Annotated in this window: 48 protein-coding genes and 4 pseudogenes (1 of these 52 running past the window's edge); 19 read left to right on the forward strand and 33 right to left on the reverse strand. The window is 58.1% G+C overall.

Annotated elements, in window-relative coordinates; all coding sequences use genetic code 11:
- On the forward strand, positions 1-205 hold a 205-nt coding region (locus AC25MA_RS14905; RefSeq protein ID WP_486972206.1), incomplete at its 5' end, for a hypothetical protein.
- An 85-nt stretch (positions 206-290) separates the two neighbouring features.
- Here the strand turns inward: AC25MA_RS14905 and AC25MA_RS14910 are convergent.
- A complete protein-coding gene (locus AC25MA_RS14910; RefSeq protein ID WP_486972153.1) occupies positions 291-1,052 on the reverse strand; it encodes an SDR family oxidoreductase in 762 nt (253 codons plus the stop codon).
- A 176-nt stretch (positions 1,053-1,228) separates the two neighbouring features.
- On the opposite strand from AC25MA_RS14910, the gene AC25MA_RS14915 reads away from it, so the two are divergent.
- Positions 1,229-2,230, forward strand: a complete 1,002-nt coding sequence (locus AC25MA_RS14915; protein ID WP_486972154.1) for an NADP-dependent oxidoreductase — start codon at positions 1,229-1,231, stop codon at positions 2,228-2,230.
- A gap of 89 nt (positions 2,231-2,319) precedes the next feature.
- Here the strand turns inward: AC25MA_RS14915 and pyrF are convergent, their stop codons facing one another.
- Entirely contained in the window at positions 2,320-3,021 is a 702-nt protein-coding gene (gene pyrF, locus AC25MA_RS14920; protein ID WP_486972155.1) for an orotidine-5'-phosphate decarboxylase, read from the reverse strand.
- Between the two features lie 182 nt (positions 3,022-3,203).
- Here pyrF and AC25MA_RS14925 point away from each other — a divergent pair, with 182 nt between their 5' ends.
- Complete coding sequence (locus AC25MA_RS14925) at positions 3,204-3,371, forward strand: DUF2897 family protein (RefSeq protein ID WP_065414470.1); 168 nt, start codon at positions 3,204-3,206, stop codon at positions 3,369-3,371.
- A gap of 52 nt (positions 3,372-3,423) precedes the next feature.
- Here AC25MA_RS14925 and AC25MA_RS14930 read toward each other — a convergent pair whose 3' ends face one another.
- Positions 3,424-3,759, reverse strand: coding sequence for a ComEA family DNA-binding protein (locus tag AC25MA_RS14930; RefSeq protein WP_486972203.1), 336 nt, complete (start codon positions 3,757-3,759; stop codon positions 3,424-3,426).
- A gap of 406 nt (positions 3,760-4,165) precedes the next feature.
- Positions 4,166-4,939 (reverse strand): hypothetical protein, encoded by a 774-nt coding sequence (locus tag AC25MA_RS14935; RefSeq protein ID WP_486972156.1) that lies wholly within the window; start codon positions 4,937-4,939, stop codon positions 4,166-4,168.
- Between the two features lie 341 nt (positions 4,940-5,280).
- On the opposite strand from AC25MA_RS14935, the pseudogene tnpB reads away from it, so the two are divergent.
- A pseudogene (gene tnpB, locus AC25MA_RS14940) lies at positions 5,281-5,457 on the forward strand (IS66 family insertion sequence element accessory protein TnpB); the annotation flags it as partial.
- A 41-nt stretch (positions 5,458-5,498) separates the two neighbouring features.
- Positions 5,499-6,796 (forward strand): annotated as a pseudogene (gene tnpC / locus AC25MA_RS14945) (IS66 family transposase); the annotation flags it as partial.
- Positions 6,797-6,863: 67 nt separating this feature from the next.
- On the opposite strand, the pseudogene AC25MA_RS14950 reads toward tnpC, so the two are convergent.
- From AC25MA_RS14950 to rfbB, 5 genes and pseudogenes are all read right to left on the reverse strand, one after another.
- A pseudogene (locus tag AC25MA_RS14950) lies at positions 6,864-7,025 on the reverse strand (transposase domain-containing protein); the annotation flags it as partial.
- Positions 7,001-7,573 (reverse strand): IS110 family RNA-guided transposase, encoded by a 573-nt coding sequence (locus AC25MA_RS14955; protein WP_486972157.1) that lies wholly within the window; start codon positions 7,571-7,573, stop codon positions 7,001-7,003. The gene AC25MA_RS14955 and the pseudogene AC25MA_RS14950, both read right to left, overlap by 25 nt.
- Before the next feature lie 670 nt (positions 7,574-8,243).
- Positions 8,244-9,125 carry a glucose-1-phosphate thymidylyltransferase RfbA gene (rfbA, locus tag AC25MA_RS14960; protein WP_486972158.1) on the reverse strand — a complete coding sequence of 294 codons (882 nt, stop codon included), beginning with the start codon at positions 9,123-9,125 and terminating at the stop codon, positions 8,244-8,246.
- A 6-nt stretch (positions 9,126-9,131) separates the two neighbouring features.
- A complete protein-coding gene (rfbD, locus tag AC25MA_RS14965) occupies positions 9,132-10,028 on the reverse strand; it encodes a dTDP-4-dehydrorhamnose reductase (RefSeq protein WP_486972159.1) in 897 nt (298 codons plus the stop codon).
- Entirely contained in the window at positions 10,025-11,098 is a 1,074-nt protein-coding gene (gene rfbB, locus AC25MA_RS14970) for a dTDP-glucose 4,6-dehydratase (protein ID WP_486972160.1), read from the reverse strand. Before rfbB ends, rfbD begins: the two co-directional genes overlap by 4 nt.
- 806 nt (positions 11,099-11,904) lie before the next feature.
- Here rfbB and AC25MA_RS14975 point away from each other — a divergent pair.
- The 10 genes from AC25MA_RS14975 to AC25MA_RS15020 all read left to right on the forward strand — a co-directional run bounded on the left by AC25MA_RS14975 (position 11,905) and on the right by AC25MA_RS15020 (position 24,221).
- Positions 11,905-12,726, forward strand: a complete 822-nt coding sequence (locus AC25MA_RS14975) for an ABC transporter permease (protein ID WP_486972161.1) — start codon at positions 11,905-11,907, stop codon at positions 12,724-12,726.
- Positions 12,716-13,981: an ABC transporter ATP-binding protein gene (locus AC25MA_RS14980; RefSeq protein WP_486972162.1), complete on the forward strand. Its 1,266-nt coding sequence runs from the start codon at positions 12,716-12,718 to the stop codon at positions 13,979-13,981. The genes AC25MA_RS14975 and AC25MA_RS14980 overlap by 11 nt, the downstream gene beginning before the upstream one ends.
- Positions 13,982-13,997: 16 nt before the next feature.
- Complete coding sequence (locus AC25MA_RS14985) at positions 13,998-17,036, forward strand: glycosyltransferase (protein ID WP_486972163.1); 3,039 nt, start codon at positions 13,998-14,000, stop codon at positions 17,034-17,036.
- Between the two features lie 3 nt (positions 17,037-17,039).
- Positions 17,040-18,479 carry a glycosyltransferase family protein gene (locus tag AC25MA_RS14990; protein WP_486972164.1) on the forward strand — a complete coding sequence of 480 codons (1,440 nt, stop codon included), beginning with the start codon at positions 17,040-17,042 and terminating at the stop codon, positions 18,477-18,479.
- The gene (locus AC25MA_RS14995) at positions 18,480-19,559 is read left to right on the forward strand and encodes an acyltransferase family protein (protein WP_486972165.1); all 1,080 of its coding nucleotides are present in this window, start codon (positions 18,480-18,482) and stop codon (positions 19,557-19,559) included.
- A 169-nt stretch (positions 19,560-19,728) separates the two neighbouring features.
- Positions 19,729-20,664 (forward strand): glycosyltransferase family 2 protein, encoded by a 936-nt coding sequence (locus tag AC25MA_RS15000; RefSeq protein ID WP_486972166.1) that lies wholly within the window; start codon positions 19,729-19,731, stop codon positions 20,662-20,664.
- Entirely contained in the window at positions 20,654-21,601 is a 948-nt protein-coding gene (locus tag AC25MA_RS15005; protein ID WP_486972167.1) for a WxcM-like domain-containing protein, read from the forward strand. Before AC25MA_RS15000 ends, AC25MA_RS15005 begins: the two co-directional genes overlap by 11 nt.
- 6 nt (positions 21,602-21,607) lie before the next feature.
- Complete coding sequence (locus AC25MA_RS15010; RefSeq protein ID WP_486972168.1) at positions 21,608-21,985, forward strand: GtrA family protein; 378 nt, start codon at positions 21,608-21,610, stop codon at positions 21,983-21,985.
- A gap of 23 nt (positions 21,986-22,008) precedes the next feature.
- A complete protein-coding gene (gene wecB, locus AC25MA_RS15015) occupies positions 22,009-23,103 on the forward strand; it encodes a non-hydrolyzing UDP-N-acetylglucosamine 2-epimerase (protein ID WP_486972169.1) in 1,095 nt (364 codons plus the stop codon).
- A complete protein-coding gene (locus AC25MA_RS15020) occupies positions 23,103-24,221 on the forward strand; it encodes a glycosyltransferase family protein (RefSeq protein WP_486972170.1) in 1,119 nt (372 codons plus the stop codon). Before wecB ends, AC25MA_RS15020 begins: the two co-directional genes overlap by 1 nt.
- Positions 24,222-24,509: 288 nt before the next feature.
- On the opposite strand, the gene AC25MA_RS15025 is transcribed toward AC25MA_RS15020, so the two are convergent.
- The 22 genes and pseudogenes from AC25MA_RS15025 to mtnA all read right to left on the reverse strand — a co-directional run bounded on the left by AC25MA_RS15025 (position 24,510) and on the right by mtnA (position 51,106).
- On the reverse strand, positions 24,510-25,622 hold the full coding sequence (locus AC25MA_RS15025) for a DegT/DnrJ/EryC1/StrS family aminotransferase (protein ID WP_486972171.1): 1,113 nt from the start codon (positions 25,620-25,622) through the stop codon (positions 24,510-24,512).
- 571 nt (positions 25,623-26,193) lie between these two features.
- Positions 26,194-28,191, reverse strand: a complete 1,998-nt coding sequence (locus AC25MA_RS15030) for a polysaccharide biosynthesis protein (RefSeq protein ID WP_486972172.1) — start codon at positions 28,189-28,191, stop codon at positions 26,194-26,196.
- A 47-nt stretch (positions 28,192-28,238) separates the two neighbouring features.
- Positions 28,239-29,261, reverse strand: a complete 1,023-nt coding sequence (locus AC25MA_RS15035; RefSeq protein ID WP_486972173.1) for an MraY family glycosyltransferase — start codon at positions 29,259-29,261, stop codon at positions 28,239-28,241.
- Positions 29,258-30,226, reverse strand: coding sequence for a UDP-glucose 4-epimerase family protein (locus AC25MA_RS15040; protein ID WP_486972174.1), 969 nt, complete (start codon positions 30,224-30,226; stop codon positions 29,258-29,260). The genes AC25MA_RS15035 and AC25MA_RS15040 overlap by 4 nt, the downstream gene beginning before the upstream one ends.
- Positions 30,223-31,134, reverse strand: a complete 912-nt coding sequence (locus AC25MA_RS15045; RefSeq protein WP_486972175.1) for a glycosyltransferase — start codon at positions 31,132-31,134, stop codon at positions 30,223-30,225. Before AC25MA_RS15045 ends, AC25MA_RS15040 begins: the two co-directional genes overlap by 4 nt.
- A 127-nt stretch (positions 31,135-31,261) precedes the next feature.
- Positions 31,262-32,212, reverse strand: coding sequence for a glycosyltransferase family 2 protein (locus tag AC25MA_RS15050; RefSeq protein ID WP_486972176.1), 951 nt, complete (start codon positions 32,210-32,212; stop codon positions 31,262-31,264).
- A 1-nt stretch (position 32,213) separates the two neighbouring features.
- On the reverse strand, positions 32,214-33,272 hold the full coding sequence (locus AC25MA_RS15055; RefSeq protein ID WP_486972177.1) for a glycosyltransferase family 4 protein: 1,059 nt from the start codon (positions 33,270-33,272) through the stop codon (positions 32,214-32,216).
- 15 nt (positions 33,273-33,287) lie between these two features.
- Complete coding sequence (locus AC25MA_RS15060) at positions 33,288-34,568, reverse strand: O-antigen translocase (RefSeq protein ID WP_486972178.1); 1,281 nt, start codon at positions 34,566-34,568, stop codon at positions 33,288-33,290.
- Positions 34,568-35,683: a DegT/DnrJ/EryC1/StrS family aminotransferase gene (locus AC25MA_RS15065; protein WP_486972179.1), complete on the reverse strand. Its 1,116-nt coding sequence runs from the start codon at positions 35,681-35,683 to the stop codon at positions 34,568-34,570. Before AC25MA_RS15065 ends, AC25MA_RS15060 begins: the two co-directional genes overlap by 1 nt.
- Entirely contained in the window at positions 35,680-36,144 is a 465-nt protein-coding gene (locus AC25MA_RS15070) for an acyltransferase (protein WP_486972180.1), read from the reverse strand. Before AC25MA_RS15070 ends, AC25MA_RS15065 begins: the two co-directional genes overlap by 4 nt.
- Positions 36,137-36,568 carry a sugar 3,4-ketoisomerase gene (locus tag AC25MA_RS15075; RefSeq protein ID WP_486972204.1) on the reverse strand — a complete coding sequence of 144 codons (432 nt, stop codon included), beginning with the start codon at positions 36,566-36,568 and terminating at the stop codon, positions 36,137-36,139. Before AC25MA_RS15075 ends, AC25MA_RS15070 begins: the two co-directional genes overlap by 8 nt.
- Before the next feature lie 3 nt (positions 36,569-36,571).
- Positions 36,572-37,117: pseudogene (rfbC, locus tag AC25MA_RS15080) on the reverse strand (dTDP-4-dehydrorhamnose 3,5-epimerase); the annotation flags it as partial.
- A gap of 276 nt (positions 37,118-37,393) precedes the next feature.
- Positions 37,394-38,818, reverse strand: a complete 1,425-nt coding sequence (locus AC25MA_RS15085; RefSeq protein WP_486972181.1) for an MBL fold metallo-hydrolase RNA specificity domain-containing protein — start codon at positions 38,816-38,818, stop codon at positions 37,394-37,396.
- Positions 38,819-38,918: 100 nt separating this feature from the next.
- Entirely contained in the window at positions 38,919-39,182 is a 264-nt protein-coding gene (locus AC25MA_RS15090; protein ID WP_486972182.1) for a lipopolysaccharide assembly protein LapA domain-containing protein, read from the reverse strand.
- A gap of 16 nt (positions 39,183-39,198) precedes the next feature.
- Positions 39,199-39,495 (reverse strand): integration host factor subunit beta, encoded by a 297-nt coding sequence (ihfB, locus tag AC25MA_RS15095; protein WP_486972183.1) that lies wholly within the window; start codon positions 39,493-39,495, stop codon positions 39,199-39,201.
- A 308-nt stretch (positions 39,496-39,803) separates the two neighbouring features.
- On the reverse strand, positions 39,804-41,480 hold the full coding sequence (gene rpsA, locus AC25MA_RS15100) for a 30S ribosomal protein S1 (RefSeq protein ID WP_028690822.1): 1,677 nt from the start codon (positions 41,478-41,480) through the stop codon (positions 39,804-39,806).
- A 123-nt stretch (positions 41,481-41,603) separates the two neighbouring features.
- On the reverse strand, positions 41,604-42,290 hold the full coding sequence (cmk, locus tag AC25MA_RS15105) for a (d)CMP kinase (protein WP_028690823.1): 687 nt from the start codon (positions 42,288-42,290) through the stop codon (positions 41,604-41,606).
- The gene (locus AC25MA_RS15110) at positions 42,287-44,494 is read right to left on the reverse strand and encodes a bifunctional prephenate dehydrogenase/3-phosphoshikimate 1-carboxyvinyltransferase (protein ID WP_486972205.1); all 2,208 of its coding nucleotides are present in this window, start codon (positions 44,492-44,494) and stop codon (positions 42,287-42,289) included. Before AC25MA_RS15110 ends, cmk begins: the two co-directional genes overlap by 4 nt.
- Before the next feature lie 211 nt (positions 44,495-44,705).
- Complete coding sequence (gene pheA, locus AC25MA_RS15115) at positions 44,706-45,800, reverse strand: prephenate dehydratase (RefSeq protein WP_028690825.1); 1,095 nt, start codon at positions 45,798-45,800, stop codon at positions 44,706-44,708.
- Positions 45,800-46,885, reverse strand: coding sequence for a 3-phosphoserine/phosphohydroxythreonine transaminase (gene serC, locus AC25MA_RS15120; protein ID WP_028690826.1), 1,086 nt, complete (start codon positions 46,883-46,885; stop codon positions 45,800-45,802). Before serC ends, pheA begins: the two co-directional genes overlap by 1 nt.
- Before the next feature lie 133 nt (positions 46,886-47,018).
- Positions 47,019-49,781 carry a DNA gyrase subunit A gene (gene gyrA / locus AC25MA_RS15125; RefSeq protein ID WP_062361520.1) on the reverse strand — a complete coding sequence of 921 codons (2,763 nt, stop codon included), beginning with the start codon at positions 49,779-49,781 and terminating at the stop codon, positions 47,019-47,021.
- 248 nt (positions 49,782-50,029) lie between these two features.
- Positions 50,030-51,106 (reverse strand): S-methyl-5-thioribose-1-phosphate isomerase, encoded by a 1,077-nt coding sequence (gene mtnA / locus AC25MA_RS15130; RefSeq protein WP_028690828.1) that lies wholly within the window; start codon positions 51,104-51,106, stop codon positions 50,030-50,032.
- Positions 51,107-51,217: 111 nt separating this feature from the next.
- Here mtnA and AC25MA_RS15135 point away from each other — a divergent pair, with 111 nt between their 5' ends.
- The 4 genes from AC25MA_RS15135 to AC25MA_RS15150 all read left to right on the forward strand — a co-directional run bounded on the left by AC25MA_RS15135 (position 51,218) and on the right by AC25MA_RS15150 (position 54,767).
- A complete protein-coding gene (locus tag AC25MA_RS15135; RefSeq protein ID WP_486972184.1) occupies positions 51,218-52,543 on the forward strand; it encodes a TRZ/ATZ family hydrolase in 1,326 nt (441 codons plus the stop codon).
- A gap of 63 nt (positions 52,544-52,606) precedes the next feature.
- Positions 52,607-53,305 carry a bifunctional 2-polyprenyl-6-hydroxyphenol methylase/3-demethylubiquinol 3-O-methyltransferase UbiG gene (gene ubiG, locus AC25MA_RS15140; protein WP_028690830.1) on the forward strand — a complete coding sequence of 233 codons (699 nt, stop codon included), beginning with the start codon at positions 52,607-52,609 and terminating at the stop codon, positions 53,303-53,305.
- A 2-nt stretch (positions 53,306-53,307) separates the two neighbouring features.
- Positions 53,308-53,979: an N-acetylmuramic acid 6-phosphate phosphatase MupP gene (mupP, locus tag AC25MA_RS15145; RefSeq protein ID WP_028690831.1), complete on the forward strand. Its 672-nt coding sequence runs from the start codon at positions 53,308-53,310 to the stop codon at positions 53,977-53,979.
- Between the two features lie 47 nt (positions 53,980-54,026).
- Positions 54,027-54,767, forward strand: a complete 741-nt coding sequence (locus tag AC25MA_RS15150) for a YciK family oxidoreductase (RefSeq protein WP_028690832.1) — start codon at positions 54,027-54,029, stop codon at positions 54,765-54,767.
- A 68-nt stretch (positions 54,768-54,835) separates the two neighbouring features.
- On the opposite strand, the gene AC25MA_RS15155 is transcribed toward AC25MA_RS15150, so the two are convergent.
- Together AC25MA_RS15155 and AC25MA_RS15160 are read right to left on the reverse strand one after the other, a co-directional pair.
- A complete protein-coding gene (locus AC25MA_RS15155) occupies positions 54,836-55,621 on the reverse strand; it encodes an iron-containing redox enzyme family protein (protein WP_028690833.1) in 786 nt (261 codons plus the stop codon).
- 38 nt (positions 55,622-55,659) lie between these two features.
- Positions 55,660-57,671, reverse strand: the 3' portion of a protein-coding gene (locus AC25MA_RS15160; protein ID WP_028690834.1) for an EAL domain-containing protein. 445 nt of this gene lie beyond the right edge of the window; 2,012 of the gene's 2,457 nt are visible here — the last part of the coding sequence; the start codon falls outside the window, past its right edge; it ends in the stop codon at positions 55,660-55,662.

Here is a 57,671-nt window from a genome sequence, read left to right on the forward strand (position 1 = left end):
TCGGGGCGCATCATCGTCGGCAGGCTCCAGAAAGAAATCGGGAGCACAGCATCGGGGATCAGGTAAGCGCTTTGAATGTGGGGTTCATGGAGCGCTTACCGACCTGCTCTATCTCGGCCAAGAAACGCTCATGGCGGGTTTGCTTGCGCTTACCGGCGTACTCGAAACCGGAAAAGCTCATCTGACTCATGGGCAAGGCTTGTAGGGGGCTGAACGGAGGGCTATTTCAGCACAGGTCGAGCGGCCTGTTCTGACTTGATCGGAGAATCCCTAGACGATCATCGCATGACCTAAATTGCCAGTGCGCCACCATCGACGGCCAGGCTGTGCCCCGTCGTGAACGCCGCGCCATCGCTGCACAGGTACAGCACCGCGCTGGCGATCTCTTCAACCTTGCCAATGCGCCCGACCGGGTGCATCGCCGCGGCGAACTCGGCCTTGCGCGGATCGGCCTCGTAGGCGCGGCGGAACATGTCGGTGTCGATCACCGCCGGGCACACTGCGTTGACCCGGATGCCCTTCTTCGCATACTCGATGGCCGCCGACTTGGTCAGGCCGATCACCGCATGCTTGGACGCCGCATAGATGCTCATCTTCGGCGCCGCCGACAACCCTGCCACCGAGGCGGTGTTGACGATGGCGCCGCCGCCCTGGGCCAACAGCAGGGGCAGCTGGTACTTCATGCACAGCCACACACCCTTGACGTTGACCCCCATGATCGCGTCGAACTCCGCCTCGCTGCCCTCGGCCAAGCGCCCCTTCTCGATCTCGATACCGGCGTTGTTGAAGGCATAGTCGAGCCGGCCATAGGCCGTGATGACCTGCTCATGCAACTGCCGCACGTCGTCGTCGCGGGTGAGGTCGCAGGCGACGAACAGCGCCTCGCCGCCAGCCTGGCGAATCAGCGCCACGGTGGCTTCACCGCCGGTCGCGTCACGGTCGGCCACCACCACCTTGAGCCCTTCGGCGGCGAATGCCTGGGCCGTCGCCCGGCCGATACCCGCCGCGCCACCGGTGACCAGGGCAACCTGGCCGGAGAAAGTCATGCTCATCACTGGCTCCTGCAAAAGGATGGGAAGTCGTGGCTGAGTCTAGTCAGGGCACCGCTGGGCTGGGCAGCATCATCAAGGGCACGGTTGGACTACTATCGTTCGCGGTGATCTTGCGTGACGCGGCCCATTCAACCCGCCGATCATCAGCCCCTCACACTCGTTCAGGAGAACCCGCCATGCCCCACACCAACCGCCGTTTCCTGCTGACCAAGCGCCCGGTCGGCGCCGTGCGTCGTGACGACTTCACCTACGAGCAGGTGCCCGCCAGCGAGCCGGGCGAAGGCCAGGTACTGGTGAAGAACCTCTACCTGTCGCTGGATCCGGCCATGCGCGGCTGGATGAACGAAGGCAAGTCGTATATCCCGCCCGTGGGCCTGGGCCAGGTCATGCGTGCCCTCGGCGTCGGCGAGGTGGTCAGCTCCAAGCACCCGGACTACAAGCCCGGCGACCATGTCAGCGGCGCCCTTGGCGTACAGGACTACTTCACCGGCGAACCCCAGGGCCTGCACCGGATCGACCCGCGCGTGGCGCCCTTGCCCCGCTACCTGTCCGCCCTGGGCATGACCGGCATGACCGCCTACTTCGCCCTGCTCGATGTCGGCCAGCCCAAGGCCGGCGAAACCGTGGTGATCTCCGGCGCCGCCGGCGCGGTCGGCAGCATTGCCGGGCAGATCGCCAAGCTCAAGGGCTGCCGCGTGGTGGGCATCGCCGGTGGCGCGCAGAAGTGCCAGTACCTGCTGGATGAGCTGGGCTTCGACGGAGTCATCGACTACAAGGCCGAGGATGTGCTGGCCGGTCTCAAGCGCGAATGCGCCAATGGCGTGGATGTGTACTTCGACAACGTCGGCGGCGATATCCTCGATGCCGTGCTGTCACGCCTGAACTTCAAGGCCCGTGTGGTGATCTGCGGCGCCATCAGCCAGTACAACAACAAGGAAGCGGTCAAGGGCCCGGCCAACTACCTGTCGCTGCTGGTCAACCGTGCGCGCATGGAAGGCTTCGTGGTGATGGACTACGTCAAGGAGTACGGCAAGGCCGCGCAGGAAATGGCCGGCTGGTTGGCCAGCGGCAAGGTGAAGAGCAAGGAAGATGTTGTGGAGGGACTGGAGACCTTTCCCGAGACGCTGCTCAAGCTGTTCAGCGGGGAGAATTTCGGCAAGTTGGTGCTGAAGGTCTGAGATCAGCGTTGTGGGAGCGGGCTTGCCCCGCGATGGCGATTGCCTGAGCTGACGCCATCGCGGGGCAAGCCCGCTCCCACGATCCCTGATCAACCGCGGATTTCAGCCACCACGGCAGCCAGCGCCTGGGCCGGATCTGCCGCCTGGCTGATCGGACGCCCGATCACCAGGTAATCGGAGCCGGCGTCCAGTGCCTGGCGCGGGGTCAAAATCCGGCGCTGGTCATCCTGGGCGCTGCCCGCCGGGCGAATACCCGGAGTCACCAGCTGCAGCGACGGGTGCGCCGCCTTCAGTGCCGGCGCTTCCAAAGCCGAACACACCAGACCGTCCATGCCGGCCTTCTGTGCCAGCGCCGCCAGGCGCAGTACCTGCTCCTGCGGGTCGACATCCAGGCCGATGCCGGCCAGATCCTCACGCTCCATGCTGGTCAGCACGGTCACGCCGATCAGCAGCGGCTGCGGTCCGCTGCGCTTGGCCAGCTCTTCACGGCAGGCCGACATCATGCGCAGGCCACCGGAGCAGTGCACGTTGACCATCCACACGCCCATCTCGGCCGCGGCCTTGACCGCCATGGCGGTGGTGTTGGGGATGTCGTGGAACTTGAGGTCGAGGAACACTTCGAAGCCCTGGCTGCACAGGGTTTCGACTATCCCTGAGGCGCTGCTGGTGAACAGTTCCTTGCCCACCTTGACCCGGCACAGGGCGGGATCGAGCTGGTCGGCCAGCTTCAGGGCGGCGTCACGGGTGGGGAAATCCAGGGCGACGATCAGGGGCGTCTGGCAGGCGGACATGGGCAGGGTCTCTTGGCAAGTCGTAAACGGCGCGCATTGTAAACGAAGTGGCGCGGGGTTTGGGGGCCGTGGGTCATGAGAATTGGCCCGGCCGCGGGCGACTCCTATAATTGAACCAACGGCTGCGGCAATGGCTCGAATGCCATGTAAGCGGTGCCCTGTACGCTTTCAGGAGAATCTCGATGCCTTGGTATGCCTGGTTGATACTGCTTGTTGCTCTCGGGTCGATTGTCGGCGGGTTGATGATGCTGCGGGATACGGCGAAGAAGTTGCCGTTGACCGAGGAGCAGTTGAAGAAAGTGCATGAACGCAATGCCGAGGCGGATGCCAAGGATGCGCAGGATCGCTGATATCCCCTTGAGGTCGGCCGATGCAAGATCGGCCGGCTTGAACTGATTGAAGCTATTCGACCGTCAATCTTTCACGATTGCGCTCCAGCAAGGCGTTGCCAATACCCGGAATCTCCAGTAATTCATCCACGCTGGCAAACGGTCCGTGCGTCTCGCGGTACTGCACGATGGCCTCGGCCTTGGTCTTGCCGATGCCGTTGAGCGCCTTTTGCAGGGTAGCGGCGTCTGCGTTGTTGAGGTTCAGTTTTGTAGGTTCGGTGGCGGTGGCCAGACCAGTCGCCACCACCGGCGCGGGATCGACAGGCGTTGCCGCAGGCGCGGCAGTGGCGGAAAAAGCCAGGCTTGCAAATAGCGGAAGCAGCAGGTGGGAAAGGACAATATTGCGCATCATGTTCACTCCTTTGGCTCAATGGGTAGGCAGCGTTTCCGTGGCTGCCCGCTCAAGCTAGCAAGGGGTGAATCCGGAGGCGACGGCGCAAGTGTTGCAAAAATCAACGTGATTGAAGATGCAGTTCACCGGGCAAAACCCGCCTGGCAGGGCATGCGGACGAGGAGCTGTCAGGCAGATTTGCCGCCTCCTACACCGCAGGACTCACTGTCATCGCCCTTCAAGGGAAACAACTGACGACAGCACGCATGGTTTCTACGCACCGTCTCCACGAAAACCGAGATGGGTACTGGCTATGGCAACTGGAGTAGCAGACGAGGCGCCGCGCGAGCGACGCTCCATCTCAACAACACGCAAGGCTATCGCTCGGCATCTTGGCAATCGTGTGAAGACCACTCACACAGACTCACGCACCGGCCAGCGCCGAACCATGAACGTCTGCGGTGTCGGCCGCTGCATTGGCTCGAGCGATGTCGAGCCCCACCAGCAGCGCAGCCAACGCGATAAACATTTCGTAGATAAAGCCCACGTTGAACAGCACCACATCGACAAAGATGAAGAACACCGAGTGGAGCAGGAAAAATGCGAGGAAACCCACGCTGGCAACGGGCATATCGCGTAGCAAGTTCAGCGATTTGAACGCACCTGACATCTTCACCAGCGGCAGTCCCAACCAAAGGCCGGACAGGAAGAGGTAGAACAAAGGATTGAGCAGGTGCGAAACATTTTCCAGGTAGTAGTAGTAGGTCGCCTCACGGCTGAGACCGAGGATTTCCGCCACATTGATATTGTGTAGATTGGTTTCGCCCTGGGCATTGTGCGTGGTCAGCAAGGGTACTGCGTCAGCGTAATTGAACCAGTGGTAGCCCCAGCTGGTTTCCTCACCGAACGCGAACAAGCTCACCGCAGCGTAAAGGGCCAGCCAGCAGCGTTCCACGGTGGAGCGGGAGCGCATGAACAGGCTGCAGAACACACCAAACGCAACGGCCCATAGCACCGCCGACAGCACCTCGAGGAAGGAGTCCTCATTCGTGCTCAGAATCTGTTCGGTGACGAGCCATTTCAAGGTCGAGGATTCGAACCAGGCGCAGTTATCAACAGCGCACAGCACGTACAACGCCACTACAAATACAACGGAAGCCACCAGATAGGGGGACTTCGACAGCCACTTCGACATCATTGAATCACTCGTCCATTTCTCGCGCTACTTGCTCACGCGGTATCCATTGAATCTAACTCTGTATCGGCAGCCTTGTGACAATCTTGAGACTTCAAGACACACCGATACAAATGAGATTTATTTTTATTTGAAATATGATGCCAAAATGCCATGAATCATCAAGGCGTCGCATCATACACGTAATGCACAAGTTTGAGCGATCAATGGTAAGGGATCCATCATCCCCACATTCCAAGCGCCCACCTGATTCCCGATGCTGCTCTCCCGATTTCATTCTGGAGCCCGCCCGCCATGATGCTACCTGACAGCAAAGTCGAAAAAGTCTACCTCTACCCAAGCCCGTGGACTTTCGAAAGTCCATCGATGGCCTCACCGCTCTGGTCGAACTGGATATCAAGGTCGGCGTGGTCGACCCCGTGCTTTTTGTTTTCCTTAACAAGGCCCGCAACCGCATCAAGGTGTTGTATTGGGAGCGCAACGACTTCTGTCTTTGGCTCAAACGCCTCGAAGCCGAACACTTCAAAACATCCCCCGATGCCACCGATGAACCCATTGTGCTGACCGTCCAGGAACTGTCGTTGCGCCGACCAAGCGACGCGGCAAACGTAAACCCCTATCGGCTGACCTGCCACGCATTGAAATCATTCACGACTTGCCCGAGCACGAGCAGACCTGTGCCTGCGGTTGCCGCAAGCATGTGATTGGCGAGGAAATCAGCGAGCAGCTCGATATCGTGCCTATGCAGATCCGTGTGCTCAAACACGTACGTAAGGTCTACGGCTGCCGGGGTTGTGAAAGCGCGCCGGTCACTGCCGACAAGCCAGCCCAGTTGATCGAAAAGAACATAGCCAGCCCCAGCGTGCTGGCCATGCTGCTGACCACCAAGTATGTCGATGGCCTGCCGCTGCACCGCTTTGAAAGCGTACTGTCCCGGCACGGCATCGAAATTCCACAGCAAACCCTGGCCCGCTGGGTGATCCAGTGCAGCGAGCATTTCCAGCCGCTGCTGAATTTGATGCGCGAGCGCCTGCTTGAAAGTCCGGTGATTCATTGCGATGAAACGCGGGTGCAGGTGCTCAAAGAACTGGATCGCGATCTACCCGTCAGTCGTGGATGTGGGTGCAGGCCAGTGGGTCGCCCGATCGACAAGTTGTACTATTCGACTACACCACCAGCCGTGCGCAGGAGGTACCACTGCGCCTGCTGGAGGGCTACCGCTGTTATGTCATGACCGATGATTACGCCGGTTACAACGCGTTGGCGTTACAGCCCGGCATTGAACGGCTGGCGTGCATGGCGCATGCCCGGAGCAAATTCGTCGAGGCGCAGAAGGTGCAACCCAAGGGCAAGACCTAGCGAGCCGATGTGGCGCTGACCATGATCAACAAGCTGTATGGCATCGAACGCGAACTCAAGGATGCCAGCGATGAACAGCGGTTCATCGGTCGACAGGAAAGAAGCCTGCCGATTCTCGGAAAGCTGAAAAGCTGGCTGGATAAAACGCAGCCCCAGGTCACACCGCAAAGTGTTTTGGGCAAGGCGGTGCATTACCTGGCGAACAACTGGAGCCGGTTGAAGCGCTATGTCTAGGTTGGCCATTTGCCGATCGACAACAACCTGGCGGAGCGTTCGATAAAGCCGTTTGTCATCGAGCGTAAAGCCTGGTTGTTCAGTGACACGCCCAAGGGAGCTACGGCCAGTGCGCAGATCTACAGCTTGGTCGAGACCACCAAGGTCAACGGCCAAGAGCCCTATACGTGGCTGCGCCACTTACTGGAGCGGATGCCGCATGCCTCGTCGGTAGAGGATTACGAAGCGCTGCTGCCGTGGAACTGCTTACCGGAGATGCCACGGTAAACCGAGCCCCCATCTGGCGGTAGGTGGGGTTCATGGATCGCATACTTTTAAATCTCGGAGTGGTGTGTCAGCGATACACATTGGGCCCGCAGTTCCACGGCAGAAAGGCTTCGTAATCCTCAACCGAGGACGCCTGCGGCAAGCATTCCAGTGCGTGGCGCACGCCAAGCATAAAGTTCTTGGTCGTTGGCTTGGCAGTTTCGATCAAGCTATAAAGATGTGCGCTGGCATCAGTAACGCCTGCAGTGCTCGCTGTATTGAATCAGGCCGATCGGCCGTTAGTTTCATCTGTTGTACAGCTATCACAAAACCTGATGGTGAAACACGGTGCAGCACTACAGGGAACCCATGCATCTGGTTCACCGTCTTGGTTCGGTCGCGGATCAATGATTCACGCATCCGATGAGAAACAGAGAGCGTTTGCTGCTCAGGCGATTTTGGCGTCACAAAGCGCATGGAAGGCCGGGAAGCAGCTTCGTAGATGGCTTGCGCATCAACGAAGTCGTTTTTGTTGCTCTTGACGAAAGGCTTAACAAACTGAGGCGAGATCAGCTTGGCTTCATGCCCCATCGCCGTGAGTTCTCGAGCCAGATAGTGCGAACCGGCACAGGCCTCCATCACCACCGTGCAGGGAGGATGATTGGCCAGAAACCGCATCATCTGCAACCTTGAGCACTTCTTGCGCGATACCTCTTTGCCGAACTTGTCCTGGGCATGCAGGTGGAAGGTATGTTTGTCGATGTCGATGTCGATGTCGATCAGTGTCACGGTGCTCATGATGACGGTCTCCGAAGAAAAAACACCCTGCAAAAGCGTACGCCTCGCAGGGTGCCGGGGTGACCATCTCATTAAGTAATCACTGGTTGCATGTGATACCGGTCGCAGTTGAACACCAAGCGGTCGTCAGCTCTTGGGAGTCCAGCACCACCACAAAGCAACTGAGTGGTAGCCTCGATCGGAGACGAACATGCGACATCACCTATGCAACCGGCCTCAGGTAGGGAGGTAGACGCCTTTCACTCCCAGCCCATTCAAAGAGTTGAGATCGTGGCGCGGACAGCCTAACTTAACGTGCCGAGCGCACCTTGAAGGCCGCTATCTGGTCAAAGACGCATGCTGGACACCATTGGCAAGCCTACATGGCGACCATCGGCGTCGCCCTTGTAGTTTATGCAGCGGAAAAAGAAGAAGGATGGAGCAATGCGCCGCCCACATACCGCCGAAGCATACGAACTCCCTGAGACGCTCGAAGCTTACCGCCTGTACCTCGTGGTCGCAGGTAATTGGGACAGCGAAATATTCCCTGCCCCAAAAATGCGTTCAGTACCCACTCACCGAGCGATACAGTGGAGGTCGCAAAACTGCCTAAAATGAGCTCAGGAGTCCGCCCCCCACTGTAGGCCCACCCGAACAAACGTAACACCCGCGGGTGGGTTGCAACATACAGTTAACGAATTTTCTCTTGAAGTAATCGCTTAAGATACTGGCCATAGCCATTTTTACCCAACGGCTCAGCGAGCCTCTCAAGCTGGGTATCTGTGATCCAATGTTGGCGATAGGCTACTTCTTCAGGGCAAGCCACTTTAAGCCCTTGACGGTGCTCTAAGGTGGCAATGAACTGACTGGCCTCCATCAAAGAATCATGGGTTCCTGTATCCAACCAAGCATAACCTCTGCCCATGATCTCAACCGATAATTTCTGACAATCCAGGTAGATCCGGTTCAGATCGGTAATTTCAAGTTCACCGCGCGCCGAAGGCTTGATTGCCTTGGCTATATCAACTACATCCCGATCGTAGAAGTACAATCCTGTTACGGCATAGTTGGACTTGGGCTGTGCGGGCTTTTCCTCAAGGCTGATCGCCATGCCTTGCGCATCGAACTCGACCACGCCATACCGCTCAGGATCATGCACGTGGTAGGCGAACACGCTTGCCCCCACCTCACGCGTCATGGCACTGCACAGAAGGTGATGGAAATCATGGCCATGGAAAATATTGTCACCCAGCACAAGAGCTGAAAGATCATTTCCAATAAATTTTTCACCAATCAGAAATGCCTGAGCCAATCCATCCGGAGAGGCCTGGACAGCGTAACTGAGATTTAGCCCCCAACGCTCGCCATCTCCCAAGAGCTGCTCAAAACGCGGAGTATCCTGCGGGGTAGAGATGATCAGAATGTCCTGGATACCCGCCAACATCAGAGTCGTCAACGGATAATAGATCATCGGCTTGTCATAAACCGGTAGCAGTTGCTTGGAAATTGCAAGCGTTGCGGGGTGCAGGCGTGTGCCCGACCCTCCTGCCAAAATAATGCCTTTACGCTTCATGTGCCTCTATTTCCCGTTAATTTCTATAAGCATCCTTGCCACCCCGAAACGCCAGTCAGGTAACTTGAGGTGCAAAGCAGCCTGCAGTTTACACGTATCCAGACGTGAATTCGCGGGCCGCTTGGCGGAAGTTGGGTAAGCATTCGTGGATACGGCTTTCAGCGAATCAGCTGTCACTTTGAGAATTAAGCCATCAGCCACCGCTTGCCGCAATACGAATGCGGCATACTGATACCAATTCGTCTCACCGGACGCAGAGAGATGGTACGTACCGCTCAGGGACGGGTTACGAAGCACCTCACGGATAGCGTGTGCAGTCACATCTGCAATCAGGTCAGCACCAGTAGGTGCTCCATACTGGTCATCAATAACTGATAGCGACTCTCGCTCCGCCGCGAGCCTGAGCATGGTTCGAGGGAAGTTCCCCCCCCGCGCAGCATAAACCCAACTTGTCCGGAAGATCAGGTAACGGCACCCCGCCTCCTCGATAGCCTGTTCTCCAGCCAGCTTGCTCTGCCCGTAAACATTTATCGGTCCTACAGGATCATCCTCTCGCCAAGGGGTATCACCCATCCCAGTAAAGACATAGTCCGTGGAGTAATGTACTAACAGCGCACCACAGAGACACGCCGATCGCGCAAGAGCCTCGACCGACTTGTGATTGACAAGGAAAGCAAGTTCCTGCTCACTCTCTGCCTTGTCCACAGCAGTGTAGGCCGCAGCATTAACGATCACATCCGGTTGCCATGTCTGTACAGTAGCAGCAACACCTTCGGGGTCGCTTAGATCGCCGCAATAGCCCTGGCTGTTCCTGCCCAGGGCCAGCACTTCCCCCAAAGGCGCCAGGCTTCGCTGCAACTCCCATCCTACCTGCCCGTCCTTCCCGAGCAAGAGAATCTTCACTTCGCGCGCCCATCATAGTTTTTCGCAACCCAGTCCCGATAACTTCCTGATTGCACGCCCTCTACCCAGGCCTGATTTTGTAGATACCATTCCACCGTTTTGCGAATGCCGGTTTCAAAGGTCTCTGCGGGCGTCCACTCCAGCTCACGCTCAAGTTTCCGCGCATCAATGGCGTAACGACGATCGTGACCTGGCCGATCGGCAACAAAAGTAATCTGCTCAGCATAACTACCACCGTCGCTACGAGGCTGCAGCTCATCAAGCAAATCACAGACTCGCTTAACAATCTCCAGGTTAGGCTTCTCGTTCCAGCCCCCCACGTTATAGACCTCCCCCACAATGCCAGCTTCCAACACACGCCGGATTGCACTACAGTGATCCTTGACATACAACCAATCGCGAATCTGCTGGCCGTCCCCGTAAACGGGTAGTGCCTTGCCCGCCAACGCATTGACGATCATCAACGGGATCAGCTTTTCCGGAAAATGGAAAGGACCATAATTGTTCGAGCAATTAGTAGTCAGCACGGGCAGCCCGTAAGTGTGATGATACGCACGGACAAGGTGGTCGCTAGCGGCCTTACTAGCCGAGTATGGACTGTTCGGCTCATATCGATGAGTCTCGGTAAACGCCGGATCGCCAGCCTTCAACGAACCATAGACCTCATCGGTCGATACATGCAGGAAACGGAAATTTGCTCGTTCCCCATCATCTTCAAGCCCACTCCAGTATGCACGAACCTCCTCTAACAGGTGGAACGTACCGAAAATATTGGTCTGAATGAAATCTTCGGGACCATGGATTGAGCGATCAACGTGTGACTCTGCTGCGAAATTAAGGACGGCACGCGGCTTGTGTTCGTCCAACAGCTTGCGCACCAGCGCCCTGTCGGCAATATCACCATGCGCGAAGATATACCCTGTATTACCACTCAAGCTGTCCAGCGTCTGCAAGTTCCCAGCGTAAGTAAGCTTATCAAGATTGATAATAGGCTCGTTTGATAACGCGAGCCAATCCAGAACAAAGTTTGCACCAATAAATCCGGCGCCACCGGTTACTAAGATAGCCATATTTTCCAGATCATTCCTATGATGTCGACAGTGCGTTTTTTCTTGAGGGTTTTGAAATCCGATTCGGCTGCAGCGCCTGGGAGTCTGACGCACAGCCAGCCTCACAAAGCCTTGTATTGTACAGGTATGTCCCTGCTCGGCAAGATACGCGTCGTAAACCCCGCGCACCAGCAGTCAGGCATCGCCAGATCAGATCGACCACAGCCACCCGCCTACCGACTGCCCCCCACGCACGTGGTAACATGGCGATTTTCACCATGACCGGGTATTCACGAATGGATTTGCAAAATGACCGCATCCGCTTGGCAGTCATAGGCAAAAGGATGATGAGCAACGCCACCCAGATACTCGTCGCACATTCCTGGCACATTACCATCGCGCGACAGGAAGGAAATCGCATTTCACTCGTCAGAAGAGTGATCTCGCAGCCAAAACCTACACAAAAGCACTCGCCCAGGCATGTTTTTTGCAGAAAATTCTTGACAGTCGATAGCAGCGCCTCCCGCATCGCAGCCCCTCACCCTGCGACCAGTGAAACGATCCACACCCCGGCGCCAGAGGCGGCAACCGCTGACGACATTGGTTTGGCGAAACATCTAGTAGGTAGTAGGCGCCCCATCCTACTGAACGCTGTGAGGCAAGCTAGCGTTGCGCACATTAGGTTAGTAGGATGGTACTAGAGCGTCAGCCCTTCACTAGGCGACATTTGTATACCCTAGCCTCCGGCATCGTGACACAGCCCAGACAGCCAGAGCACCCGACAGTTTACGCCACACTCAGAAAAACAGGATCGAGCGTTCCCTTTAATGCAGAATTACTCAGCCTCCCCACTGGAAATGGCCAAGAGCTTTTGGCGTAATAAATCTTTGATCGTGCAGTTGAGCCGACGAGAAGTCCTTGATCGCTACCGAGGTTCGATCCTAGGCCTGTCCTGGTCCTTCTTCAACCCGGTCTTGATGCTACTTATATACACTTTTGTATTCTCAGTTGTTTTCAAGGCGCGCTGGGGGACATCATCCGAAGAAAGCAAGTCGGATTTTGCAATCATTCTTTACATTGGACTTCTCTTACACGGACTTTTTGCCGAGTGCGTGAACCGCTCACCTAACCTGATCACATCCAATGTCAGCTATGTGAAAAAGGTAGTATTCCCACTCGAAATCCTACCGTACGCAGCCTTTTTATCAGCTTTATTTCATGCAGCCATCAACTTTGTCGTCCTCTTGCTGGCCATGCTGCTACTTAACCACTCCATTCCAGCTACCGCCTTGCTTTTCCCAATCGTACTTGCCCCCCTGGCCCTCGCAACCCTCGGCGCCAGCTGGCTGATTGCATCCCTTGGTGTCTACCTTCGAGACGTCAGCCAAATCACAGCAATGCTAACTACTATTTTGCTGTTTATGTCTGGCGTATTCTTTCCCATTTCAGCTCTCCCACCCGCATATCATGAATGGTTACGAATCAACCCACTGGCAGCGCTCATTGAGCAAAGCCGAAACGTTCTCACATTCGGCATAATGCCGGACTATTCCGCTCTTGCATGGCTTTATTTACTGGGCACACTGATGGCTATTTGCGGCTTTGCCTGGTTCCAAAAAACCCGCAAAGGATTTGCCGATGTACTCTGAAGCCGTTATCAAGGTCAACGACCTCTGTAAACGTTACGAAGTTTACGAGAAACCCCACCAGCGCCTGCTGCAGATGCTAAGCCGGGGTCGCCGCAACTATGCCCAAGAATTCTGGGCGGTGAGAAATGTAACATTTGACATTAAGGCAGGAGAAACTGTCGGTATTATCGGAAGCAACGGCTCAGGAAAATCGACATTACTGCAAATGTTATGCGGCACACTTAATCCTTCATCAGGAAAAATTGCCATTGAAGGGCGTATCGCCGCCCTTCTAGAGCTGGGTGCGGGATTCAACCCAGAATTCACGGGACGGGAAAACGTTTACCTCAACGCCGCCATTCTCGGATTGAGCCGAGAGGAGATTGATCTACAGTTCTCCGCTATCGAAACCTTCGCGGAAATTGGTGAGTTCATCGACCAACCGGTGAAAACCTACTCTTCAGGCATGTACGTCAGGCTTGCATTTTCAGTAGCAATCCATACGAAACCCAGCATACTGGTGGTTGACGAAGCTCTTTCTGTTGGAGATGCACGCTTTCAGGCGAAATGCCTGGATCGCATCAAACAGATGAAAGCATCGGGTGTCAGCATCCTATTCGTCTCGCACGACGTTGCTGCAGTGCGCACACTGTGTGATCGTGCGATTTGGCTCGACAAAGGCACAGTAAGGGGTATCGGCGACGTATTCATGATTACTGCCCTCTACACTGAGCACCTGTTCAGCGATAACGAACCAGGCACAATTGCAACGGGCGCGGTTACTGCTGATCCCTCCCCTTCGGTCGTGTCGCGGCACCAACCGATCAATCACTGGGGCTCCCATGTCGGCGTAGTGCTAAGCGCAGGACTGTTCGATTGCGATGGCGCGCAAAAGAACGTTTTCAGCGATTATGAACCCATGCAGGTAAAGATCCGTTTCCGCCCTGATATGCTACCCACCTGCGAGGGACTCTCAGTATCGTTCTCACTTAAAAACCTGGCCGGCACCGACCTCATCGTTGGCAGCACCTGGAACCATGACCAGCATTTCGGCCAGGTCAACCTACCACAAGAAGTCACCTTCGAGTTTGAAAACTCCTTGATATCCGGGGAATACCTGCTTGTTGCTGCAGTGGAGAACCGATCGTCTGCTAGCATTCATTACTACGAATATGTCGAAGGCGCACAATATTTCTCGTCCGCATTCCCCAGCAATCCATTTGGCCAGTTCATGCCAAAAATGGCTCTTGCAATAACGTCGAACCCAGTCGACTAATAGGATAACGCACGCCATGAAACCTACCAGTGAAACCGGTTCTTCTACCGACGAAGTTAACTCTTTAAACTATTGGGACTATAGGTTCTCTAATGACTGGGAAGAGAATCAAGGGCGAGAACAAAGCCAGTTCTTCAGCACCATAGCAGCTGAACTCATGCCGTCTTGGTTCTTGGATTACAACGAAAATAGCCACATGAGCATCTGTGATTGGGGTTGCGCTCAAGGCGATGGCACGGACAGTCTAGCCAAGATACTAGGGATCAAAAACATCACTGGCGTTGATTTCTCCCATGAAGCAATAAGCAAAGCGCGCCAAACCTACCCCCAACATGACTTTCTATGCGCCGATTTCCTGAAAGAGGAAACAGATGATTCGTGGGACATTGTATTTTCCTCTAATACTCTGGAGCACTTCGAATCACCCTGGACGGTCCTGAGAAAGGTAGCGAACCGCGCCAGACAATTTGTAGTCCTGCTTCTGCCCTTTCGGGAGCACGAGCGAATAAAAGAACACTTTTACACATTTGACTACAACAACATTCCCTTTTTCATCGGACCATGGACACTTGTCCATTGCCGCACCACAAGCACCGCAGATAGGATACCCAGCTACTGGCCAGGCGAGCAAACCCTGTTGATTTACACCACCAACAAAGGACTACTCGCCTCTGAGCAAACACTGGGACAGATTGAAATCGAAAGCACCACAGGGACGCTGATGAAATCCAATGATCTGGATATTCTCCAACAAACTCGGCATACGCTCGACCAATTAAACCAAAGCAATAAGGAGCTCGCTCAGGCACTGGCTGCACTTGACGCGTCATCTGAACGAGAGAAAACTCTCCAGGATCAACTGACCCATCTATCGAGCCAGCATGCTCAACTGCAGCAGCAACACCAACTGATACTGAACAGCCACTCCTGGAGCATTACCTCCCCCCTGCGCCTTGCCGTACGACTTGCAAGACACGGTGTACAACCGCAAGACCGGCTCAAGCTCAAGCAAGTCCTGAAACGTGGCTTTAAGGCAATGCCAATGCCAGCTAGGGTGCGAAATCAGTCCCTCTCGCTATATCACAAGCTTCGTGGGCACTCAGCACCGATCCTCGGCACAGCAGTAGCTCTTCACGACACCGTCAGGCCAGGGATCCAGCCAGCTCCACAGATGCATGACGTACCTGACTACATATTCTGGGGGGTGATCGACTGGCACTTCCGCCACCAGCGCCCGCAACAACTGGCCCAAGCACTGGCAAATGCGGGCCGACGGGTCTTCTACATCTCCGTCAACCTCGTCGATACAGCTGAAGACGGCTTCAGCGTCGAACAGCTGGATAACGCCGGTCGATTGTTCCAGATTAACCTGCACGCCAAAGGCGCCCCAGCGATTTATTATAATCCGGCGGGCGTCGATACTACAGAGCAGCTTCGAGGTTCAATTGGCCGCATGCTTCAATGGGCCGACACAAACTCGCTAGTTTCGGTCATTCAGCATCCATTCTGGTATGAGACAGCGGTTGTCCTGCCCAATAGCAAGGTGGTCTATGATTGCATGGACCATCATGAAGGCTTTGGGAACGTCTCGGAAGAGATGCTGGCCATCGAAAAAGCGCTGGTGGTCCACTCCGACCTGACAATTACCACGTCATCCTGGTTGGATGAGCTCGTCGGCAAGAGTACATCCAAGCGCGCCTTGATTCGCAACGCAGGCGAGTTTGATCACTTCGCCAATGCACCTGAACATGTTTATCGAGATCCTGCTTCGAAAAGAATTATCGGTTATTATGGAGCCATTGCAGAATGGTTCGATGTTGAACTGACTGAAAAGCTGGCACAACGTTTCCAGGAACACACGATCCTGTTGATCGGCGCAGACACCGTTAATGCAAAGGCACAACTTTCCAAATACCCAAATGTCGTATTTACGGGTGAAAAACCTTATGCTGAATTACCCGCATACCTACACGCCTTCGACGTATGCCTGTTGCCATTCAAGGTCATCCCGCTGACGCTGGCGACCAACCCGGTCAAAGTTTACGAGTACCTGAGCGCAGGCAAGCCTGTCGTATCCGTTGACCTACCAGAAATTCGCCAGTTCGAAAATCTGGTACACGCAGCCGCAGATCACGACGCCTTCTTGGCTGCCATCAGCCAGGTTCTGGACAACGCTGAAGAGCCTCAGCACATACTTGAACGCCAAGCATTCGCCCGTAATCAGACATGGTCCCATCGAGCAGAATTACTGATTAAAGAAATCGAAAACCCTGCCGACCAAGGGCCCCTGATCAGCGTCATCGTAGTGACCTACAACAACTTGGAACTGACCAAAGCCTGCCTAGCGAGCCTAGACACACATTCAAACTATACTAACCTAGAAATCATTGTCGTCGATAATGCCTCTGCCGACGGCTCGCCCGAATATCTTCGCAACTGGGTCGATCGCGCCGACAACCGCCGCCTGCAGTTGAATAACGACAATCTGGGCTTTGCAGCTGCCAATAACCAGGGCTTAGCGATAGCCCGCGGCGATTACCTGGTGCTTCTCAACAACGACACCTTTGTAACCCCTGGCTGGGTGAGCACCCTCTATCGCCACCTGGAACGCGACGCCACACTTGGCATCATTGGTCCAGTCACCAATAATATTGGGAATGAAGCACGAATTCAGATCCACTATTCAACAATGGAAGAAATGATCTCAGAATCGCAAAAATACACCCGCGCACATATTGGCCAACTACATAAATTGCATACAGCTGCTTTCTTCTGCGTCATGCTACCACGCAGCATTTATGAAAAAGTAGGGCCACTGGATGAAGCCTTCGGCCGTGGCTTCTTCGAGGACGATGACTATTGCCGCAGGATTCAACTTCTCGGCTACTCCGTCGTTTGCGCCGAAGACGTTTTCATCCACCACCACCTTTCTGCCTCCTTCAACAAACTGCGCAGTGCCGACAGGCAAGCGCTTTTCGAGCAGAACAAAGCTATCTACGAGGCTAAATGGGGTGCCTGGGTTCCCCACAGCTATCGGTCGGAAGAGAGCAAATAAGCAATGAGCTCACCAGTACATCTTAACCTGACCACCTACAAATACGCTGGCGCATTCGTCATTACTGCTCTGGTATTTTTCTGGATGACTTACTATTCGGTGTCCCCCATAGCACCGAATTCCTTGCCCGTCCATCACGACGACTACTCCAACTATTCCCTTGGAGCACTCCCCTTCGAGTGGAGCTGGATTCGACCACTGTCGACCTGGCTTATTCATTTTTTGTCAACACTGGGACCGGACTATCTGATTTGGACTGTTCGCCTACTTACCATCCTCTATGTGTTTTTTGCATGGAAAATCATCAATGAACTAATCGACACCCGGCACTACCTTCTAACCACTGGGGTATTCGCCATTGCCACACTATCAACACCCATCATCGCCGAGTATGCGCGATATACAGGCATGATAACCCATACATTATCGGGGTGCCTTGGCTTGGCGGCGGCCTACCTGCTCTTCGTAGACTCGCGAAAACAGGGAAACGCCTATCTTTATCTATCTGCCGTACTATTAATTCTGTCAGCCCTAGCCAAAGAGGACTTTATCCTCTTCTATGTATTTACACTGGCTTACCTCCTGCTGAAAACCGCTAAGCCTCTGGCAAGGCGCGCAGCCATCGGCATCGGCGCCGTGCTGATATCCCTAGCGGTCGTTGCCGGTGCGAAGTTTATCGCCGCATCCAGCTTCCTGGGAGAAACAAACACACAGTCTTCGTACTTTATCGATACCTCGCCTCTCGGCGTTACCAGCACCATCATCCATTACCTGCTAGGTGCATCTCACCCGGCGATGCTCCAGCATGGGTATGTCATTCTAGGCGCATTCATATTCTGTGCATTTGGCGCCCTTGTTCTATGCATCCGCGAGCGCAATCTCGCCAAGACCCTTTACCCAATTGGCGCAGCGTTGACAATTATGGCGCCCTACTCTGTGCTCCCCAATCACGTCAATGCCTATTACGAAATAATCTGGACTCCGTTCATCGTTGGCGGGGTTTATGCGACTGTCCTCGAAATGAGCAAGGGCCTGACCACGGCACGCCGAGACCTATTTTCCCTCATCACCTTAGCAATTTTGGCCGCAGTGCTTTACGGCACAGACACGCCTGGTCGCAAGAGCATTGCATCCTGGTATGACAACGTTGCAGGCGCCAACCGCCTGTCTTTTGAACAACTGCTGTCCAACAAGGCGGCCATCAATACTTCGCCCATGACCTGCATCATCGGCGCCAGCCCTTTTTCCCCTTGGTATATGCACAGTTCACGCTACCTGTCGTTTGTCTTGGATCTGCAGACCGTTTGGCACATTTCGCTTGATGCTAACTCCCCCTATTACCCCGGCATGCAGCAAGGTGCTGCAGCATCCAATGGTAAGGTCGTGATTGAACCCACCCCCCCCACTGACTGCCTGACAATCAGACTCGGAGATAACTCATAAATGAAGACGTTAGGGGACTTGTTTGTCGGCAAGGAAAACAACCTTACATTCATTCGTTTGGTGGCTGCACTGGCAGTGATTTACGGGCATACCAACGCCATCGTTGCGACGGCCGGCCCAGACTGGGTGACACGAACCACAAACTATGCATTCGCCGGTGGCGTTGCCGTGGATCTGTTCTTTCTGATTAGTGGCTTCCTGGTCACAGCCAGCATATTGAAAGGCGGCGCTATAAACTACATCATCTCGCGTGCATTACGAATTTTTCCGGCCCTTTGGGTAAATTTGTTCTTGGTCACCTTTTTACTAGGGGCCATAGTGACGACACTTCCGATTCGTGATTACCTGACCCATGGTGAGGTCTGGAGTTATTTCAGTGGATTGGCATTGGCTTATAAAGGTGGTTTTTTCCTGCCAGGCGTTTTTACTGAAAACCACAACCAAGCAGTCAATGGGTCAATCTGGTCGGTCCTAATTGAGGTTTGGCTGTACATCGTGCTTCTTGGGGCATTCCTGCTTGGTTTAATGCGCAGCAGAGCAATATTCAACAGCGTATTTTTTATCGTTATAGTCGCTGGTTGGAGCAACTACTCAGAGCTTATAGCCTACATCAACAACTCCACAATGTATCACGTATGCCTTTTCTTCTACATTGGTTCGTTTCTCTACATGAACCGCATGCACATACCGGCAAGCCCCTACTATCTGCTGATAGCATTATTCCTTGCTGGCATCACTATTAATACAGACCGTTTTGCATTTTCCTATATTATCGTACTGGTCACTTTCTTCTGCTCGGTCAGCTTTCTCAAACAGTTTGCCTGGCTTGATCGATTTGGAGACTATTCCTACGGAGTCTATCTCTACGGTTGGCCGTGCCAGCAACTGGTAGCCTGGCTCTTCCCTGGGTTCTCCGGCCTGCAGAACTGTGCGGCATCGATCACCTTGGCCCTGCTTTGTGGCGTCTTGTCTTGGCACTTGATCGAAAAAAAGGCTATGCGACTGAAACGTCTTATCCTACGCCCTGCTAACAGCCTGCCGCTCAGCCCCTCTCCTATTCCACAGCAGCAGGGATCGTGATACCGTTATTCGAAAACCAATAGCGAACGCTGATTTATATTGCTTTCGCTCATAACACCCAAGCGAATTCCTGGGCATTTCGCCTCGACCTCCGCCGTCGGCAAAGCAGTTTGACGACGGTTACCGGTTGCGAAAGCCATACGCTGCACATGAAAAGGAGCATTCAGTTTTGCTAAGTTTGATTATCCCCGTCTATAAGAACGAAGGGTCATTACCAGACCTTCTGGCAGCGGTTAGCAAGCTGAATCAGGAAGTCTCGTCCAATTTCGAAGCAGTCTTTGTTGTAGACGGTAGTCCTGATCGCTGCTATGAGGTTCTACGTGACCAGCTCCCCAGCCAGTATTTCTCCTCAAAACTCATCCTGTTGACCCGTAATTTTGGCTCCTTTCCCGCTATTCGAATCGGCCTGCAACACGCCAGGGGTGACCGCTTTGCTGTCATGGCCGCCGATTTGCAAGAGCCGCCGGAGTTGGTCATCAAGATGAATGAAGAGCTACTGACAGGCGCATATGATGTGGTGCTGGGCGTCCGAGAGGCACGAGACGATCCATTTTTCTCCCGTTTGGCGGCAAAGACGTTCTGGGGACTTTATCGGCGCTATGTCGTGGCGGATATCCCAGAAGGAGGCGTTGACGTATTCGGTTGCAACAAGGCCTTCCGCGATACCTTACTGACCTTGGATGAACGCCACAGTTCGCTGATCGCACAAGTGTTTTGGCTGGGATACCGACGCAAGACCGTTACATACTCCCGACTGAAACGTCAACATGGCAAGTCAGCGTGGACGTTTTCGAAGAAATTTAACTACATGATGGACAGCATATTTGCGTTCACTGACCTACCAATTCGTGTGCTTACAAGGCTAGGGGCAGCCACGACAGTCGTGGCTGCCGCCTTCGGAATCATTGTTGCCATTGCCCGACTACTTGGCCTGATCACGGTTTCAGGTTATGCCATGACCATCAACGTTATTGTACTCCTCGGCGCCGCTAACCTGTTAGGCCTCGGCATAGTTGGCTCCTATGCTTGGCGCACTTATGAAAACACCAAAACCCGCCCTATCGCGATCGCGCTGAGAACAGAGGCGTTCAACAATGAAAAATGAACAGGCGACTTATTTCATTCACCCCGCCAGTCTTTGTGAAAGCAGGGATATTGGTGACAATACGCAAGTACATCCGTTTACGTTCATACATGCCGGATCCCGTATAGGTTGCGAATGCGTAATTGGTGAACATGTCGTCATTGAAAATGATGTCATATTGGGTAACCGAGTCACCATCAAGTGTGGCGTCCAGCTATGGTCCGGCATCCAGATAGCCGATGATGCCTATATTGGTCCGAACGCCACTTTTTCGCCCGAGCCGTCTGCCACCTCCTCGATCGCAGGCTGCGCAATTAATGTGGGGAAAAAGGCGGTCGTGGGAGCCAATGCCACGATTCGTGAGGGTGTGACACTCGGTGAAAACTCGATTATCACACCTGGTTCCGTAGTTGAACGCACCGTTCCTCCCTTTGCAATCGTTTCCGGAAATCCCGCGAAGATTGTCGGCTATGCGAACTCTTCCAACACCGCCTCTCTCAAGGAGGAGGCAACAAAGTCGGCAGAGGCCGGCCTGGTAGCCACCCGTGTCAGAGGTGTAATGCTGCACAAGTTTAAATCGGTTACTGATTTGAGAGGCAGCCTTTCGGTTGGTGAGTTTCCACGCGATATTCCCTTTGAACCCAAACGCTACTTTCTCGTTTACGATGTTCCCACTGCGGATACTCGAGGTGAGCATGCCCACCATCGCTGCCATCAATTCCTTATCGCGGTCAAGGGGAGCATTAGTGTCGTCGTCGATGACGGAATGGTTAGAGAAGAAATAACTTTGAACAAGCCGGAACTTGGACTATATTTACCACCAATGACTTGGGGCATTCAGTACAAGTACTCTTCTGATGCAGTGTTGCTAGTCTTTGCTTCCGAGCCCTATGATGCAGCCGACTACATTCGTGAATACAGCGAATTCAGCAGACTCAGCCGTGCTTCCCGTGAGTAGATACCTATGAGCCGACAGTCTCTGTCCGTCGAATCCGCGAAATTCCTGCTCGGCGGCGGCCTGAATACGGCATTGACCTATGCAATTTATTATATTTTGCATTTAACATTACCCTATCAGTTCGCCTACGCCGCTGCCTACCTTTCGGGTATCGTTTTTTCCTATTGGATCAATGCCACATTTGTCTTCAAGACGCCTATGACTTGGCGAGGTCTCTTTGCCTACCCAGTGGTCTATCTGGTTCAATATCTCATTTCGGCCTTGCTGCTGGGCACTCTTGTCGAACAACTTGACGTGCCAAAAATACTCGCTCCGCTGGTCGTCATATTCGTAAGTATCCCTCTTACGTTTATCATGACACGCTGGATACTCCGCCGCCCCTGAACAAATAGACAATAGGTTCTTTAATGAAAATCATCTGCACGGTCGGCACTCGGCCTGAAGCCATTAAGATGGCTCCGGTTATCCTCGAACTCAAAAAACAATCCTGGGCACAAGTCCGTGTACTTGCTACCGCGCAACACCGTGAAATGCTTGATCAGGTCATGGCATTCTTCGATATTGTTCCTGATATCGATCTCAATATCATGAAACCCAACCAGAACCTTACGGAACTCACCGCCCGCCTGCTGCTTGAGCTAGACAAAGTGCTTGTCGATGAGAAGCCAGATGTGGTAATCGCCCAAGGCGACACAACAACCGTATTTGCAATGGCCCTGGCCTGTTTCTATCGTCGCATTCCTTTTGGGCATGTCGAGGCAGGCCTACGTACTTGGGATATGCAGAATCCATTTCCGGAAGAAGCCAACCGCGTTCTGGCGGGGCGACTGACCCGTTGGCATTTTTCCCCCACCGAAAGTTCAAGGGAAAATCTGCTGCGTGAAGGCATATCTTCTCAGAATATTCACGTCACCGGTAACACAGTGATTGACGCGCTGCTCATGACTGCGCAAAAAGACTTGCAAATTGGAGTCGAAACGGATCCAAGCAAACGACTTGTCTTGGTTACCTCTCACCGTCGCGAGAACTTTGGTGAACCGTTCGAGAATATCTGCCGCGCACTGAGAGACCTTGCCGAACGCAACCCGGACATCCAGATTCTCTACCCTGTGCACCCCAACCCTAACGTCAAGGATGTCGCGCACACCATGCTGGGAAACATCGAAAATGTTGTCCTCTGTCAACCTCTGGACTACGCTCCATTTATCGCTGCAATGAAGCAGGCTTATCTGATCATTAGCGACTCGGGCGGTGTTCAGGAAGAGGCGCCGGCACTGGGTGTTCCAGTACTTGTCTTGCGTGACGAGACCGAACGACCGGAGGCTGTAGATATTGGCGTAGTAAAACTCGTCGGGCCAAACCATGAACGTATCCTCGCTGAAGCTCAGACCCTGCTTGACAACCCTGTCGCCTATAAAGCGATGGCACGGGGCGTCTCCCCCTATGGAGATGGCAAGAGCTCTGCGCGCATAGTTGCCGTATTGAAGAAGCACTTCGCCTGATGCAGCTGGTCTATCTATCTCCTGTCCCTTGGAGCAGCTTCGCGCAACGTCCCCAGAAGTTTGCTCGCTGGTTCCACTGCATTACCCAAGGTAAAGTGCTTTGGATAGACCCCTATCCGAGTCGCTTACCACGGGTGAGCGACTTGTTGCAGGCGCGCGGCCACGACTCGGGTATCGAAGCGTCGGAGCCATGGGCGGAGGTAATTCGGCCCCGCTCGCTTCCAATCGAGCCCCTACCTTTCTCCGGCGCGATCAATTACCGTCTGTTCTGGACATCGCTCATCGAGACCGTGGGGTCTTTTGCCAAACAGCAGCAGACATTGCTTGTAATTGGAAAACCTTCCGAATTGGCATTGAGGCTAGCCGCCGAGCTAAAATTCAGTGATGTAATCTATGATGCGATGGATGATTTTCCGGCATTTTTCTCTGGACTATCTCGTCTATCAATGCGCCGTCGCGAGAATAAGATAGGGGCGCAAGCCACAACCGTGCTGACCTCATCAACACTGTTAACCGAAAAGTGGCGATCGCAGCATACGGACGTACGCTTCATAGCAAATGCGCTCGACCCCGAACTGATGCCTAAGCTAGCCAAACAGAAAGGATCTAGCCATCGGAAGATATTTGGTTATATTGGCACAGTCGGCGCATGGTTCGATTGGGAATGGATCGTAAAACTTGCCATCGCTCGCCCACAGGACGCAATCTTGATCGTCGGCCCTCTTAGTAATCGCTTCAAAGGCACCCTTCCAAGTAATGTATCTATACACCCGGCTTGCAGTCATCGTGAGGCTCTAGAGCTCATGCTCACTTTCGACGTAGGGCTCATACCGTTTCGGCAGACCCCTCTCACGGCTGGTGTTGACCCAATTAAATATTATGAGTATATCGCGACTGGTCTTCCAGTCATGTCGACTCGTTTTGGTGAAATGTGTTATCGCGGCGACAAACTGGGCGTCTATCTATGCGATCACCACGACTCGATGCTGACGCTGTCAGAAGCGGCCCTGGCTTATACGCCTCCCTCTCCCTCTTTTATAGAGAAATTCAAAGCGGAAAACAGCTGGCATGCACGCTTCAATGACACTAATCTTCTGAAGATCAACGCAGATTTGTAGCATGATCAGAAATTAAAATATCTACCACTTAAAAGGAAAGCGCAGACAAGCTGGGTCTTGGCTATACTTATCAGACAACCACGGAGCACGGACCACAGCCTGTCACTAAACGTCTTTATTGCTACACAATTTCAATAACACTATGCCCGGGAGCCCAGCTGGACAACGCTCGTTTCGCATTTACCTTTATTATTGTAAGCGCTACCCCTCTCGACATGCACCGACTTAATCTGTGTATGGAAGCCCCCCTTATCCGTGGTTTGGTTACCTTCCTCACATCATACCGCTTTAACAAAAACTATTGCAGGCTTCAATCACCGCTGCAACTTGGCCATCATCCATGCAGGAGCTCATTGGTAAACTGAGAATTTGTTCATGAATCGCTTCAGTAACAGGGAGATGAAGGTGATTGAATTGCACGTATGCCTGCTGCCGATGTGGTGGTATCGGATAGTGAATAAGCGTCTGCACACCCTTGTCCTGCAAGTGCTTTTGTAGTGCTGCACGAGCATCACTACGGACAACGAAAACATGCCAAACATTACTCTCTGCCATGGCTTGCTCAGGCGGGCAAGGCATGATCAATCGCTCATTATCAATACCCCGAAGGTATCGTTTGGCCACAGTTCTACGATGATTAGTCTGTTGATCCAGATACTTCAGTTTGACAGACAGTATCGCAGCCTGCAGCTCATCCAGACGACTGTTTACTCCTGGCATGATATTTTGGTACTTGATATGAGAACCATAATTGCGCAGAGCCTTCAAGGTTCGAGCAAGTTCTGCATCATTGGTGGTGATGGCACCGGCATCCCCCAAAGCACCAAGGTTTTTACCCGGATAGAAACTGAATCCCGAAGCATCACCCCAGCTCCCTGCTCTCTTTCCATTAAAAGCTGCGCCGTGAGCTTGCGCGGAGTCCTCTAGAACCAGAAGGTTGTGCACATCGGCGATTTCACGAATAGTGGCTACATTGGCCAAACGTCCATATAAGTGCACAAGCAGGATGGCCTTGGTTTTAGCGGTGATCGCTGAGCGCACCCGCTCTGGACACAAATTATAACTAGCGATATCAGGCTCAACTAGCACAGGCACCAACCGATTTTCGGTGATAGCGAGGATACTGGCGATATAAGTATTAGCCGGAACGATAACTTCATCACCCTCACTGAGCTTACCCATCAATTTCCAAGCTCGTAAAGTCAGGGTTAAGGCATCCAGTCCGTTCGCCACACCAAGACAATGATCGACGCCGCAATAATCCGCAAACTGACTTTCGAACACCTCTAATTCCGGCCCCGCGATATACCAGCCGGAGTCAATCACACGCGTACTGGCGGCCACCAACTCGTCGCGCATAGCTCCATTAATTTTCTTCAAATCCAAAAAAGGCACGCTCAAAATAGCTTCTCCAAAATGACACGCAACAAAGCTCAATGTCCGATTTCGCCAACAAAAAGCTGGCCCTGTCCTTGCGATTAATTATTAGTTATAACGTCATAGGTAGTTCAACAGAAGGCGATAGCGTTAAAGTTAACACTACCACCACGCTCATTAGCACACAAATAATCACCCATCTCCTAGTGAGCGCGAGTGCGACACTCCGTTTTCAGAAAATGTGAGCATAGTCTAGGGTCTGTATGAAACTTATCTGCACTCGCCCTTACTGTGTTGAAACGGGGCTTAGAATACTCATGAACTCCAGTACAATCTGCTCCCTTACCCCGTTTCGCCTTGGCTGGCCTTCGCGCAGGCACATTTCGTACAGCCCCTAAGATCCAAAGCATCCTGGCAATAGCTGCCCAGAAGTCGCGTCGCACCAATTAGTTACAATCCCCTTGAGGATTTCCTGATCGAGGATCAATAGTTCTGCCAAGGTGAAACGAGGCACGTTCGCCAGCTACACATCGCTGCGTGCCTCTAACTAGACTCAACCGAGATACTGCCGGTGTAGAAAGCAAACCGGCAAAGCTCAACGCTGATGTCGACGCTGCTGGTAAATCCAGTCGACAATTTCGCCCTCGGGAGCATAACCACTGACCATTTCCCGGAGCGTCTGCCGAACTTGAGTATAGTCATCTGTATCAATGGCTTTGAGCAGGACGCTCAGGTGCTCTTTCAAGCGATCCCACATCAGAAAATCTTCTTGAGCGCTCATGATCATCGGATGCCGGGTGCCCAATACATTGTCCCCAATCAGCAGCTCTTCATAGAGCTTCTCGCCAGGGCGCAAGCCGCTGAACTCGATGGCGATGTCGCCATGCGGGTTACACTCGGAACGCACACTCAAGCCGGAAAGATGAATCATCTTTTCCGCCAACTCCACAATCTTGACTGGCTCGCCCATGTCCAGCACGAACACATCGCCCCCCTGCCCCATGGAACCCGCCTGGATCACCAGCTGGGCCGCCTCGGGAATGGTCATGAAGTAACGAGTGATCTTCGGATGGGTCACGGTCAGCGGACCACCGGCCTTGATCTGCGCGTGGAACAACGGAATCACCGAGCCGGACGACCCAAGCACATTGCCAAACCGCACCATGGTGAAGCGGGTCTTATTGACTTGGGCGACATTGCCGACATCTCCCATGAGCCTTGGTGCGCGCTCATTGCTCAAGGCTTGCAGCACCATCTCGGCCAAACGCTTGGTACTGCCCATGACATTGGTTGGGCGCACGGCTTTGTCGGTGGAGATCAACACGAAATTGGCGACCTGGGCCTGCAGTGCCGCCTGGGCGGTGTAGAGCGTACCGATGACGTTGTTCTGCACACCTTCGGCAATGTTGTGCTCGACCATCGGCACATGCTTGTAGGCGGCGGCATGATAGACAGTGTCGACCTTCCACGCCTGCATGATGTCCAGCAGCTTTCGCTGATCTCGCACCGACCCCAGGATCGGTATCAGTTGCACACCAAGCTGATCCTGACCGATGCGTTCTTCCAGCTCCTTGGCGATGCTGTACAGGTTGAACTCGCTGTGTTCGTACAACAGCAGCGTGCGCGGCCGCTGGCCAACGATCTGCCGGCAAAGCTCCGAGCCGATCGAGCCACCGGCGCCGGTAACCATTACCGTGTTCCCGGCAATGCAGCGCGCCAGCAGGTCTTGCTGAGCGGGCACGGCATCGCGCCCTAGCAAATCGGCGATATCCACTTCCTGGATATCATCCACCTTGACTCTACCACTCGCGAGATCCATGAAGCCTGGCACGCTACGTACATGCAGCGGATAGCCTTCAAGCAGGTTGAGAATCTCGCGGCGCCGGCTTCGGCTTACCGAGGGCAACGCCAGGAGGATTTCCTCGGCGCCAGTGGCGTCGATCATGCGCTGCAGATTCTTGGGAGCATAGACCTGCAACCCAGCGATCATCCGGTTGGTCAGGCTGGCATCGTCATCAATGAACGCTACCGGGCGCATGGCCTTGCCCATCCGCAGGGCGGCCATCAGCTGGTTACCTGCCGCGCCAGCGCCATAGATAGCGACCCGCGTGGACGCCTCGCCCTGGTTGGAGCGCCCTCCCTGCGTCGCTGCGCTGTTGAACCAGTCGCCCAGAAAGTATTGGCGCATCAGCAAGCGCAGCCCACCGAGCATGATCATGCTCAACCACCAATAGTTGAAGGTGATCGAGCGAGGCACCACATTCTCTTTGTTACCCACCCAATAGATGAGCAGCCCCAATACCAGCGCCGACAGCGTGACCGCCTTGATGATGGTGATCAATGCGTCATTACCGAAATAACGCAGTACCGCCCGATACATGCCGACCCGGATGAACAAAGGAATAGCCACAAGCGGCGCGCAGATGAACAGCCATGAATGATCACGCAGCGGGTCGATCACATCATCGATACCCAGCCGCACCAGGAATGCCAGCCACAGCGCGACCCACACCAGCACCACATCCGCCGCGACCTGCAGCAGACGCTTGTGCCGACGAGACAATCCCAGCAATCGGGCACGCAGCCTATCCATAAAACCCCTGCAAGTGTTGTCTGACACTAAAACATTCCCTATTCATCTCACTTTGCCGGATGCTCGAGCGCACCGGCGCGCCAGCGCACTGCCAACAACACCAGCGGCAGGTAGGCAATCACCACGCCCACTGCACCATCGAGGCCAAACAGTGCCACGCACAATGCCACTGGCAGCAGCCAACCCACATTGATCGCCGTCACCGCCAACGTCACGGGCAAGTGCCGACCATAGTGGCGCGAAGCGAACTGGTAGCCGTGACTACGGTGCGCTTCGTATACCTTGTCACCGCGCAACAGGCGACGGAACAGGGTGAACGTGGCATCGACCACGAATACGCCCAGCAATATAAGCCAGCACCAGAACAGCTGCGGCGAATGCCAGGCCGCCTGCAGCGACAGGCCCGCCAGAACGATACCGAGAAAACCGCTGCCGGCATCGCCCATGAAGATCTTCGCCGGCGGGAAGTTCCAGAACAGGAAACCCGCCGTGGCCGCCGCCAGCAACAGGGGCAAGGTCATAAGCTCGGGCGCACCGAGCAGCATCGCGATCACGGCCATGCCGATACCGACGCTGATGGCCTCCAGACTGGCGATGCCGTCGATACCGTCCATGAAATTGTAGAGGTTGAGCATCCACACGCTATAGAACGCCGCCAGGAGGTAACCAAACCACTGCAAGTCCAGGTGCAGGCCCGCGAACACCAAGGGGGCCAGCCCATCGAGCCAGAACAACATCCAGGCCGCGGCGGCGAAATGGCCAAGCAGGCGCCAACGCGCCGCAATATGGCCATGGTCGTCCATAAAACCGATTACCGCCACCAGCGCGCCAGCACCGCCGATACCTATCAGGACGGCAGGCGGCGCCCAACCGAGCACACCCAGTACCGGCAGGCATGCAAGGAAGGTTACCACGATCGCTACACCGCCGCCGCGGGGCGTGGGGACGGTGTGCGAACTACGGGCATTGGGTAAATCGATGATCTGCCGGTTCAAGGCGTAACGTCGCAGGGCTGCTGTCAGTAGCAGAGAGGCCCCGACAGCCAAAGGAAGCAACCACCATCCTGTCATTGTTCACGCTCTTTCAAAAAATGTTCGGCAGTCGCCTTGAATGCCTGTTCGACGCCTACCGGTGGCGCCCAGCCCAACAGCTCGCGGGTCTTGCCGATATCCACCTGCAGCGAGCCGCACAGACGCTGGGCCAGTGCGCCCTTGCCGACCAATATGGCTGCACCGCGCAACCACGACGCCGGCACTGGCAGCAACCGCGCAGGTTTGCCAAGCGCCACGCCAAGGCCCACCAGCAGCTGAGTCGTGGAGAGGTCTTGCCCGTCGCTGACCAGGAAGGTCTGGTTGGCGGCGGCTGGGTGATCGATGCAGGTCACCAGCAGGTCGACCAGGTTGTCCAGCGCCACCAGGCTGCGTGCATTGTGGATCGCGCCAAAGGGCAACGGCACACCTTTGCCCAGCCAGCCAAGCATGCTGCGAAAATTGGCTTTGACACCTGGACCATACACCAACGGCGGGCGCACGATGACCACTTCCAGCGAGGTGTCGCGGGCCAGTTGACGTAACGCCTCTTCGGCCTCGTGCTTGGAGATGCCATATGGGTCCTGCGCAGCGGGCTGCTCATCGGCGGTGAACGGCCGGCGGCCATCGGTGGTCTCGCCATTGACCTTGACGGAACTGACGAAGATAAACCGCTTCACCCCAGCCCGCGCTGCCGCGCGCGCGACGTTGAGAGTGCCCTCGACATTGACTTTGCGAAACGCCGCCAGGGGATCCTGGGAGGTCTCGTTCATCACATGCACCCGCGAGGCGAGATGGATGACGGTGTCGACGCCAACGAACACTGCCTGTTCCGAGGGGATCGTGCACAGGTCATCGATCAGGCAGTATTCGATACCTGGGCGTTCACCCTCGGGGATGCGCCGTACCAGCGCCCGCAGCGGTGCTTTGTCTTCGCGTAGCAACCGACGCAGGAGCGCGCTACCGACAAAACCGGTAGCGCCGGTGATCAGAAGTCCTGCGCTCATTTGCTCGCCCCGACCATAGCCAGAGCCAGGCAAAACACGGCGAAAGACAACTGGTCCCTGGGCCGACGCCTACACTGGCGCCCCTTGCAAGCCAGTCTCAACAGGGCGCTGCGATCCAAGCGTTGCCATTGCCTGACGAAAGGATCGTCAGCCAAACCGACCAGCCGGGCAATCAGATGAGACTGCCCCAACCACCAGCCATTGAGCACCTTGGCCAGGCGCGCCTTGTAAGCACTGATTCCGCTGTTTACACCGACCTGGTTGCTGGCGTGTTGTCGGTAGCGCATGAGCGCCTGGTCATCTATATGCCAGCGGAAGCCATTTGCCCTGGCGAAGGCATAGATGTACCAGTCATGCAGGCTGACCCGATGCAAGTCCTCGCCTTGACTGCGCAGGTTTGCCTGCAACGCTTTCATCAAGTTGCGATCAAGTATGTAAGTGCAGCCAGGCCCGGCTGCCTCGAACAAATGGTCGTGGGCGACTTGCGGCTGCGACTTCCTGACGATCCGCTCGCGGCCATCAGCCCAGAATGCCAGAACGTCCGATGAAAAACCGTGAACAGGCTGTTGCTTTAAAACCTCGCAGCCGCGGGCCAGCTTGCCATCAAGCCAGATATCATCCTGGTCGGCCAGGGCAAAGAAATCATGATCGTCTGCTGCCGCAGCCTCGATCAACCTGAAAAAATTCGGGGCAGCGCCACCAAAACGCAGACCGTGAGGCAGCACCTTGACGCGTGGCTCGGACCGCGCGAGCTCGTCGACCCAGGCTTCGGTGCCATCGGTGGAGCAATCGACACTGATCAGCAGACTCACGGACACACCGCGCTGATCAAGGATGGAGCGAACCTGTTCCTCGATGAATTCGCGGCCATTATAGGCGGCGAGCAGGACTAGACATCTCGGTGTCATTGCGATTCACGCCCCCGTTCAGGAGCCCCTTCTAGCAGTTGGTTCAAAATTCCGTATCCACAACACTTGAAAATGACTTATCTGGGGAACAAGGCCGCGGCGGCCATGACAGCCGCCATATTCGGCATCACTGGAAACGCCCTTTGCCCATGCGCTTTCGCACCCCGTCCCCCACCGCGCCGAGCAACAGACGCAGAGCAAAAGCACGCTTGGCTGAATACCACGAATAGCAACACAGGTAATAAGGAACCTTGAATACCAGTTGCAGCCTTGTCGCGACCGAGAGCGAACTCCACAAAGCCAGGAACACGGCGTTTCGCACGATGAAGTAGTTCCTGAAGTCCGAGTGCAGCAACACACGTCGCCCCATCAGGATGACGAATTCATCACCGATACTGTGCTTCATCGTCACCGACGGGACAAGGTAGCACCCATACCCCGCCAGCGCGGCCCGCTCGCCCCATTCGATATCGACAAAGTCGATGAACAGGTTGTCCTGCATACCGCCAATGCGTTCAAGCACGGACAAGCGGATCAGCGAACCCGACGCAATGATATAGGTCGAGCGTACCGGCTCTTCCCCCGCAAGGTCGATTGGCGCCTTCCGGGGGCCAAACAACCCAGGTACGATGGCCGGGGCCGGCTCACCCGTCTTGCCATCGACAAACACCGGCCCGACTGCGGCAACCGCGCTACCAGCCTCAAGCAGGCGCGCCTCATGCTGCAAAAGCCGCGACACGGTTTCAGGCTCGAGTTCGCTGTCCTGGTCCATCAGCAACACGTGACTCAATCCGTCGTGCCTGGCAAGCTCGATGCCCCGGTTATGTGCAGTGGCGATCCCGAGGTTGTCGTTCAAGGGGTGGTAGATAACGTTGGCGGCGCCCAGGAGCGTTCCGTAATCGTCGCACCGCCCACCTGGGGTGTTGTCGATGACATACACCACTTCGACTTGCCCCACCACACTCGTGACAAGCCGTTCCAACAGGCCATGATCAGGTCGATAAAGCACCACGATAGCGCCAACACCTCGGACGGCGGCTTGGTCACGCGGCTCACTGAGTAGTTGCACCATGCTCATGTCAGGCCGCCTCAGCAAAATAAGCGAGCATTTTTCGCGAGATCCGGGCCCAGTCGTACTCGACCACTACCTCTGCGGCCCGCGCCCTCATCGCCTGGCGCTGGGATGGCAGCATATCGAGATATCGCTCGAGGGCCGCGGCGATGACATCGGTACTCACCTGCTGTACGCAGATCGCAGCGCCTTCACGCGCCGGGCCGTAATTGGAAATCACCACACAACCGCTGGCCATGGCCTCGAGGCATGGGTAGTGAAAGCCACCATCCTGCAATAGCCCTGTGGCCACAAAGACATCGGCCTGCCGATAGAACGACGCCAATGCCCGGTCGCCATGAGGCTGGGAAAGCCGCACGAACCCATACTGCGCAAGATCGACTCCTTCGGGCAGTTCGAACGCGATATTCAGTACCAGATTGCGGCCCGTCGCCTGCCGTACGCGCTGCACCGCGTCGATGATTTCCCGGGTGCCCTTCCAGGCGAGCGTGCGGCCAATGCAGCCAACCACGATCTCATCCTCGGCAGCTTGATGTGGCTGATGCACATACACCCCCAGATCGATACCAGGCTCAACGACGCGCTCGGCCTTGAGCAACTTGTAGTTGCGGTAGATCGCACCGTTGACCACCTTGTGCACAGGCAGGAAATAACTGAACCCGGCAAGCGCCCGCGAAATCAACGTCCCAGGCGTGCGCCCTGGGAAAAACTCCGGCTCGTAGGCTTGGATGTAATACCAGGCTTTGCCGGTGCCCAGGGCTCCCAACCAGACGGGAAAGGCTGTCAGGCAGAAGTTGGCAAGGAACACGTCGAAGCGTCGACGGTTGCGCAGCACGAAATACAACATGCCCAGCAGATTGAACAGCCCGCGGATCACCGGCACATTGGGGAAAGGGCTGCGGTACGTCTCGATCTTCGCCCGGGTCGGGTAATAAGGCTCGTTGATGGCCTGCGAGGCGAAAAACACCACCTCATGCCCTTGCGCAAGAAAATCATCGGCCAAGCGGGACAATACCCGCATACCACCAGCGGCCGAAAATCCCAATATAGGTATCGCTACTTTCATGATGCGTTCCAATACTCAGGCCTGACCGTCGACAGGTTTCGTTCGGTGCGATGTCCTGAGCACGAATGCAACGCTCACCACCATGAAGATCCAGTAGACCAGGTAGTTCAATGCATAAGCCTTGACTACCCCCTGCAAGCCGTCACTTCCCGTAAACCAGACGGTCAGTCCGTAAAAAAGCGCAGCGAAAACAATTTCGCTGACGATATAAAGCTTGAACATCGCCTTGCCCAGCATGACGAAAGCGAAAAGCCAGCTGCCAATTTTCAGTACATCGCCCAGCAACTGCCAGGCGAACAACTCACGCATCGGCAGGAAGTCCGGCGTGAACAGCAGGTGGATAATGAAATCGCGCAGCAAATAGACAACCAGGGAGCACACTGCCGCCACTGGCAGGATCAGCGCATAACCGCTGCGGATCTCACCAAAGATCGCCCGCGCGCCCTTCAACTCCGACAAACGCGGCAAGTAATAGACGCTCAGGGTCATGGTGACGATCATCAGGTAGGCACTGCTCAAGCGCCACATGGCCTCCCAGTAACCGGCCGCATCGATGCCAAAACGGTGGGTCAGGTGGTTTCGAATCAACACCTGGGCAACCGGAAGGCAGATTGCCGTGGTCACGGCCATGGCCGCGAACTTGGACAAGTCGAGCAGGATTGCCGGCTGCCATCGACCGAACAGCAGGTGCATCTTGAACCAGGACGCTCGCCTGCAGACAACGACAGTGGCGAAGAAGATCACCGCCTGACCGATACCGATGGACAACAGCGCACCATACAGGCCGAACTGAAAGGCCAGCCAACTGGTCAACAGCAGCGAAACCAGACTGCCGGCGATATTGGCAATGACATAACGCCCCACATCCTTGCGGCCATTGAGAATAGCCAGCAAAAGCGCGTTGAGGGTGAAGAACAGCAGCGAACAGGCCACGGCGATGAACACACCGTAGAAACCCTCATCGTGCAGGAAATACGCCGCCAATTGCCGACTGAATACACCAACCAGCAACGCCGTAAGCAAAGAGCCTGCCGCAGCCAATGCCGTGGCCGACTGCCAGACTTTCGACTGCCGCTGCAAGTCGTCGGCGTACTCTGCCGTGTATTTGGTGACACCGGTGTTGACCGCCCCGCTCGACAACGTGGTGATCATCGTCAGCGCATTCTGCAACTGGCCGATCGCGGCGTAGCCGGACGGCCCCACGTAAACAGCCAGTACTTTGTTCAAGACGAACATGCTGAGCGTCTTCACCAACACGGCGATGCCATTCAGCAGACTGGTCCTGACCAGCGACATCAGCCAGCTACCACCGGCTGAAACGCATTGCAGGCCGCAATGACACGGTCAACCTCCTGCTCGGTCAGCGTCGGCCCCATTGGCAGACTCAACACCTCATCATGCAATCGCTCGGTGAGCTCGAACGACAGGGCGTTGAATTGCGGATAGGCCTCTTGCCGATGCGGCGGAATCGGGTAGTGGATCAGGGTCTGGATCCCCTGGCTCGCCAGGTACTCTTGCAGCGCTGCGCGCTGCGAAGTGCGCACCACGAAAAGATGCCAGACGTGCTGTCCGGGCTGACCAGCGTCCGGCAGCACGATGTGTGGATTTTCAATACCCGACAGATAGCGCTGGGCAACCGCTTGCCGTTGCTCGGTCTCCTTGTCCAGGTAAGGCAGCTTGACCCGCAACATCGCGGCTTGCATTTCATCCAGGCGGCTGTTCACGCCTTGATGGATATTCTGATACTTGGCGTGCGAACCATAGTTGCGCAACGCCCGCAAGGTAGTGGCGAGCGCTTCGTCGTTGGTGGTCACCGCGCCAGCATCACCCAAGGCGCCGAAATTCTTGCCCGGATAGAAGCTGAATCCGGAAGCATCACCCCAGCCCCCCGAACGCCGACCCTGCAACTGGGCACCATGGGATTGGGCGGAGTCCTCCAGTACCAGCAGGTTATGCTCCTGGGCGAACTGCATGATCGGCGCCATATCAACCAGGCGACCATAGAGGTGAACCGGCAGGATCACACGGGTTCGCGGCGTGACAGCCTTGCGCAGCCCATCGACGTCAATGTTGAAACTGTGCTCATCAGGCTCAACCAGTACCGGAACCAGATCATTCTCGGTAATTGCCAGAATACTGGCGATATAGGTGTTGGCCGGTACCAGCACTTCATCGCCCGCCGACAGCTTGCCCAGCAATTTCCAGGCTCGCAGGGTGAGGGTCAGGGCATCCAGGCCGTTGGCCACGCCGATGCAGTGAGCGGTGCCACAGTGCTGGGCGAATGCCGACTCGAACTGCGCCAGCTGTTCACCCATGATGTACCAACCGGAGTCGATGACATCGGTACAGGCCTTGATCAAAGCCTCTCGGTACTGAGCGTTGACCGCTTGGAGATCGAGAAATTTGATCACTGTTCAATTGTCCTGATAACGCGCGCGGGATTGCCTACGACTACGGCATAAGCCGGAACATCCCGGGTGACGACTGCACCGGCACCTACCATTGCATGCTCACCAACCACGACACCTGGTAGCAAAGTCGCATTGGCGCCAATACTCGCTCCCCGCTTCAAGGTCACCCCTTTAAATGCTTCAGGGTAAACTTTGGAACGTGGCATAGGATCATTCGCAAACGTCGCGTTCGGACCAATGAATACATCATCCTCAATTCGCGTGCCATCCCAAATATACACACCCGATTTGACGGTCACACGATCACCAATAACAACATCACCCTCGATCAGTGAATGCGCGCAAATATTACAATCACGACCGATACGCGCGCCTGTCAAAATAACGACATACTGCCAAACGCGAGTACCTGCACCAATCTCTTTACTTTGAACATCCGACAGATCGTGAAAATTAGGCATGTCGCACCATTTCTATAAATTGCTTATAATTACGGATATAATCCGACTCATCGTAGTGAGCATCTGCAAGCACCAGCAGAACACAGTCATCACTAAAATCATGCATTTCATGCCAGACCATGGGCGGGATAACTATCCCCTTGTCAGATGCATCGAGCCAGTGCTCGATACGCGTCGTACCATCGTCCATTAGCATCCTGCAACGCCCTGAAACGCACACGGCCAGCTGTATCAATTGTCGATGAGCATGAAAACCACGAGACACGCCCGACTTTGTACCAGTCAGGTAATAAGCGCGCTGGATGGAAAACGGTACATTGTCATTGACCTGCAGGGCCACAAGCGCACCTCGATCATCTCCCTTGACCTCGAGCTGTATCAGCGCTGAAGGCGCCGGCAGCTGACGTGCGAGCCTCTCCACCATTAACTCCGCATACCTTTGCGCCTCGCGGTCTTTTTCACTGATGATCACGCCATCCTGCATCGGCCATTCAATGGCAAGATCCGCATCATCCCAGCGAATACTGCCCTCGCATTCCTTGTGATAGACATCGGTGGTCTGGTAGAGGAAATGCGTGTTGTCCTCCAGCGCCACGAAACCGTGTGCAAACCCTTCCGGAATCCACAACATGTGATTATTTTGGGCGCTCAGTTCCACACCGACCCACTGCCCCGCGGTTGCCGAACCGGGACGGATATCAACGGCGACGTCGAACGCCGCCCCTTGGGTGACCCTCACCAGCTTGCCCTGTGCATGGGGGGCATGCTGAAAGTGCAATCCTCGAAGAACGCCCTTTTTCGAGACCGAATGGTTGCCCTGGACAAACGCTCGCGGCGCGGGCAACCCTAACTTGCCAAGCTCGGCATGAAAGCGCGGCTCATTGAACGACTCCATGAACCATCCTCGATCATCGGTAAACACCGTAGGTTCGATCAGTACGACATCGGGAATGGACAACTGGGTTAATTTCATGAGCAGCCTATTACTGTGAAGTTTCTCCGCAGCACACCCAAGGCGAAACGGCAGGCCCATCCGAGCGACCACCGACCAAGCTTGATCCGTACCGAGGCGATTCAATCATAAGGAGCCAGCCTTCCACTCTTTACCCGACCTCAAGGTACTGCCAGGGGGCGTGGAATGCCTCATCCGAAAAGGCGCTATTTAAGCACAACCAGGCCGTGCTGTGCTTGCTCATGTACATGAAACGGCGCGTCAGAGCGCCGCCTCAAACATTACAGAATCGACCCGTTAAGCAATCGACACCACCATCCCCGAGCCTTGCGCATGCTGCTCCAGCGCTTTTGCCAAGGCCTGCTTGGCCCCTTGCTCGCCATGCACCAGCACCACCTGCCTGGCCGGCCGCTCGCGACACAGGGCGAAGCGAACCAGTTCATCCTGGTCCGCATGCCCCGAATACCCCGCAAGTGTGGTCACCTTCGCCCGGATTTCATACATCCGCCCATCCAGATCGATCTGCACGAACCCCTCTGCGCCTTCGCTGGCCTGGATCACCGCACCGGGCGTCCCTTTGGCCTGATAGCCCACGAACAGCACCTCATGCCGGGTATCGCCAAGCATTGCCTTGAGGTAGTTGACAATTCGCCCACCCGAACACATGCCATTGCCGGCAATCACGATAGCCGGACGACCGGTGCTCTTCAGGTAATTCACCACCTGCTGATGGCGCGCATGGGTATCGACGACGATCAGCTGGCGAAACCCCAACGGATCGCGCCCCTGAACCAGCCGATCCCTGGCCTCGTGACGCCAGAACTGATGCAGATCCCGGTAGACATCGGTAATACGCCGGGCCAATGGGGAGTCGAGGATGACCGGCAACTGCGACCACTCGGGGAAATCACCCCGCCCTCCCACCGAAGGCTTGTTCAGCAAGGCCTTGCGATGCAGGACCTCCTCTATTTCGCACAGTATTTCCTGTGTTCGCCCCAGGCTGAACGCCGGAATGAGGATCGTGCCATCATCGACCAAGGCTCGATCAATGGCCCGCTCAAGCCGCTGGCGACGCTCACCCCGGCCATGATGCAGACGACCACCATAGGTACTTTCGAGCACCATCAGGTCGGCCCGCTCCGGCACCACCACCGGCCGCAGCAACGGGTTATCAGGCGCCCCAAGATCGCCGGAAAACACCACGCGCACACCGTTGCCAGAGCAGGTCACCTCGCACTCAACATACGCGGAACCCAGCAAGTGCCCAGCCCGCTGCAAACGAATCGCACAATGCAGCGCCGGACTCTCGAGGGCGACATGCCAGCACTCGAATGGCAAGGGAGCGATATGCTGCCGCACGAACGCCAGATAGCGAGCGACCTGGGCGGGCTCGCTACTGACCGTCAGCCGGTAAGCATCCTCGAGCACCAGCGGCAACAATTGCGCAGAGGGCTCGCTGCAATAGATCAACCCACGAAAGCCCGCCGCGAACAGGGCTGGGATTCGCCCGACATGATCGATATGGACATGCGTGATGACCAACGCCTGAACCCCGGCGACGTCAAAATCGATCGAACCGAATGCCGACCCAGCCCCAACATCCACACCCTGCTCCAAACCGCAATCGATCAAGAGACTGGTGGCAGGACCAAGATGGAGTTGATGGCAAGAACCGGTGACACCGCGCGTACCACCGTGATGGGAAAGGAATGGATAGGTCATTGCGCCAGGGCCTCGAATCAGAGAAAGAGACGCACCATTAGGTCACGCCCTTCATCACCGACACAGCACCCGAACGCGCCGCTTCCTGTAAGAAGCGTCCTTAACGCCCGACCAAGGCATCCTGGCGGGCACTCGCCCGAATTTTACGCTTTGCGCGCATCAGACCGTAGAACCCCAGCAGCGGGCCAACTGCCAGGCCAAGCACCAGCGCCGCAATAACCAAAACAGCCACTGGCACTGCCGGAGCCGTCCAGCCAAACATCACGAGGGAAACGGTTTGCTGGTTCTCCAGCACGAAGAACAACACCAAAGCCGCCAGCAGCAGCACGAACAGCGCCACCAGGGCGCGCTTGAGATTACGCATCAGCCTGCTCCTTCATTCAGAGGTCCGCGTGCTCGTCTTCATTGACCCGATCACGCAGCTCCTTGCCGGGCTTGAAGTGCGGCACATACTTGCCTTCGAGGCTGACCGACTGGCCGGTCTTGGGATTGCGCCCTACCCTTGGTGCGCGGTAGTGCAGGGAAAAGCTGCCAAAGCCACGGATCTCGATGCGATCCCCGGTCGCCAGGCACTGCGACATCTGCTCAAGCATGGTCTTGATGGCCAACTCGACGTCCTTGGACGAGAGCAGCCCCTGATGGGTGACAATACGTTCGATCAGCTCCGACTTCGTCATATTTTTCCCTTCGTTATCAAGCAGCTAGATCATTGCTTAATCAGTTTGTAGCACGCTCTGGCGGATTTGAACAGGGTGGTTCTTGACTAAACAAAAAAATTCAAGATAGACACCAGCGAAGGCAAAGCCCATCGATACCAACGCAGCCGTACTGCGGCATGGCATGCATGCCAACCGCAAGAGCTTATCGCCCGCATACCGCGCACGGCCTCAGAAATATCTACAAACCTTGTGGGAACCAACCTTTAAATCGCAGACACAAAAAAAGGGCGACCCGAGGATCGCCCTTTTTACCGATCAAACAGAACTCAGTTCTGCTTGGCCATTGCTTCGCGCAGCAGCGCAGCCATGGTGGTGTCGGCAGCCGCTTCCGGAGCGTTTTTCAGGCTCTGGATGGCTTCGCGCTCTTCAGCATCGTCCTTCGACTTGATGGACAGGCTGATAACGCGGGACTTGCGGTCGACGCTGATGATCTTGGCTTCGATCTCTTCGCCTTCCTTCAGCACGTTACGGGCGTCTTCAACGCGGTCACGGCTGATTTCGGAAGCCTTCAGAGTAGCTTCGATGTCGTCGGCCAGGGTCACGATAGCGCCCTTGGCGTCAACTTCCTTGACGATACCTTTGACGATAGCGCCCTTGTCGTTGACAGCAACGAAGTTGGAGAACGGATCGTCTTCCAGCTGCTTGATGCCCAGGGAGATGCGCTCGCGCTCTGGGTCAACCGACAGGATGACGGTTTCCAGTTCGTCGCCCTTCTTGAAGCGACGCACGGCTTCTTCGCCAGCTTCGTTCCAGGAGATGTCGGACAGGTGAACCAGACCGTCGATGCCGCCGTCCAGACCGATGAAGATACCGAAGTCGGTGATCGACTTGATGGTACCGGTGATCTTGTCACCCTTGTTGAACTGGCCGGAGAAGTCTTCCCATGGGTTCGATTTGCACTGCTTGATACCCAGGGAGATACGACGACGCTCTTCGTCGATGTCCAGAACCATGACTTCCACTTCGTCGCCAACCTGAACGACTTTCGACGGGTGGATGTTCTTGTTGGTCCAGTCCATTTCGGAGACGTGCACCAGGCCTTCAACGCCTTCTTCCAGTTCAGCGAAGCAGCCATAGTCGGTCAGGTTGGTGACGCGAGCCATGACGCGGGTGCTTTCTGGGTAACGGGCTTTGATAGCAACCCATGGGTCTTCGCCCAGTTGCTTCAGACCCAGCGAAACGCGGTTGCGCTCGCGATCGTACTTCAGGACCTTGACGTCGATCTCGTCACCAACGTTGACGATTTCCGACGGGTGCTTGATACGCTTCCAGGCCATGTCGGTGATGTGCAGCAGACCATCGACGCCGCCCAGGTCAACGAACGCACCGTAGTCGGTGAGGTTCTTGACGATACCTTTGACCTGCTGGCCTTCCTGCAGCGATTCCAGCAGAGCTTCGCGCTCGGCGCTGTTTTCGGCTTCCAGGACGCTGCGACGGGAAACGACAACGTTGTTGCGCTTCTGGTCCAGCTTGATGACCTTGAATTCCAGCTCTTTGCCTTCGAGGTGGGTGGTGTCGCGCACTGGGCGGACATCAACCAGGGAGCCCGGCAGGAACGCACGGATGCCGTTAACGTCGACAGTGAAGCCGCCTTTAACCTTACCGTTGATAACGCCCTTGACCACTTCTTCGGCAGCGAAAGCAGCTTCCAGAACAATCCAGCACTCGGCGCGCTTGGCTTTTTCACGGGACAGCTTGGTTTCGCCAAAGCCGTCTTCGACCGCGTCCAGCGCAACGTGAACTTCGTCACCGACCTTGATGGTCAGCTCGCCAGCTTCGTTGATGAACTGCTCGAGCGGGATGACGCCCTCGGACTTCAGGCCAGCGTGAACGGTAACCCAGTCGCCGTCGATGTCGACAACGATACCGGTGATGATGGCACCCGGCTGAAGATTGAGGGTTTTCAGGCTTTCTTCAAAGAGTTCTGCAAAGCTTTCGCTCATTTTAATTCCTGTAGATTCGGGCGAAACAAACGCCCATAGCCACATTCCAGACAATGTGGGTTTCGTTAAGTAAAGAAGAACTGGCAGGACGTTGACTGGTGCCCCTGCCCGCTCTCCTCTCCATCAGGCCAGGTCGCGCAGGGCGAGCTCGCTTCTGATGCGTTGCAGCACCTGCTCGATGGACAACTCCGTGGAATCCAGCTGAATGGCATCGGCCGCCGGCTTAAGCGGGGCCACTGCGCGCTGGGTGTCACGCTCATCGCGCGCACGGATCTCATCTAGCAGACTTGACAGACTAACATCTTCACCCTTGCCCTTCAACTGCAGGTAGCGGCGACGGGCACGCTCCTCGGCGCTGGCGGTGAGGAAGACCTTGAGCGGCGCGTCGGGGAACACCACGGTGCCCATATCGCGACCGTCGGCAATCAAACCCGGCGCCTCGCGGAAGGCGCGCTGACGCTGCAGCAGCGCCTCGCGCACCGCCGGCAGCGAGGCGACCATCGATGCGCCGGCACCGACGGTCTCGGTACGGATGACATGACTGACATCCTCGCCCTCGAGAATGATCTGCTGCAATTTGCCCGGCTCGGCAGCGATGAACTGCACGTCCAGATGGGCGGCCAGGGCCTTGAGCAGCTCTTCGTTGGTCAGGTCGACGCCATGATTGCTGGCATTGAACGCCAGCAGGCGGTACAGGGCGCCGGAATCGAGCAGGCGCCAGCCCAGCTCGCGGGCCAGCAGGCCCGCCACGGTACCCTTGCCCGAGCCGCTCGGCCCGTCGATGGTGATGACCGGTGCTTGCGAATTCACGACTTGCCCTCTTCGGCGACGCGGATTCCGACTTCCTTGCACAGCGCCAGGAAGTTGGGGAACGACGTGGCGACGTTGGCACAGTCATGGATCACGATCGGCGCGCTGGCGCGCAGCGAGGCGATGCTGAAGGCCATGGCGATGCGATGGTCACCGTGGCCGTGCACTTCGCCGCCGCCGATCGGGCCGCCGTCGATGATAATGCCGTCCGGCGTCGGCTCGCACTTCACGCCCAGGGCGATCAGGCCGTCGGCCATCACCTGGATGCGGTCCGACTCCTTGACCCGCAGCTCTTCGGCGCCACGCAGCACCGTGCGCCCTTCGGCGCAGGCAGCGGCGACGAACAGCACCGGGAACTCGTCGATGGCCAGCGGCACCAGGTGCTCGGGAATCTCGATACCCTTGAGCTTGGCGCCGCGCACGCGCAGGTCGGCCACCGGCTCGCCGCCGACTTCACGCTGGTTCTCCAGGGTGATGTCGCCACCCATCAGGCGCAGGATGTCGATCACGCCGGTGCGGGTCGGGTTGATACCGACGTGCTCCAGGACCAGCTCGGAACCTTCTGCGATGGAGGCCGCCACCAGGAAGAATGCCGAGGAGGAAATGTCCGCCGGTACTTCGATGCGGGTAGCGGTGAGCTTGCCACCAGACTGCAGGGAGGCCACCGGGCCGTTCGACTCGACCGCGTAGCCGAAGCCGCGCAGCATGCGCTCGGTGTGGTCACGGGTCGGCGCAGGCTCGGTGACGGTGGTGGTGCCCTCGGCGTACAGGCCGGCCAGCAGCAGGCAGGATTTGACCTGGGCGCTGGCCATCGGCAGCGTGTAGTTCAGCGCCTTGAGCTTATGACCACCACGGATGGTCAGCGGCGGACGGCCTTCAGGGCCGGTCTCGACCACAGCGCCCATTTCGCGCAACGGATTGGCCACGCGGTTCATCGGGCGCTTGGACAGCGAGGCGTCGCCAGTCATGGTGGTGTCGAACGGCTGCGCCGCCAGCAGGCCGGACAACAGGCGCATCGAGGTACCAGAGTTGCCGACATACAGCGGGCCGGGTGGCGGCTTGAGGCCGTGCAGGCCGACGCCATGGATGGTCACGCGTCCGTGGTGCGGGCCTTCGATGACCACGCCCATGTCACGGAAGGCCTGCAAGGTGGCCAGGGCGTCCTCGCCCTCGAGGAAACCTTCCACCTCGGTGGTGCCTTCGGCCAGCGAGCCGAGCATGATCGAGCGATGGGAAATCGACTTGTCGCCAGGTACGCGGATCCGTCCGGACACGCGGCCACCCGGTTGGGCCAGGAAAATCAGATCGTTGGCGTTCATAGCGTCCACATAGGCCCGGCGGGCCAGGATTTTACTGAAATGCTCGCGGGCAACCCGGGCGCGGGTGAACACACCCAGCAGTTGGTGCCCGTCCCCAGCATCGACCGCGTCGCGCAAGGCGTCGAGGTCGCTGCGAAATGTATCGAGAGTGCGCAGGACCGCCTCGCGGTTGGCGAGGAAGATGTCGTGCCACATGATCGGGTCGCTACCAGCGATTCTCGTGAAATCGCGAAAGCCCCCCGCAGCGTACCGGAAGATCTCCAGGTTTTCATTGCGCTTGGCCAGCGAATCGACCAGGCCGAAGGCCAGCAGGTGCGGCAGGTGACTTGTGGCGGCCAGGACTTCGTCATGGCGCTCCACCGGCATGTGCTCGACATCGGCGTCCAGCGCGCGCCAGAGGCGGTCAACCAGGGCCAGCGCCTGCGGGTCGGTTTCCGCCAGCGGCGTGAGAATCACCTTGTGGCGACGGAACAACGCGGCATTGGAGGCCTCAACGCCGCTTTGCTCGGAGCCGGCGATCGGGTGCCCCGGCACGAAGCGCGGCAGACGCTCGGCGAACGCTTCGCGCGCTGCACGCACGACGTTGCCCTTGGCGCTGCCCACGTCGGTGATCACCGCGTCACCCAGGTCAAGCTGGGCCAGGCGGGCCAGGACTTTCTCCATGGCCAGGATCGGTACCGCCAGCTGGATGACATCGGCGCCGACACAAGCGACGGCCAGGTCCGCCTCGCAACGGTCGACCACGCCCAGCGCCACGGCCTGCTTGCGCGACTCGGCATCCAGGTCGACACCGACCACCTCGCGGCTCAGGCCGCTTTCACGCAAGCCCTTGGCGAAGGAGCCGCCGATCAGGCCGAGGCCGACCACGACCAAGCGGCCGACAATCGGTGCGGATTTGTTTGTTACAGCATCAACCACGAGTGCGAACCCTGTTCAGAAATCTAGGCAATCTGCGAGACCCACTGGGGCTGCGTTGCAACCCATCGCGACGCAAGGCCGTTCCCACAGGACTCAGTACAGCTTCAAGGCCTGCACAATACCTGTGGGAGCGGCCTTGTGTCGCGATGGGGCGCGAAGCGGCCCCGGCAATCTCAAATCAAAGCACCGCCTTCGGATACGAACCCAGCACCTTCAGCGCCACAGCCTCCTGGCTGATCTGCTCCAGCACCGCCTTGATCAGCGGATCGCGGTGATGGCCGACGAAGTCGATGAAGAACACGTAGGTCCACTTGCCGCTGCGCGACGGACGGGTCTCGATGCGCGTCAGGTCGATGCCGTTCTCGTGGAACGGCACCAGCAGCTCATGCAGCGCGCCCGGCTTGTTGCTCATGGAAACGATGATCGAGGTCTTGTCGTCGCCGGTCGGCGGTACTTCCTGGCTGCCGATCATGAGGAAGCGCGTGGAGTTGTCCGGGCGGTCCTCGATCTTCTCGGCCAGGCGGGTCAGCCCGTACAGGTTGGCCGCCATGTCGCCAGCGATCGCCGCCGAGTTCCACTCGCCCTTGACCCGCTTGGCCGCCTCGGCGTTGCTGGAGACAGCCACGCGCTCGACGTTCGGGTAATGGGCGTCCAGCCACTTGCGGCACTGAGCCAGCGACTGGGCATGGGAGTAGATGCGGGTGATGCTGTCGGTCTTGGTGTTCTCGCCCACCAGCAGGTGGTGGTGGATACGCAGCTCCACCTCGCCGCAGATCACCATGTCGTGCTCGAGGAAGCTGTCCAGCGTATGGCTGACCGCGCCTTCGGTGGAATTTTCCACCGGCACCACGCCAAAGTTGACGGCACCGGCCGCCACTTCGCGGAACACCTCGTCGATGGCCGCCATCGGGCGGCTGACCACGGCGTGACCGAAGTGCTTCATGGCGGCCGCCTGGGTGAAAGTGCCTTCCGGGCCGAGGTAGGCGACTTTCAGCGGCTCTTCCAGGGCCAGGCAGGAGGACATGATCTCGCGGAACAGCCGCGCCATCTCTTCGTTGTCCAGCGGCCCCTTGTTGCGCTCCATGACACGCTTGAGCACCGCGGCTTCACGCTCGGGGCGATAGAACACCGGCGCCTCGCCTTCGGCCAGCGACGCGGTCTTGACCTTGGCCACTTCCTGGGCGCAACGGGCGCGCTCGCTGATCAGCTCGAGGATCTTCTCGTCGAGGCTGTCGATGCGCACGCGCAGGGCCTTGAGTTCCTGGTCGGACATCAGCCGTGCTCCTTCTCGAATTCAGCCATGTACTGCACCAGCGCCTCGACGGCCTCCAGGCCCAAGGCGTTGTAGATCGAGGCGCGCATGCCACCCACCGAACGGTGCCCCTTGAGGTTCAGCAGGCCACGGGCGTCGGCGCCAGCCAGGAAGGCCTTGTCCAGGCGCTCGTCGGCCAGGCGGAACGGCACGTTCATCCACGAACGGGCGTTGTGGCTGATCGGGTTGGTGTAGAACTCGCTGCCGTCGATGAAGCCGTACAGGCGGTCCTTCTTGGCACGGTTGCGCTGCTCCATGGCCTCGACGCCACCCTGCTCCTTGAGCCACTCGAACACCAGGCCCGAGAGGTACCAGGAATAGGTGGCCGGGGTGTTGTACATAGAGCCGTTGTCGGCCGCGATCTTGTAGTCGAGCATGGTCGGGCAGCTGCTGCGGGCGTGACCCAGCAGGTCTTCACGGACGATCACCACCACCAGGCCGCTGGGGCCGATGTTCTTCTGCGCGCCGGCGTAGATCAGGCCGAACTGCGACACGTCGGTCGGGCGCGAGAGGATGTCGGAGGACATGTCGACCACCAGCGGGACGTCGCCGGTCTCGGGCACCCAGTCGAACTGCAGGCCGCCGATGGTCTCGTTGGACGCATAGTGAACGTATGCCGCGTTCTTGGTCAGTTTCCACTCGTTCTGGCCTGGGATGGCCAGGTAGTCGTAGGGCTTGGCGCTGGCGGCGACGTTGACGTTGCCGAAACGACGCGCTTCCTCGATGGCCTTCTTCGACCAGATGCCGGTCTCGACGTAGTCGGCGGTGCCATTCTCCGGCAGCAGGTTCAGCGGAATCTCGGCGAACTGCTGGCTGGCGCCGCCCTGCAGGAACAGCACCTTGTAGTTGGAGGGGACGGACAGCAGGTCGCGCAGGTCCTGCTCGGCCTTTTCGGCAATGGCCACGTAGTCGTCGCTGCGATGGCTCATTTCCATTACCGACAGGCCCTTGCCGCGCCAGTCCAGCATCTCGGCCTGGGCACGCTGCAGGACAGCATCGGGAAGCGCGGCGGGGCCGGCGCAGAAGTTAAAGGCTCGTTTGCTCACATCCACTCTCGCTCTGCCAAATAGAACAAATCGTCACTCACAGACCCCGCCAACCCCTGCAGGAGCGAGCGTTGCCTGTTCCAATCAGTCAAACGGGGCGACCTTGGTCGCCCCGTTCGGGTTGTTGCTTCGGTTATTCCTGAGGTGCCTCTTCGGCGCCTGCGGTGTCCTCGCCCACTGCATCGAGCGGGGCGCCCTCCTCGTCCGTCTCGACCAGGTCGTCGAGTTCTTCCTCGGATGGCTCCTGGACACGCTCCAGGCCCACCAGTGTTTCGTCCGTGGCCAGCTTGATCAGCGTAACACCCTGGGTGTTACGGCTCAGGCTGGACACTTCGCCGACCCGCGTGCGCACCAGGGTACCCTGGTCGGAAATCAGCATGATCTCCTCGCCTTCCTGCACCTGGATGGCGCCGATCAGCAGGCCGTTGCGCCCCTTGGTGCCCATGGCGATCACGCCCTGGCCGCCACGACCGCGACGCGGGAACTTGGACAGCGGGGTGCGCTTGCCGAAGCCACGCTCGGAGGCAGTGAGGATCTGCGCGCCGGACTCGGGGATCAGCATGGAGATGATCTGCTGGCCCTTGCCCAGTTTCATGCCGCGCACGCCACGGGCATTACGACCCATCTCGCGCACCACGCTCTCGGCGAAGCGGATCACCTTGCCGGCGTCGGAGAACATCATGACTTCCTTGGCGCCATCGGTAATGGCTGCGGCGATCAGTGTGTCGCCTTCCTTGAGCTTCAGGGCGATCAAGCCGTTGGAGCGCGGACGGGCGAACTGCACCAGCGGGGTCTTCTTGACGGTACCGGAGGCGGTGGCCATGAAGATGTAGGCGCCGGTCGGTTCGGCGGCCCACTCTGGGGTGTCGCCGTCTTCCTCGTCGATCTCTTCGGCCTCAACCAGCTCGCCTTCAATCACGCTGTCATCGCTGTCTTCCAGCTCTTCCTCAGGGTCTGCGTGCTGCTGCAGCGCTTCCAGGTCGATCTGCAGCATGGCGGTGATGCGCTCACCCTCCTCCAGCGGCAGCAGGTTGACCAGCGGACGACCGCGGGCGGCGCGGGAGGCCTCGGGGATTTCGTAGGTCTTCTTCCAGTACACCTTGCCCTTGCTGGAGAACAGCAGCAGGGTGGCGTGGCTGTTGGCGACCAGCAGGTGCTCGATGTAGTCCTCGTCCTTGACGCCGGTGGCCGACTTGCCCTTGCCGCCGCGGCGCTGGGCCTGGTAGGCGGACAATGGCTGGGTCTTGGCGTAACCACCGTGGGAGATGGTCACCACGCGCTCTTCTTCCGGGATCATGTCACCGTAGTTGAGGTCGTGGCTGGCGTTGAGGATCTCGGTGCGGCGGGCATCGCCGTACTCGGCGCGGATCGCTTCGAGTTCTTCGCGGATCACTTCCATCAGGCGCTCGGCGCTGCTGAGGATGCGGATCAGCTCGCCGATCTGCTCGAGGATCTCCTGGTACTCGGCCAGCAGCTTCTCGTGCTCCAGGCCGGTCAGGCGGTGCAGGCGCAGCTCGAGGATGGCCTGGGCCTGCTCCGGCGACAGGTAGTACTTGCCTTCACGCAGACCGTACTGCTCCGGCAGGTCTTCCGGACGGCAGGACTCGGCGCCGGCGCGCTCGACCATGACCTGCACCGCGCTGGACTCCCAGGCGGTGCTGATCAGCGCTTCCTTGGCTTCGGACGGGGTCGGCGAGGCCTTGATCAGGGCGATGACCGGGTCGATGTTGGACAGCGCGACCGCCTGGCCTTCAAGGATGTGGCCACGCTCGCGGGCCTTGCGCAGCTCGAACACGGTGCGGCGGGTGACCACTTCGCGACGGTGGCGAACGAACGCCTCGAGCAGGTCCTTGAGGTTCAGCAGGCGCGGGCGACCGTCGATCAGGGCGACGATGTTGATGCCGAACACGCTCTGCAGCTGGGTCTGCTGGTAGAGGTTGTTGAGCACCACTTCCGGCACCTCGCCGCGACGCAGCTCGATGACGATGCGCATGCCATCCTTGTCGGACTCGTCGCGCAGCTCGGTGATGCCTTCGATCTTCTTCTCTTTGACCAGCTCGGCGATCTTCTCGATCAGACGCGCCTTGTTCAGCTGGTACGGCAGCTCGGTGACGACGATCTGCTGGCGACCACCGACCTTGTCGATGTCCTCGATCTCGGAACGGGCGCGCATATAGATGCGGCCACGGCCGGTGCGATAGGCCTCGATGATGCCCTGGCGGCCGTTGATCAGGCCGGCGGTAGGGAAGTCCGGCCCCGGGATGAACTGCATCAGTTCATCGACCGTGATGTCGGAGTTGTCGATCAGCGCCAGGCAGCCATCAATCACTTCGCCGAGGTTGTGCGGCGGGATGTTGGTGGCCATGCCCACGGCGATACCGCTGGAACCGTTGACCAGCAGGTTGGGGATCTTGGTCGGCATGACCGCCGGGATCTGCTCGGTACCGTCGTAGTTGGGCACCCAGTCGACGGTTTCCTTGTGCAGGTCGGCCAGCAGCTCGTGGGCCAGCTTGGCCATGCGCACTTCGGTGTATCGCATGGCCGCGGCGTTGTCACCGTCCACCGAACCGAAGTTGCCCTGGCCATCGACCAGCAGGTAGCGCAGCGAGAAGGGCTGTGCCATGCGCACGATGGTGTCGTACACAGCGGTGTCGCCGTGCGGGTGGTACTTACCGATCACGTCACCGACCACACGGGCGGATTTCTTGTACGGCTTGTTCCAGTCGTTGCCCAGTTCGCTCATCGCATACAGAACGCGGCGATGCACGGGCTTCAAGCCGTCACGCGCATCGGGCAGCGCTCGCCCGACAATAACGCTCATCGCGTAGTCGAGGTAAGACTGTCTCAGTTCGTCTTCGATATTGACCGGGAGGATTTCTTTGGCCAGTTCGCCCATGAGAAGCCTGATTCCTTTTTCTGGTGAAACTTCGCCTGATCCCTCGAAGGACGAACGAAGCTCGCCGCCGCAGCGCATATGGGGTGCGACGACTTACGACAAATCAATGAGTTGTGACATGGATCTGCGCAATGAAGGCCGCCGCAAAGAGCGGCCTTGGAAACTGCCGGATGGTATCACAAACACGGGACGCATGGGAGATATGGCAGGTTGCCTTGAAGCGCCATCCAAACGGGTGAAAAAACACCTCAATGCAGGCGTTTGCGGCACATCAACTGGGCGATTTTCGCCGTATCCGGACGCTCGACCACACCCCTCTCGGTGACGATCACGTCGATCAGGTCCGCCGGGGTGACATCCACCACCGGGTTGTAGGCCTCGACATCGGCCGTCACCTGGATGCCCGCGACTTCCAGCAACTCTTCTTCGCCACGAGTCTCCAGCGGAATGTCCTCGCCGGTGGCCAGGTTCAGGTCGACGCTGGTGCTCGGCGCCACCACCATGAAGCGCAGGCCGTGGTGCATGGCGGTCACCGCCATCTGGTAGGTGCCGATCTTCGCCGCCACGTCGCCATTGGCGGCGATACAGTCGGCACCAACCACCACCCAGGTGATGCCCTTGGTCTTCATCAGGTGTCCCATGGCCGCGTCGGCGACCACGGTCACCGGCACGCCATCGGCGGCCAGCTCCCAGGCGGTCAGGCGCGAGCCCTGCAACCAGGGCCGCGACTCGCAGGCATAGACCTGCTCAACCATGCCTTCCAGGGTGGCAGCGCGGATCACCCCCAAGGCGGTGCCGAAGCCGCCGGTGGCCAAGGCCCCGGCGTTGCCATGGGTGAGCAGAGCCTGTTCGCTGCCCTGGTGGCGACGAATCTGCTCGACGCCGAACTGGGCCATGGTCAGGTTGGCCTCGCGATCGCTTTCATGGATGGCCACCGCCTCGGCCTCCATCACCGCCAGCACATCCTCCCCTGAACGCAGGCGCTGCAGGCGTTCACGCATGCGGTTGAGCGCCCAGAACAGGTTGGCCGGGGTCGGGCGCGCCTCGCCCAGCAGCATGAAGTCCTCCTCGAGGGACTCCTCCCAGCCGTCACCCTCGGCCAATCGCTGGCGCAAAGCCAGCACCAGGCCATAGGCGGCGCAGATTCCGATCGCCGGGGCGCCGCGTACAGCCATGTCGCTGATTGCCTCGGCCACCTCGTACGCCTGCGTGCAGGCCAGCCAGCACTGCTCCAGCGGCAGCAGGCGCTGGTCGAGCAGGTGCAACACGCCGTCGCGCCATTCGATGCCCGTCACCGTCTCCGCCGCCATCAGTTGCTCGCGCATCGCCTCTCCCCGTCGCCCTGACATCAAAAGCCGGCGATTATAGCGACCCTCAGCCGCGGACGCTCGGGTATACTGCGCGTTTAGCCGAACCAACCCAGGTATATGCCGCGCATGCCCACCGCCATCCCTCTCCTCGACCTGCTGCTTGTGCCGGACTGGCTGGTCCCCGTGGAGCCGGCCGGCGTGGTGCTCGAAGGCCATGCACTGGGTGTGCTGGACGGCCAGATCGCCTGGCTCGGCCCCCGCGAACGGGCACCCCGGGCCCGGGAAGTGCGCGAACTGCCCGACTGCGTGCTGACGCCCGGGCTGGTCAACGCCCATGGTCACGCCGCCATGGCCCTGTTCCGTGGCCTGGCCGATGACCTGCCGCTGATGACCTGGCTGCAGGAGCATATCTGGCCGGCCGAGGGCCGCTGGGTGGACGAAACCTTCGTGCGTGACGGCACCGACCTTGCCATCGCCGAGCAGCTCAAGGGCGGCATCACCTGCTTTGCCGACATGTACTTCTTCCCCCGCGAAGCCTGCGACCGCGTGCACCAGAGCGGTATCCGCGCGCAGATCGCCGTGCCGCTGCTGGACTTCCCGATCCCCGGCGCGCGCACCCCGGACGAGGGCCTGCACCTGGCCATCGAGCTGTTCGGCGACCTGCGCCACCACCCGCGCATTACCGTCGCCCTTGGCCCGCACGCGCCGTACACGGTCAGCGATGCGAACCTTGAGAAGATCCGGGTAATCGCCGACCAGCTCGACGCACCGCTGCACATGCATATCCACGAGACCGCCGGCGAAGTCGAGCAGGCGCTCAAGGACAGCGGCGAGCGCCCACTGGCCCGCCTCGCCCGCCTGGGCCTGCTGGGGCCGAACCTGCAGGCGGTGCACATGACCCAGGTCAGCGACGAGGATCTGGCCCTGCTGGTAGAAAGCAACACCAGCGTGGTCCACTGCCCCGAGTCCAACCTCAAGCTGGCCAGCGGCTTCTGCCCGGTGGAGCGCCTGTGGCAGGCCGGAGTGAACGTGGCGGTGGGCACCGACGGCGCCGCCAGCAACAATGACCTCGACCTGCTCGGCGAAACCCGTACCGCCGCGCTGCTGGCCAAGGCCGTCGCCGGCTCGGCCACCGCCCTGGACGCCCACCGGGCGCTGCGCATGGCCACGCTCAACGGCGCCCGGGCGCTGGGCCTGGAGGCGACGACCGGCTCGCTCGAGGTAGGCAAGGCCGCCGACCTGGTCGCCTTCGACCTGTCGGGGCTGGCGCAGCAGCCGGTGCACGACCCGGTCTCGCAATTGATCTACGCCACCGGCCGCGATTGCGTGAAGGACGTCTGGGTCGCCGGCCACGCCCTGGTGCTGGACCGCCGCCTGATGCGGATGGACGAGCGGACCCTGGCCGCCAATGCCCGCGCCTGGGGAGCCCGCATCGGCGGGCGCAACGAATAACCGGGCGCCAGCCACGGCTGGCGCCCCGTGACACTTTCATAGAAGCTTCAGAGGACTGTTCAGATGAGCAACGTCGACCACGCCGAAATCGCCAAGTTCGAAGCCCTGGCTCACCGCTGGTGGGACCGCGAGAGCGAATTCAAGCCACTGCACGACATCAACCCACTGCGGGTCAACTGGATCGACGAGCGCGTCGCCCTTGCCGGCAAGAAGGTGCTGGACGTCGGCTGCGGCGGCGGCATCCTCAGCGAGGCGATGGCCCAGCGCGGCGCCACCGTGACCGGCATCGACATGGGCGAGGCGCCACTGGCGGTGGCCCAACTGCATCAGCTGGAGTCCGGCGTGGCGGTGGAGTACCGGCAGATCACCGCCGAGGCCCTGGCCGAAGAGATGCCCGAGCAGTTCGACGTGGTCACCTGCCTGGAGATGCTCGAGCACGTGCCCGACCCCTCATCGGTGATCCGTGCCTGCTACCGCATGGTCAAGCCGGGCGGCCAGGTGTTCTTCTCGACCATCAACCGCAACCCCAAGGCCTACCTGCTGGCAATCATCGGCGCCGAGTACATCCTCAAGATGCTGCCGCGCGGCACCCATGACTTCAAGAAATTCATCCGCCCCTCCGAGCTGGGCGCCTGGAGCCGCGCCGCGGGCCTCGAGGTCAAGGACATCATCGGCCTGACCTACAACCCGCTGACCAAGCACTACAAGCTCAGCAACGACGTCGACGTCAACTACATGATCCAGACCCTGCGCGAGGAATGAGCATGCGCCTGCGAGCAGTACTCTTCGACATGGACGGCACCCTACTGGACACGGCGCCGGACTTCATCGCCATCTGCCAGGCGATGCTCGCCGACCGCGGCATGCCGGCCATCGACGACGAACGCATCCGCGAGGTGATCTCCGGCGGCGCCCGCGCCATGGTCGCCGCAACCTTCGCCATGGACCCCGAGGCGGACGGCTTCGAGGCCCTGCGCCTGGAATTCCTCGAGCGCTACCAGCGCGACTGCGCGGTGCACAGCAAGCTGTTCGACGGCATGCCGGAGCTGCTGGCCGACATCGAGAAAGGCAACCTGCTGTGGGGCGTGGTCACCAACAAGCCGGTGCGCTTCGCCGAACCGATCATGCAGCGCCTGGGCCTGGCAGAGCGCTCGGCCCTACTGATCTGCCCAGACCACGTGAAGAACAGCAAGCCCGACCCCGAACCGTTGATCCTGGCGTGCAAGACCCTGGACCTGGACCCGGCCAGCGTGCTGTTCGTCGGCGATGACCTGCGTGACATCGAGTCTGGCCGCGACGCCGGCACCCGCACCGCAGCGGTGCGCTATGGCTATATTCATCCAGAGGACAACCCCAACAACTGGGGCGCTGACGTGGTGGTGGACCACCCGCTGGAACTGCGCAAGGTGATCGACAGCGCGCTGTGCGGCTGCTGAACCTTCGCGCAGCCCCCATTGATCGCAACCGATTTAAGGACAGACCGATGTTCGACTACACCGCCCGCCCCGACCTGCTCAAGGACCGGATCATCCTGGTCACCGGCGCCGGTCGCGGCATCGGCGCCGCCGCCGCCAAGGCCTACGCCGCCCTGGGCGCCACCGTGTTGCTGCTGGGCAAGACCGAGTCCAACCTCAACGAGGTCTACGACCAGATCGAGGCCGCTGGCCATCCGCAGCCGGTGGTGATCCCGTTCAACCTGGAAACCGCCCTGGCGCACCAGTACGACGAACTGGCGGCGATGATCGAGGAGCAGTTCGGTCGCCTCGACGGCCTGCTCAACAACGCCTCGATCATCGGCCCGCGCACGCCGCTGGAGCAGCTCTCGGGCGATAACTTCATGCGCGTGATGCACATTAACGTCAACGCCACCTTCATGCTCACCAGCACCCTGCTGCCGCTGCTGAAACTGTCCGAGGACGCCTCGGTGGTGTTCACCTCCAGCAGCGTCGGGCGCAAGGGCCGGGCCTACTGGGGTGCCTACGGGGTGTCGAAGTTCGCCACCGAGGGACTGATGCAGACCTTGGCCGACGAGCTGGAAGGCGTGGCGCCGGTACGCTCGAACAGCATCAATCCGGGCGCCACGCGCACGGCGATGCGCGCCCAGGCCTACCCAAGCGAGAACCCGCAGAACAACCCGCTGCCCGAGGACATCATGCCGGTGTACCTGTACCTGATGGGGCCGGACAGCAAGGATGTGAACGGACAAGCGCTGAACGCGCAGTAAGGCCCGCTTCGCCGGCAAGCCAGCTCCTACGGAATCGACTGTAGGAGCCGGGTTGCCGGCGAACTGTTTCAGCCCGCCGCCAATGCCGGGCGCAGACGCCCCTGCTGACGCCCCTCGAGCTGCATGCAACGCTCCAAAAACAGGAACATGCAGTCATAGCTCTTGCAGATCGCCCGACGCAGTTCGGTGCGCAACCCCAGCGTGGGGTTCTCGCCGGCCAGGGTGCAGATGATCTCAAGCGCTTCCCAAGGGTGCGCATCATCGTACTGCGCATGCATCTTCAGCCACTTCATCGCGCGCTTGCGGGTGTCCTCGGGGAACCCTTGGGCATAGGTGTCCTCGGCGCACACCACCGCCGACCACTCGCCGGTGGCACCTTCGATGGCGTAGTTGGTGGCCGCCATGGCGATAGCCAACGACTCGGTGGCGCACACCCGCCAGCACCAGTCATTGAGGCCGTTGAGCTCCGGCGGCACTTCCTGGGACTGCAATTCATGCAGATGGATACCGTGTGCCTGGCACCAGTTCACCCAGTAGTCGGCATGGTTGAGCTCGACCCGGATGTTGCGCATCAGCCAGCGGCGCGCCATGTCTTCGCCAGGGTGCCGGGCGTAGCGGGTCTTGGTGAGGTTGTGGGCCATGTAGAGGGAAAACTGCTCGACCACCGGCCAGCCACCGATCAAGTACTGGCGGATGGTCGACTGCTTGAGCTGGCCATCGCGCAATCGCTGGTAGAACTCATGCTCCACCACCCGGCGCTTGCTTTCGCGGCAATCCTCTATCAGTTGTTGAGCCCACTGCGGATAACTGGCCGGATCCATCAATGGTCCGATCCTTACGAACGCGTCGATCACTGTCAGCTCCTTGATTCCCTGTGATTTCCGGGCGTTGTTCAGCGAAAGGTCCCCGGCGCCCGGTGCAGAAGGGGCCTCGCGGCAATCCGTTGGCGCTGCAGGCTGTCGCAGGTGAAGACCTGCGGGCGTTCGATAAGGTATCCCTGGGCGTAGTCAACGCCGATCTCCTGCAAAGCCTGCTCGATCAGCGGTGTCTCGACAAACTCGGCGATGGTCCGCTTGCCCATGACGTGACCGATGTGATTGATCACTTCGACCATCGCCCGGTTGATCGGGTCATCGAGCATGTCCTTGACGAAACTTCCGTCGATCTTCAGGAAGTCTACAGGCAAATGCTTCAAATAGGCGAATGACGACATTCCGGCGCAGAAGTCGTCGAGCGAGAATTTGCAGCCCAGTCCTTTCAATTCATTGATGAATCGGATCGCACTGCCCAGATTGGCGATGGCGCTGGTTTCGGTAATTTCAAAACAGATCAGTCGAGGCGGGATGTCGAACTCGCCAAACAGGCGTTGCAAGTACTCGAGGAACTTGTCATCGCCGATACTTGAGCCGGATAAATTGATGGCGCACATCGCCAGGGGGCCCTCCCGGCCTTCGTCCACGCACTGGCGGATCACCTGGAACACACTGCGCACCACCCAACGGTCGAGCGCGGTCATCAGCCCATAGCGCTCCGCTGCGGGGATGAAACTGTCGGGCAGGATGGTGCGCCCGCTTTCGTCGTGCAGGCGCAGGAGGATCTCGATATGCCCAGGGCCCTCATGGGGATGCAAGGGCGCGATCTCCTGGGCGTAGAGGCAGAAACGGTTCTCCTCCAGCGCCACGTGCAATCGCTGGATCCAGGCCATTTCGCCAAAGCGCATGGACAGCTCACTGTCATCGGCATGATAGACCTGGACCCGATTGCGTCCTTTCTCCTTGGCCATGTAGCAGGCCATGTCCGCCGCGCGCAACGAAGCTTCCAGGGTACTGGGCACCTGGGCGATGTGCACCAGGCCGAGGCTGACCGTGGTTACGAAGGGGCGCCCCTTCCATACGAAATGCAGGCTCTGCACGGACTGGCGCAACTGTTCGGCAATGCGCTCGGCCTGCTCCGGCGGGCAATTCTCCAGGAGCACGCCAAACTCGTCGCCACCCAGGCGCGCGAGGGTATCACCCTCGCGCAGGCCCGACTGCAGCACCGCGCAGATATGCCGCAGCAATTCGTCACCAGCGGCATGGCCGCAGGTATCGTTGACCAGCTTGAACTGGTCGAGGTCGAGGAACATCAGCGAATGGCGCCCGGCCTGGCGCGCCAGGCCGTTGAGCGCCTGCTCCAGGCGATACTCGAACTCCCGGCGGTTGGCCAACCCGGTCAGGGCGTCATGGGTGGCCTGCCAGGACAAATTGGCAATGTACTGGCGCTCCTGGGTCATGTCGTGTAACACCACCACGACGCCACTGACCTGCCCTTCGGTGAGGATGGGCGAGCCCACCAGGTTAACCGACACCGTGCTGCCGTCCAGGCGCTGGATCAGCCGGGCGTGCTCGGCGCCGCCCTTGAGGCTGCCGCTGAGCACCTGCTCGACCAGCGTCAGGCTGTCACCCTCGGCGTTCTCGTCAAGCAGGCTGAACAACGCCGTCAGCGGCAGCCCCTGGGCCTGCACCGCCTGCCAGTGGGTCAACTGCTCCGCGGCCGGGTTCATATAGCTGATGCAACCGTCGACATCGGCGGTGATCACCGCATCGCCGATCGATTCCAGGGTGATCTGCGCCCGCTCCTTCTCCTCCTGCAGTGCACTGGCGAACGCCTGGCGCTGGGCCAGCAGCTTGCTCGAACGTCGCCAGGCCATGGCGATCAGGAACAGCGCGGTGGCCAGGTTGGTGAGCATCAGCACCTTGAGCAACATCCGCGAGCCTTCACCCAAGGCATCGCTGAACGCCTTGGCGGCGGGGGTGACACCGTCATTGATGGCGACGATGCGCGCCTTCCAGTTGGCCACCTGGTGGGGATCGATAACACCGCTGGCGAAACCTTGACGCATCTGCTGGGCCAGCACGTCGAGCT

Source organism: Pseudomonas sp. P65(2024) (genome assembly GCF_057480955.1).

Coding starts and splice junctions, on each gene's coding strand:
- AC25MA_RS14910 (WP_486972153.1), bottom strand. CDS start 1,052: ATGAGCATGACTTTCTCCGGCCAGGTTGCCCTGGTCACCGGTGGCGCG.
- AC25MA_RS14915 (WP_486972154.1), top strand. CDS start 1,229: ATGCCCCACACCAACCGCCGTTTCCTGCTGACCAAGCGCCCGGTCGGC.
- pyrF (WP_486972155.1), bottom strand. CDS start 3,021: ATGTCCGCCTGCCAGACGCCCCTGATCGTCGCCCTGGATTTCCCCACC.
- AC25MA_RS14925 (WP_065414470.1), top strand. CDS start 3,204: ATGCCTTGGTATGCCTGGTTGATACTGCTTGTTGCTCTCGGGTCGATT.
- AC25MA_RS14930 (WP_486972203.1), bottom strand. CDS start 3,759: ATGCGCAATATTGTCCTTTCCCACCTGCTGCTTCCGCTATTTGCAAGC.
- AC25MA_RS14935 (WP_486972156.1), bottom strand. CDS start 4,939: ATGATGTCGAAGTGGCTGTCGAAGTCCCCCTATCTGGTGGCTTCCGTT.
- AC25MA_RS14955 (WP_486972157.1), bottom strand. CDS start 7,573: ATGAGCACCGTGACACTGATCGACATCGACATCGACATCGACAAACAT.
- rfbA (WP_486972158.1), bottom strand. CDS start 9,125: ATGAAGCGTAAAGGCATTATTTTGGCAGGAGGGTCGGGCACACGCCTG.
- rfbB (WP_486972160.1), bottom strand. CDS start 11,098: ATGGCTATCTTAGTAACCGGTGGCGCCGGATTTATTGGTGCAAACTTT.
- AC25MA_RS14975 (WP_486972161.1), top strand. CDS start 11,905: ATGCAGAATTACTCAGCCTCCCCACTGGAAATGGCCAAGAGCTTTTGG.
- AC25MA_RS14980 (WP_486972162.1), top strand. CDS start 12,716: ATGTACTCTGAAGCCGTTATCAAGGTCAACGACCTCTGTAAACGTTAC.
- AC25MA_RS14985 (WP_486972163.1), top strand. CDS start 13,998: ATGAAACCTACCAGTGAAACCGGTTCTTCTACCGACGAAGTTAACTCT.
- AC25MA_RS14990 (WP_486972164.1), top strand. CDS start 17,040: ATGAGCTCACCAGTACATCTTAACCTGACCACCTACAAATACGCTGGC.
- AC25MA_RS14995 (WP_486972165.1), top strand. CDS start 18,480: ATGAAGACGTTAGGGGACTTGTTTGTCGGCAAGGAAAACAACCTTACA.
- AC25MA_RS15005 (WP_486972167.1), top strand. CDS start 20,654: ATGAAAAATGAACAGGCGACTTATTTCATTCACCCCGCCAGTCTTTGT.
- AC25MA_RS15010 (WP_486972168.1), top strand. CDS start 21,608: ATGAGCCGACAGTCTCTGTCCGTCGAATCCGCGAAATTCCTGCTCGGC.
- wecB (WP_486972169.1), top strand. CDS start 22,009: ATGAAAATCATCTGCACGGTCGGCACTCGGCCTGAAGCCATTAAGATG.
- AC25MA_RS15020 (WP_486972170.1), top strand. CDS start 23,103: ATGCAGCTGGTCTATCTATCTCCTGTCCCTTGGAGCAGCTTCGCGCAA.
- AC25MA_RS15030 (WP_486972172.1), bottom strand. CDS start 28,191: ATGGATAGGCTGCGTGCCCGATTGCTGGGATTGTCTCGTCGGCACAAG.
- AC25MA_RS15035 (WP_486972173.1), bottom strand. CDS start 29,261: ATGACAGGATGGTGGTTGCTTCCTTTGGCTGTCGGGGCCTCTCTGCTA.
- AC25MA_RS15040 (WP_486972174.1), bottom strand. CDS start 30,226: ATGAGCGCAGGACTTCTGATCACCGGCGCTACCGGTTTTGTCGGTAGC.
- AC25MA_RS15045 (WP_486972175.1), bottom strand. CDS start 31,134: ATGACACCGAGATGTCTAGTCCTGCTCGCCGCCTATAATGGCCGCGAA.
- AC25MA_RS15050 (WP_486972176.1), bottom strand. CDS start 32,212: ATGAGCATGGTGCAACTACTCAGTGAGCCGCGTGACCAAGCCGCCGTC.
- AC25MA_RS15055 (WP_486972177.1), bottom strand. CDS start 33,272: ATGAAAGTAGCGATACCTATATTGGGATTTTCGGCCGCTGGTGGTATG.
- AC25MA_RS15060 (WP_486972178.1), bottom strand. CDS start 34,568: ATGTCGCTGGTCAGGACCAGTCTGCTGAATGGCATCGCCGTGTTGGTG.
- AC25MA_RS15070 (WP_486972180.1), bottom strand. CDS start 36,144: ATGCCTAATTTTCACGATCTGTCGGATGTTCAAAGTAAAGAGATTGGT.
- AC25MA_RS15075 (WP_486972204.1), bottom strand. CDS start 36,568: ATGGTGGAGAGGCTCGCACGTCAGCTGCCGGCGCCTTCAGCGCTGATA.
- AC25MA_RS15085 (WP_486972181.1), bottom strand. CDS start 38,818: ATGACCTATCCATTCCTTTCCCATCACGGTGGTACGCGCGGTGTCACC.
- AC25MA_RS15090 (WP_486972182.1), bottom strand. CDS start 39,182: ATGCGTAATCTCAAGCGCGCCCTGGTGGCGCTGTTCGTGCTGCTGCTG.
- ihfB (WP_486972183.1), bottom strand. CDS start 39,495: ATGACGAAGTCGGAGCTGATCGAACGTATTGTCACCCATCAGGGGCTG.
- rpsA (WP_028690822.1), bottom strand. CDS start 41,480: ATGAGCGAAAGCTTTGCAGAACTCTTTGAAGAAAGCCTGAAAACCCTC.
- pheA (WP_028690825.1), bottom strand. CDS start 45,800: ATGTCCGACCAGGAACTCAAGGCCCTGCGCGTGCGCATCGACAGCCTC.
- gyrA (WP_062361520.1), bottom strand. CDS start 49,781: ATGGGCGAACTGGCCAAAGAAATCCTCCCGGTCAATATCGAAGACGAA.
- mtnA (WP_028690828.1), bottom strand. CDS start 51,106: ATGCGCGAGCAACTGATGGCGGCGGAGACGGTGACGGGCATCGAATGG.
- AC25MA_RS15135 (WP_486972184.1), top strand. CDS start 51,218: ATGCCCACCGCCATCCCTCTCCTCGACCTGCTGCTTGTGCCGGACTGG.
- ubiG (WP_028690830.1), top strand. CDS start 52,607: ATGAGCAACGTCGACCACGCCGAAATCGCCAAGTTCGAAGCCCTGGCT.
- mupP (WP_028690831.1), top strand. CDS start 53,308: ATGCGCCTGCGAGCAGTACTCTTCGACATGGACGGCACCCTACTGGAC.
- AC25MA_RS15150 (WP_028690832.1), top strand. CDS start 54,027: ATGTTCGACTACACCGCCCGCCCCGACCTGCTCAAGGACCGGATCATC.